Origin of the sequence: Psychrobacter sp. ASPA161_9 (assembly GCF_051970275.1) — a bacterium.
In the GTDB taxonomy this organism is placed as follows: domain Bacteria; phylum Pseudomonadota; class Gammaproteobacteria; order Pseudomonadales; family Moraxellaceae; genus Psychrobacter.
On record NZ_JBEFNI010000010.1, the window covers coordinates 57,672 to 115,342 of the forward strand.

Genomic DNA, 57,671 nt, shown 5'->3' on the forward strand with positions numbered 1-57,671 from the left:
AGGACGTTTTTTTGCTTTAAAAATTAGCGAGTTTATGCTAAGGAGAGCTGTTAAGGCTTATCGATTTACAAGCGTTTGGGCTGAATAATATATTCCATGCGTTTCGCTAAACGAATATCATGGCTGGTAATACCACCAGTATCACTAGTCGTCAAACGTACTTCGACGATGTTATAGATGTTTTTCCATTCAGGATGATGTTCAAGTGCCTCAGCATAAAAAGCCGCTTGGTTCATAAAGCTCATCGCTTCAATAAAATCACTAAAGTGGTAAGTTTTAACGATGCTATTGCCATCACGTTGCCAGCCTACAAGGTCTTCTAGCTGCATATCAACTTGTTTGTCAGATAAACTACTCATATCGATATCCTTTATTATTATGTGGTGGTTAAGAGGTTAGAGTGTTTTTGTTATTAGCTGGATCATTATCAACATCAATAATAAAATATTCAATGTACTTGATAATCTATCTTTATGGTTACTGTTACGAGATTGCTCCCAGCTATCTTACATTCCGCTATCCTATATTTACTATAGGATAAAAAACCTACCTATCTCTTACATCCTGCCATATATCAATTGATAAATATATAGTTAGGTATGTCAAGTTGATAGGTAGGTGAGTCGTCTGCTTAACTGTTCTCTATGTTCCTAGACTAAGTCTTTATATTCGGGGTGCTTACTGATATATGACGATACAAACGAACATTGGGGTACGACTTTTTTATAATTCTCACGTGCATAATCTAAGGCATGTTTGACTAGCTTTGAGCCAATCCCGCGACCACCAAGTTCTTGTGGCACAATCGTATGGTCATAAACCAAAGTATCGCCACGCTCTTGGTAGCTAATATAGCCAGTTTGGCCTTCGATAGTAGTCTCAAAACGATTTGCTTGTTCATTATGGGTAATATTTAGATCTTGATCAGATGCTGTACTCATCAAATTCTCCATTTTTATTATTAAAATAAATCTATGTAGATATCATTTATAACTGATACAACTAAATCTATAGCTGATTATTATCATCGATTAAAAAGCTGTTGACCAGTAGCTTACGGTAAAAGTGGATAGAGCAAATGTTACTATCTTTCTTTTAAACTGTCTCTTGAGCTGTCTTTTAAAGCATTAACCATAAGTAAAGAATCAAGCGTAAGCTTGAAACTATTTGGCATAAAATAAAGCTTGGCGTACTACTTGTGGAATGTATTTTTTGATTCCACGCACTGGTATGCTATGTCTCTGTTCCTTCTTAAAATTAACATTATCAGCCGTTGATTTTTCTTGTGTATAAGCGTGCAGTTCATCGGAATTAGGCTTACTAAAATGATAGATACGCCCAAGAACTTGTCGAAACTGGCTACCAAAACGACCAGTATTATAAGCTAGGCCATACTTGCTACATATGGCTTGCACTTGGGGCGAGATGCTAGCGTAGCGATGTGCTGGCATATCAGGAAAGATATGATGCTCAATCTGATGTGATAAGTTGCCAGTTAAAATATGAAATAACTTGCTACCTTGAATATTGCTGGAGCCAAGGATTTGACGTACATACCAGTCACCTTTGCTCTCATTATCATCGAGATGGGTATAAATATGTACTTGCTCGGTAAGATGTCCACAAAATATCACGGCCCACGTCCATAGGTTACGCGCGATATTGGCAGTGATATTACCACTCAACGTCGATAAAGCACTATCACGACCTAAGGCGAGTCCTGCAACTGCAGGGAGGGCGACATAGTCTTTACCGACTTGGCGTACGATTTTGGCAAATACAGCACGTGACTTTTGTTGCAGTATCGCGTGTTTCTCCGTTGAGTCAGCATATTCATCTACGCTTATCTGGATATCATGAAACGCGATTGCCCACTCAAATCCTATTGCCAATATCATGGTCTTAAGGGGATTGTAGCGATCACTTGGTGTCCATGACTGCTCGTCAGTGACGCGGATTAAATGATAGCCGACGTCGTGATCACGATCGACGATATTGGTAAAGGTATGGTGTAGATAATTATGTGAGTGTTGCCATAACGGTGCAGGACACATAATATCCCAATCGAACGTTTGGCTGTTTAAGTGCGGATGTTGCATCCAGTCATATTGGCCATGCATGACATTATGCCCAAGCTCCATATTGTTTAATATTTTGCTAAAGCTTAATAGGCCAGTACCCAGTAGCCAGACACTACCTTTACTACGTTTTGATGACATGCGTCCAGCAGTAGCCAGTAGACCACGAGCCACAATCTCGCTATACACTACCGTGGCATAAATACGCTGGATATAACGTGCATCCTTACCGTTCAATGAGTCCATTACACTTTGATAGACTGCATTTAACTCATCAGCAAGGGCTTCGGTCTGTACCTTTGGTAATGGCGCAGCGCTTAACGTTGGGTAGCGTATAGGTAGAGCTGATATATCCTTATTATCTTTTGTACTCTCACTATTAATGTTACAGTCAGTTGAATAGGAGTTTTTTTCTGGCAGTAATCTACGACCATGGACGTCCAGTTGATCGTCGGTTAAAGCATTTAAGATAGGTAAAGCAGATCGTGAAGGGAATAGAGGTGGTAATAAGCGCATGCGTTATCCTTTACCGAAGCTGCAGTTGGTTTGAAGCAAAATGCTTTTAACGAAATAAGGTGCTCTTAAGATAATGTACTAGAATTCACAGGGTCGGTTTGATGAGTTATATAGCTTCTAGCATACAAGACAGGCTATCTACCGTCTATTTGCTTATAGTAGCATGTGCTGTCTTTTAGTTAGTTACTCTAATTTTACAGTAACACTGTTAAATAACGGCTAATGAGTGATTTGAATTAATATTATGAGCGTACATTACCCTAATCGCTATTTTATTTTTCATATACGCGTGTTTTATTCAGCTTTGTCTCTACTAGATATCGAGTACTACGTCTGTCATCGCTACATTGATACAGGTTTGGATAGACTCAAAACTGTCGCCACTTATCTTTCCTGTTTGAACGTTTTTAACGACACCGCTGACTTTATTACAGCGGCACATCTGACAGATACCTTGACGGCAGCCGTAATTCATTCGAAGACCAGCTTGTTCAGCATCAACTAATAAGGTGCCACTACTATCAAACTGTCGTTGGCGTGCGCGCAGATAAACAGTATGTTTTTCTAAGTTAGCTGTTTTTTTAGTTGCATCACTTAAGTTCAGATCAGGTACAGCATAGCCAAAATTTTCTATAATAATGTTGTCACGTAATGAGTGATTATTTGGTAGGTTTATTTCACTAGCTGCGTGATATAGTCCTTTTAACAAGGCTTGCGAACCACAGGCAAATATCTGTGTATCTGCTAACGGTAGATTCAATGCTAATAAACTTGCTGCGCTTAAATGCCGCGTGCTGGTCAAATAAGTGCTGGCGTCTTCAGTATTGATAAGATAGTAGGTAAAGCTTGGATACGTAGTGGCGAGTTGCTGCCAATATTCTTGTAGAGGACTGCTTGACAGCGATGTACGATTATAATGTAGTAACGTCACTTTATGACCGTGTTGCAGCGCCTGCTTCACTAGCCCGAGCATTGGGGTGATACCACTGCCGCCAGCGATACAAAGTATGGGCGCTAGCTCTTTAATGACAGAGTTTTTAATCTCTGTATTTTTAATAACTGAATTTATCTGTTGGTTTACTGATATCTGCTCTAGAGTAAAATCTCCACTCGGTATACTGCTATCAAAGATAGTACTAAGAGCTGCCTGATTAATTAAATAATTAGACACTAAACCTTGTGGCTTAATAGCGATAGTAAGTGTTTGGCGTTGTAGTTTTTTGTCGCGGCTATTTCCATTAGTCCACCATAGCGTCTGATGCGGTAGACCTACCAGCGAATAACTACGCTGATGAAGAATACCATCAATAGCAATACTTAGATTAATATGCGCGCCGCCTTGCCATCCATCTGATTGCTGTTTAAAGGCGTTATTAATTTCGAATTGCAAGGCAACCAAGTCATCACTAAGCGTATGCTTGGCAACTAGGCGTAGCTTAGGTGTTGTCAACGACCAAAACGGATGCAGTCGCGTACTGATAAAATCAATAAACGCACTTTGAATAAACTCAGGGCGGTAGCCAGTCGGCATAGGTACAGTACCTTTTCTCATGTTTGTCGTATTTTTTATGTTTTTATATCTTCATAAAAGGATTTAAAATCCTTCTATGGACAACTTTATAGTGTTATTTATAAATGTTAATTGAACATTAAAGCATGGTTAAGAAAACCAATTTCAGTAAATTATTCTAATATATTAACCCTTACTGATTGATTTTGTGAAGTTTCTGGTTATTATCATTTTATATTTTTTATGAGATACATCAGCACAAAGCTGATTAAATAGGTCAAATGCTGACTTTAACAGAAGCTTTTAGGTAAAAGGTGTCAAGCTTTGTTGCAGAAGACACAAAACCAGCCGGAAAACCCTCTGTTAGCTTGCAGGGTATGCGCCACAATGCGATAATAGCAGACAATTTGTAACCCTGATTTTGAGGCGCCGTCCACTGAGCACGATTGCTGAGTGCGATTTGCAGACCTCGTCTATGCAGTCTATCGGAGTGTTAATGGCTCAATATATTTACACGATGAACAACGTGTCAAAACTTGTTCCACCTAAGCGTGAAATCCTAAAGAACATCAACCTATCGTTTTTCCCTGGCGCTAAAATCGGTGTACTCGGTATCAACGGTTCGGGTAAATCAACCTTGCTACGCATTATGGCGGGCGTGGATACTGAATTCAGTGGTGAAGCACGCGCGCAAACGGGCACCAAAATTGGCTATTTGCCGCAGGAACCACAGCTTGATGACAGTAAAGACGTCCGTGGTAACGTTGAAGACGGTATGCGCGAAGCGTTAGATGCGCTGTCACGTCTAGACGCTATTTATGCTGAATACGCTGAACCTGATGCAGATTTTGATAAGCTTGCCGAAGAACAGGGCAAGATGGAAGACATCATTCAAGCATGGGATGCGCATAACTTAAATACTCAGCTAGAAAAAGCCGCCGATGCGCTACGTCTGCCGCCATGGGATGCTGACGTCAGTAAACTATCTGGTGGTGAAAAACGCCGTGTCGCCCTATGCCGTCTGCTATTGTCACGTCCTGATATGCTATTACTTGACGAACCAACCAACCATTTGGACGCTGAATCTGTCGCATGGCTAGAGCAGTTCTTGCAGAACTACAGCGGTACTATCGTGGCTATTACCCATGATCGTTATTTCTTGGATAACGTCGCTCAGTGGATTTTGGAGCTGGATCGTGGCCATGGCTATCCGTACGAAGGCAACTATACTGAGTGGCTAGAGCAAAAGAACACACGTCTAGAGCAACAGAATAAGCAAGAAGAATCCTTTGCTAAAGCGCTGAAAAAAGAGCTTGAGTGGATTCGTAAAAATCAAAAAGGTCAACAGGCTAAGTCTAAATCTCGTGTACAGCGTTTTGAAGAATTGAACTCGCAAGAGTTCCAAAAGCGTAATGAGACCTCTGAGATTTATATTCCACCTGGTCCACGTCTAGGTAATAAAGTCATCGAAGTAAATGACATCTCCAAGTCATTCGGTGATCGTTTGCTTTATGAAAACCTAAGCTTCAACGTGCCAGCGGGCGCTATCGTTGGTATTATCGGTCCAAATGGTGCGGGTAAAACCACGCTATTTAACATGATTACTGAACGTGATACCCCAGATACTGGTTCCGTCGATTTGGGTGAGAGTGTCAAAGTTGCCTATGTTGGTCAGGTACGTGACAACTTAGACGATAGCAAAACGGTTTGGGAAGAGATATCTGACGGCCTCGATATAATCACCGTTGGTGACTATACTACGCCAAGTCGCGCTTATATCGGTCGCTTTAACTTTAAAGGTTCAGACCAGCAAAAGCACGTTGGTCAATTGTCTGGTGGTGAGCGTAACCGCTTGCAACTTGCTAAGACCCTAAAGCAGGGTGCGAACGTATTGCTTCTTGATGAACCATCAAACGATTTGGATATCGAAACCTTACGTGCGCTAGAAGATGCGATTCAAGTATTCCCAGGTACGGTAATGGTCGTCTCGCATGATCGCTGGTTCCTTGACCGTATTGCGACTCATATCTTGGCATTCGAAGATGAAGGTCCTGTTTGGTTCGATGGTAACTACTCTGAGTTTGAAACGTATCGCAAAAAGACCATGGGCGATGATGCCAGTCCTAAGCGTATGAAGTACAAGAAAATTTCTACCTAGAATAGCTGCTTGTTAGATTGAGCTAATATGTAATAAAAAAGACCTCTAATAATTAGAGGTCTTTTTTTGCGCTAAACTATAAAGAAGTTAGTATTACTTAACGCTTACGGCCAAATTTACGCTGCTTTTTATTACTAATCTCAGTAATAGCATGAGCAATTTCATCATCATCAAGACTGGCCACTTGTTGCAAAATTTGCATCATATCAGGACTCAGCACATATTTGGCATGGTGAGCGATATCATCAATACGCTGATCAAAGTTTAATGCACCCGTTTCGTCATCTATCTGTAGATAATCAAGTCGAGTAAGTGCGGTGACAAAACTTAAAAATAGCGAGCGATCGAAGAAGTCCGGAATATCATCAGCATATAACACTGATAAGCGCTGACCTAACAGATGGCACAAGTCGACCACCTCTTCTGTTGTCAAGTTACCTGAGCCTTGTTGAGATAATAAAGCTAAGGTCATAAAGTAACGCTCAAGGCTTTGTTCAACAGGAGCTGCGAGCACTTCAAGCTGTTGATAGCAGCTGCTATTAGCATCTGGCACACTAAGCATACCATCACCTAAATCGATAATTAGACCATGGGCGATGAGGTTGTCGATTTTTTGATTAAGTGTATCCATTAGACCGTGCGCTGGATAGTATAAAAACAGCTCACTTTGTAAGAAGGGATACATCTGGATAACGATGTCATCAAGGCGATTGCGATTAACGCGGCCATTACGTGCAACTAGTGCTGCTAAGAATGACAGTAAAATAAACACGTGCAAAATGTTATTACGGAAGTAGCTTAATAGCGCTGCTTGCTTACCAGCGACTTGAATAATATCACCTAAGATATGCGGTATACGTTCGATAAGCTTGAGTTTGATACCATAATCGATAATTTTCTGCGGGCTCATATCTGTAACGACCGTATCATCAGAATAAGGCATTTTACGTGCAATACCTTGATACAAAGCGATCTGCTCGCGGCAGATATCTTCATCAAGCGCAGCCTTTGGTGCTGATAAGAGTACCAATGATAATAGCGATACCGGATTGACGACAGCAGCCTTGTTGATATGCTGCATGATTTTCACGCCGATATTGTCAACCATGGCGCTGGCTTTTTCATCGAGTGGCGTATCGGTACGATCAACAGGTAGGCTATCAGCAGAGACATCGAATTTTTGTAGGAAGTCGCTTAAGTGCAGTGGCGTGCCAAAGCTTAGATGGACGTTACCAAAGATACGCTCAATTTTGCGCCCGACTTTTAGCAATCCAATTAAAGATTCTGACTCTTTTGGCTTACCTTTAAGCTCGCCAATATAAGTACCACCTTCCATAATGCGCTCATAACCAATATAGGTTGGAATAAAGACTACAGGCTTATTGGTTTTGCGGAGCTGACTATGTATGGTCATCGCCAGCATACCCATCTTCGGCGGTAGCAAGCGTCCTGAGCGTGAGCGGCCGCCTTCGATAAAGTATTCAATGGGCGTATTGCGGGTAATAAGGGTGTGCATATACTCACGTAATACCGCGGTATAAAGGGCATTACCGCGAAAGCTACGACGAATGAAGAACGCTACCGCACCGCGTAATAATGGCCCTAGTACTGGTACATCTAAATTGTCACCGGCAGCCACATAAGGAATACTCAGACCGCGCTTATAAATGACGTAAGACAATAATAAATAATCAACATGGCTACGATGGCATGGCACGTAGATAATCTCATGATCGGTCGCAAGCTTACGTACGCGCTCAAAATGATGTACTTCGACGCCATCATATAATTGCGTCCATAACCATGTCAAAAATCTGTCAAAGACCCGAATAATAGGGTGAGAGTAGTCATTAACCATTTCATTGGCGTATTTTCTAGCAAGCCCGCGAGCTTCGCGCACACTAATGCCTTTTTCGTCAGCTTCAATCTGTGCGGCATGCTGGATAGCAGGTGAATAGATGAGCTTATCTACCAAATTGCGCCGATCTGATAGATCCGGACCAAGCATAGTGGCGCGCTGCTTATCCAGATAAGTATTAAGTTGTTGCTGTAAGATGCGTACCAATTCACGGTTAGCGTCTGCTGCTGGAACTAATGCATGGCGCGTGTCTTGGCTATCTGCAATATCAGCTACTTCCAACTCATCTGCTTGTCCATCGTGCAAGCTATCATGAATAATAGTACGTAAGTCTTGCGGTGCATGGAACTGCACAAAGGTATCACGTCCCATGACGCCGATATTGAATAATTGCTTGGTGATACTCGGATCTTGCCAGTTATCTGTCATTAACAATTTAAATAACGAATCTTCTTTTTCAGGCGCGCGACCCCAAAGAATAGATACTGGTACCAGTCGTATTTGCAAATCTGGATGTTGCAAGCTAGCAGCAACCAAACGCGATAAGCGCGGCGATAGCTGATGGTCTTTAGATTTGGGGTGATGCAAAAATATAATAGCTGCATTTTCATTAACATCATGTGTGCTATCTTTGACACCCATCAATGCAGGCGGTAGCTTGTATTCCTGAGTTTGCAGGTCAATCAAAATACTGTTTGAGCGCGAATAATCTTGCAGTACATAGAAAGTCAGCGTTTGATCATTGGTATCAAATTCCGGCAACTCGCCCAATAGTTTTGCCTTAACTGCGACATCAAGCGCTTGTCCTGACACTTTTCGGTAAAGCTGATTGATAGGCGCATTGGTATAAGACGTCGCAACCGATGACTTCGTAGCATCAGGTGCTGCTGGCGCTTTAGACGTTCGGTTTTTTAGGAGCTTGTTTTTTAGGAAACTGGGTATCATAATCAAAAGTCAGACTTTGTAAAATGTAATGCGCTTATGATGCCATAAAAGCAGTCAAAGCGATATATGGTGTCAGTATCTCTGCCTAATATATTATAAAATTTAACTTGTCCAATGTTTTAATCATCCAATGAGTAATGGGGCAAGGAGCAGGGTTTCGGCGCAGAGTAAGTGAATCGGGTTTAACGAGAATACCTATTTTTTAATGTGAGTTTAACGTGAGTACCTTATGACTCCTGCTATTAAAATTGCCAAACAGCGTCGCCTTGATTATCAGCTGCACGAATATACTCATGACAGTAGTGCAGCGTCTTTTGGCTTAGAAGCTGCTGAAAAGCTCGGTGTGAAAGCTGAGCAAGTGTTCAAAACGTTGGTGGTAGAAACGGATGCTGGCACGTTAGCTGTTGCTCTTGTACCAGTTGATAATACATTGAACTTTAAAAAAATGGTCAAAGCGCTATCTGTTGATAAAGTGCTGCCCTGTAAAAAAGTACAAATGGCAGACCCCAAAAAAGTCGCACGTAGTACGGGCTATGTGTTGGGCGGTGTCAGTCCGCTGGGGCAAAAAAAGCGTTTAATAACAATAATAGATATATCGGCTAAAGACCAATCAACCATTTATGTCAGTGCTGGGCGTCGTGGGCTTGAGATTGAGTTGCCACCATCGCAACTAGCCGAAACGCTTACCGCTCGTTTTGAAGATATAACTGATGGCTGATAATTAGTTAAGTATTAAGTCATTGCCGCGACAAATAATTAAACATGCTAAGACTTTATTCATAGACAAAGCTTTTTAGTCATTAAATTTCACTCATTATAAGGATAGGTTCATGCCACATTTAACCATTCAAGCAACGGCTAATGTCAGTATCCCTCACGAAGAGTCGTTACTCAAATCTCTAAATAAAGTGCTATGGGATAGTGGTCACTTCGGTAAACCGACTGATATTAAAGCGCGGATAACCCCTATCGAAACGTTTTTGGTAGGAGTTGAAGATGATGAGCAGGCACATGGTTTTATTTACGCGCACTTAAAATTGATGCCAGGACGTGACAGTAGTGTCCGTGAGCAGTTGGCACAACTACTAACGACCACGATAGAGGAGGTATTAAGCAAGGAGCAATCGGGACGCGCGGCGCTACAAATATGCGTCGAGGTAGAAGAGATTAGTCCTATTTATCAAAAGAAAATTCTCGGTAGCTAATATTTTCTACAACTTCTTATTATGACTATAATCAGCGAACCTTTGAGATTTTATTATCAATAGTTAAGTACAAAAGTTAAGCACAAAAAAGCGCCCAGCTATTGATAAGCTGGGCGCTTTTTACTTTTCTTAAGTTTGGTTAAGCTTAGGTTCAATAAAGCCGAGGCTTTACTCAATCTTAGTCTAAGAAAGCAAAGTTCTCAATATCCATCGCTGTCATACTTTCACTTGGCGCAACCATACTTTCGGCATGACCTGAAGTACGTGGCAAGATTTTGTCAAAGTAAAACTCTGCGGTTTGGATTTTGGCTTTATAGAATTCTGGTGACTCAGCGCCGCCGTTTTCTAGCTTGTCATAGGCCACTGCCGCCATACGTGCCCAATGATAACCCATCATGGCGTAGCCTGAATACATCAAGAAGTCTTCTGACGCTGCTGAAATGATTTCACGGTCTTTACGTGCCATCAGCATCAAGCGTACCGTAAGCGTATTCCACTCTGCACATAACTTAGTCAACGCCCAAACGAATTTACGCATATCTTTATCAAGTGCATACTCACCGCACCATTTCATGATGCTTGAAGTATAGTCACGAATGATTTTACCTTTTGACTGCAAGATAACCTTACGGCCTAATAAATCAAGCGCCTGTACGCCAGTCGTGCCTTCATACAAGGTTGCGATACGTGCATCACGAGCGATTAGCTCCATACCCCATTCTTTAATGTAGCCGTGACCACCGTAGATTTGCTGACCGTGTTTGGCTGCTTCGATACCTAGTTCGGTCAAGAAGCCTTTTAGGATTGGCGTATAAAAGCCTAGTTTATCATCCCATTTTTCGAACTCTTCATCATCACCATTAGCCACGCCTTGTGCCATCTTATCCGCATAACGTGCTGAGTGATAAATCATTGAACGACCGCCTTCAGCAAAGGCTTTTTGGGTCAACAGCATACGACGTACGTCAGCATGATGAATGATAGCATCCGCAACTTTTTCAGGATCTTTAGTACCTGATAGGGCGCGCATAGAGCGACGCTCTTTGGCATAAGGTAAGGCATTTTGGAACGACAGCTCAGTATGTGCCAGACCTTGAATACCAGTACCAATACGAGCGGTATTCATAAAAGTGAACATCGCTTTAAGGCCTTTGTTTGGCTCACCAATCAGATAGCCAACAGCACTATCAAAGTTCAACACACAAGTTGATGAAGAGCTGATACCCATTTTGTGCTCGATAGAGCCGCAAGTTACGCCATTACGCTCGCCAACTTCGCCTTCAGCATTAGGCAAGAATTTTGGTACGATAAATAGCGAGATACCGCGTGTGCCTTCAGGAGCATTAGGTAGGCGTGCTAATACAATGTGAACGATGTTTTCGGTTAAATCATGTTCACCGCTTGAGATAAAGATTTTGGTACCGCTAAGCTTATAGCTACCATCTTCTTGCGGGATTGCTTTCGACTTAACTTGTCCCAAATCTGTACCACACTGTGGCTCAGTTAGGCACATAGTACCTGCCCATGAGCCGTCAACCAGCTTATGCAAGTACGTCTGTTTTTGCTCGTCAGTACCGTATTGCATCAATGTATTGATACAACCTGTCGATAGACCAGGGTACATTGCCCAAGGCCAGTTGGCCGTACCAATCATTTCAGATTTGATTAGGTTGATGGACATTGGCAAGTTCATGCCGCCGTACTCTTCAGGATAAGAAATCCCTTGCCAGCCACCTTCTATAAACTGGTTATAAGCTTCTTTAAAGCCTTTTGGCGTCGTTACTTCGCCGTTTTCAAAATGACAACCTTCTTCATCAGCAGGCTGATACAGAGGGGCTAGAACGTTTTCAGAAAAATCAGCCATACCTTGTAAGATCATATCGATCGTTTCAGGGTCAGCATTTGCGCCGTTGTCTAAATCTTTATAGTGAGTTTGAAAGTCAAAAACATCATTAATCAAAAACTTAATGTCACGTAAAGGAGCTTTGTAAGTTAACATAGTCGGTCTCTTTAGTTAGTTTGTTTTAGCATTACTAGTAGCTAATTTTCATAATTTTTTGGTAGGTCTAAAGGTAAAAGGGGTTAAGCATTGCTTGCTTATTATATTTATGGTCAAAGGTTACTTAGCAAAACGACATGCTATGGGAATATTATTAGTATAAATGTTCTGTTAGGACAAATATACAATACATAATTAATATTCATGACTGAAAGGTATAAGTATTAATTTAATTTATGATTGATGAGTTAATACCTAGTAAGCGTAGAATTGTAAGCGTGGAATTGCTGTCATCAAAATCATCTTGGTAAATTAACAACTAGCAGATTGAAGTAAAGTAATTGATTTAGAATAATAATCTATGACCGTATCAGGTCTTTATATAGCTAAGACAGAGGATTGAGCAAATGCTCGCTTATATCAAACACTTAATCCGTGGGGAGCTTGACCATCTGTTGTCTGTCAATCAGAGTCGTCGCCCGTGGCACATGCCGATTATCGCCGCTATTTCCATTAGCTTTCCAGTCTTTGTGGGCGCTTACTTTGGCGTACTACCTGCAGGAATTAAGGCCTCGTTAGGGGCAATGGTTATCTTGAACTTACCCTTCGCAGGCTCGTTGCCTTATCGTTTGGTGACGGTGATGGCATGGAGCTTTGCAATGACGTTGTGCTTTGCGCTTGGGCTGATTGCGCAGCAAATTCCAGTGATCAAGCTGCCAGTATTTGCGCTCATAGCTTTTGGGGTTGTCGTCTTTGGGCGTTATTATCGTCAGCCACCGCCCGCAGGCTTGTTCGTCATGATGGCAGGTGCTATTGCCTTATTTATCCCTGTATCAGCTGAGCAAATACTGTCAGCGACAGGGCTTGTGATGTTGGGTAGTGGTTTTTCGATGTTTATGGCGCTTTTGTATACGCTATTTTTATTAGCAACGCGTGCCTCTACTTCTGTGCCCGTCTATAGTTATGAGCCAGACACGATTAGCGACAGCATGATCGTTGCAAGCTTTGTCAGCTTGGCATTACTGATAGCAGTAGTGCTGGATATGCCTTATCCCTATTGGGCAGCGGTCAGCTGTTTTATTATTATCCAAGGCATACAGATGCGTACGATATGGATTAAACAGCTCCATCGTTTATTAGGTACGCTAGTAGGAATGGCGGTCGCTGGTTGGATGCTGTCTTGGAACTTATCAAGGTGGGAGGTGGCGCTGGCAATATTTCTTATGATGCTTTGTATTGAGTCGCTGGTTGATCGTCATTATGGGCTAGCAGTGATACTTATCACGCCCTTGACGATATTTATCGCCGAGTATGGCAGTGTTACCTCGCTTGCGCAGGCGAGTGTTGAAGAAGTCATTCGTGCACGGATGTTCGATACTGCGTTGGGCTGCGTGGTTGGTTTGAGTGGAGGTTTGGCAATACATTCAGCAAAGCTACGAGCACCGCTAAGACGTATAGAGAAATGGCTATTAGTACGCTTTGCTTAGGCACAATAATAGCATTCTGCTGGTATAAATTTTCCGCGCTTGCTGTAACCCAGACAGCTAGACAGACGATTAAACAAACACGAATTTCAAAAAATTCATTCCAGCAGTATCAGGTTTTTTTAAAGTGAATCGACTATATTCATCACCAATATCGTTATTATTATTTCTACTTGGATGCTTGCTTCAATATTTCAGTCACTTTCACCACATCAATAGTATGAGCGGTCCAACGCTCAAAACTTAACGCAGCTTGTCCGATTAGCATCCCATAGCCGTCTGAAGTTTGCGCACCGCGCGCTGCGAAATGCTGCAAAAAGGGCAGTGCGCGTCCATACATCATGTCATAGGCGTAATGGCAATTTAAATCATCAGCGATAGGCAAAGTGTCACCTGATAACCCGATAGAAGTCGCATTAATAATTAGGTCAAATTGTCCAGTCAGCTCAGTCGTCGCGCAAGTTTCAATCGCATGCTTGTTAATCGCATCGCTTGCTGCACTAAGCTCTTCCACTAAAACTTCAGCTTTATTCAAGGTACGATTAGCGATAGTCAGCTGTCCAATACCAGCTTGGATAAGTGGCAATATCACGCCGCGTGCAGCACCGCCTGCGCCAATGATAGCGACACGTGCTTGCGCAAGCGGCCAGCCTAAGCTGATGATATGATTGACCAAGCCTTGACCATCAGTATTATCACCATATAGCGCATTAATTTTTTGCAAATGATCTTTTTGTGATTCGTCACTTGTTAAAAGCAGAGTATTGACTGCGCCTGCGACACGCGCATGTTCAGATAACCCGCCCTGTGATTCGCATAATGCATAAGCGACCTGTTTAAAGGGTACTGTCACGTTGGCGCCCACACCGCCACCATTAAAAAACGCTTCAACTACCGCGCCAAAGCTAGCATTATCATCAGGACAATATTGGCGCTGGTAGCTGATATCAATACCAGCTTGTGCCGCAAATACTTGATGAATCTCTGGGGATTTACTGTGGGCAATAGGGTTGCCAATAACGATAAAGTGCTGGGTCATAGGTTGTCCACTAGCTATATAGTCAATTCAAAATAATAGAAGTACGTTTACTGCTGGTATAAATTTTCCTCGCTTGCTGTGCGCTTTGCCAGACAGAGGCTGCGTAAAATTCATCCCAGCAGCCCTGTGCTCTTTTTAAATTGAATCAACGATAACAAAGAAATGATAAAGGGCAAGAGATAGAAAAAACAATCAAAACTTACTCATCATAGGGGATAACAATATTTTTAACAAATTTGTACCCTCTAGGATTGTTATCCGTAACGTAAAGGCTAGTCAAGCGCAAGGCAGTTGGGTACACTGTTTACATGACAGCACTAAAATTACGACATTGGATGTCAGGACGATGACCGAAAAGCAAGCCTACAAATGGCGCATTTATTGCATGATTAATGTACGAATTATGGCAGATATATGGTGCTTTGTTATGCAGGTTATTTATCGCCGTCATTCATTATATCGATAGCCTATTATATTAATAATGAGTTTTTTATTAATAACGCACCGTGTTAACAACCATTCTTTATTAGCAGCAGCATTTCTAGCAGCTTGTTAATATAATTTAGACCCAAAAAGTGTGAGTAAATTGCCCATGTGGAATAACAGCCTACAGACCTTTGCGGTCGGTATAATGATGGCAGCTGGCGTATCATTGAGCGCATGTAATGGCTCAACGAAAGACACCAACTCTGAGGTTGCCTCTGACAATACAACCGAGCAAGCCAAACCTGCACAGGCAAGCCCTACGCCAGAAGCGGACTTAGATGGGGCGACAGCCCAGCAAGGCAGTCCAGTTAAGTATAACGTCTCGTCATGGGGCGGCAAACAAGTCCAGCCTGTAAGCATACAAGAAGTCGATCAAATCAAAACAACATTTGGTAAAGTCGTTTCTACCGATGAAAACAGTTTGGACTATGCCAGTAATCCCGCCACCAAATACCGCTTTATGGATACGGATGCGCCTTATCTAGATTTGATTGACTCGGAAAAATACCTCGAGATTGGTTGGTATTACGCCAATCCTACTGACTCAGATAAAGAAAAAGAGCTCAGTAAAGCGCATGCGAAAAAGTCTTATCAACTCGCGCGCCAGCTTATGGGTGATGAGGGCGGCAAGGTTCTATCAGATATGCTCAGTGGTCAAATCATAAAAAATAAAACCACGGGCGGTCAAAAAATAGAGCTGGGTAAGTGCGAGTTTTATAGCTGTATGTTAGTGCTAAACAAATCAGGTGAGCAAAAAGCAGAAGCCAGCTAAATATGACAGCTGATTTCAATAGCTCCAATAGCAGTCAGTTCAATAGCAATGTATCTAAATGGCAGTGTCTACATCCGCAGTCTGATGCACTGGACGCGACTATAGATAGCACTATGCTAACGCCAGACAATCGCGGATTGGCTTATGGAGATGGATTTTTTACTACCATAGGTGTCATTGACGGTTTGATATTGTGGCAAGACTATCATTACCAAAGACTTGTCTCTCATGCTCATGCATTACAGTTAGCCGTCGATAGCGACTCGCTACTGGCCACTTTGCAAGCTAATGCTCAGCAGCTACAGCAGGGCGTGATAAAAGTCATCGTCACGCGTACTGTACAAGCTGTGCGCGGTTATGGTTTTGTCGCAAATGTGGCTGCTAGCCCTTGTGAAGTCTGGTGTAAAGCAACGGCTATGATTATTAATACGGCTCAGCATACCTATCTACCAGACGGGCGCAGTATATTAATACAACCCCCGACATCAGCTGTATGTTTAACCGCACAACTTGCTTGCTTGCCGCCATCTCTAGCTGGTCTCAAAAGCCTTAACCGACTTGATAGTGTGCTTGCTAGCGGTGAGTTACAACTTATAAAAGCTACATTGTTAGAATCTGAGGCAGAATTAGGCTTTGATAAAGGGTTAGACGTTGGTGAAGGATTGGTGCGTGATATGAGCGGTAGTTGGGTGGAAGGCACGATGAGTAATGTCTTTTATCAACTGTCAGCTTCGCAATTGGCAAACAATGCGCAATCGCTAGAAAATTTTGCCACTAGTGAAAATTCTTATTCAAATAACGATGTAAATAATGATGCAAGCTACTCGCTAGCCGGACAGTGGTTTACACCGCCATTGAATCAATCAGGTGTCGTTGGGGTGATGCGCCAAGTCATTATTGACGCTTTCGCTAAGACTGAGACGCCAGTTATCATGCGTGCGTTAAATGATGATGATTTGCCAAATTTACGTGGTTTATTCTTTTGCAATGCCCTGCGTGGTGTCATGCCAGTGACAAGTCTGACTTTGTTGTCGGGAGAAGTTTTAAGCTTTTAGATAAGGGCTTTTATTCCCATTCAAAAATATTAAATTTAGTGTCAATATAGTCTTCTGAATCCAAAATAACTTCTTCATTCCGATACATTTCCTGTGCTCTTAACAGCGCTTCTTGCTCATTTTCAGCCACAACTTCTACTATATTACTCATGGTCTCGACAATTTCTATCTGAAATGTTTTCGTGGCTTTTATCTCTCTTTTTATCATAGCTATTCTCAGTATTATCAAGCGATTTCAATTATTCATGCCAGCTAGACTATCAAAAGGTCTCAAAAGAAGTGATCGTCTTTTGTTACGTGGACTTGTGTAATAAAGTAAATCGATCAATGATCCTTTTTAAATAATGAAGGTTAAAAGGATAAACGTTGATGTGCCCAGTTTATGAAGAAAAGAGAATCCCACTACAAATTCGTCGCTTGATGGTTTTTGATGAAATTTGCCAATTAGCAAGAAGCAGACCTGATGAAATAGTGCATTTATCACCTTATACTCAATTAGCGTTTGGTGTCATGTATTTACAAGACTTCAAAAGGCTTATTGCTTTTGGCGGTGTGTTTGAGTATGCGCACACGCGTGAGGAAGTTATCGAGCAGCGTATCAATGTAATTCCTAACGATGAGCTGGTTATGTGTGCATTAACGGTTAATTTAAAACCATTTACCAAACCAGCGCGCAATGCGATTCAACTGTTATGGCAGTGGAACAGTTACGTCAAAAACAGAATGCATGCTTATATCGATTATCGTGAAGAGCATTTCTTTAAAATTAACGATGAGATTGATTGGGAATATCCAGCGCATAAGTTTCATGAGCGCCTAGTTGCCACCGCGCGCTTACCACTATGGGATGATAGAGATGAACTGATTGCTGATGTTTATCGTGATAAAAAAGGACAGCCTAGACCTGAACGATATAACGAAGCGCGATTAGTATAATTTTCGATAGTGCCCACGGCTTACAAACTCAATAATGCCTTTATCGCGTAGAACTTGTAATTGCTGGCGGATTTTATCTGGAATGTAATTGTTGTCAGGATGTTTGAGCTGGAGCTCATTGGTAAAAGCATAAACCTGCTGCAAAGAAAAATTGTTATCAAGTTTATCGATACATTGCCAAACATCTAACGTCCAACCACGTGTCTGTTGTGTTTGTTCACGTAAAAATAAGGTTTTTTGAAATTGTTGGGTGACTTTTTCGCGCAGTATCACTTGTTGGTTTTTGACTAGAAATACTTTTCCTGACTCTGGCACTTTACGCAAGTCGATATTGCAGCCAATCCAACCTGCACGTTTGGCAGTTATTGATAAAGGTTTACGTTTTACAATCATATCCGGCTTAAAAAAATGCTTAGGAATGATTAAAAAATTATTAACGGTGCATTCTTTGGAATAAGTCAAAAAGAAAAAGCTTGGATTATCCTCACTATTGATACGCTCAATCATAGTTTTATAAGCGCCATCATTGATAACGTTGCTTAATTTTGCTTTCTTACTTTTTAGCTCATATTGCTCGTTACAGTTTGAACAATAAAAATCAGCGACCGGTCTGCCATTAGCAAATTCAGCTAACGGCTGAGTGCTACAGTTCGGACAGTAACCATTGTTTTTCACCCATGCCTCACTGAGTACACGAATTTTTTGAGCTTGAGAGTTATAATTTTTAGCAAGACTTTGATTGAAATGTAAATTCATAATAAGTTTTCGTTATTAATAAGAAGGCGTAGAAATAGTAATAGAAGGCATGAGTATTAAGCCATATAATTTAACCTAAACATCAAGTTAATTGATAAGCTAAGCAAATAACATTGAAAAGCACGCGGTTCAGTGCTAAATTCTAGCAAACATCTGCCTCGCGAGTTGCCATGAGCAAGCCTACACCTGAAACGCCTCCTGAACGTCCTAATGATACTCCATCAGATAAGCAAGATGGCACTATCAACGATCCTGCTAAGACACCTCAAGACTCTGAACCAGATAATAAAGTACCCGCGACAGATATTTCGCTTGTCAATGGTAAAAATTCCCCGCGCAAGTACAAAAAAGACAATCAATCGTTTTTTATGCAGCGTGGCTATCAGATTTTATTAGTCTTAGGCTTGATAGCCGCGTTTTTATTGGTGATGGTCTATCAGACGTTGTTCGGTCGTATCGATCAGCCTGAGCAAATGGTTACGATTGAGCAGGGTGACACTTATTACGGCTTGCTTCCACAATGGCAGCAGCAAATACCGCTGTTTTCTGCCAGTATTGCCAAGTTTTACATCAAGTCGCAAATAGATGCGCCACTACACGCAGGCATCTATCAGCTGCCGGAGAATCCGACGATAGCAGAAGCATTGCAAATCTTGCAACAGGGCGCAAAGGTAGCGATGGTAAAGGTACAAATCATCGAAGGTAAAACAGCGGGCGATTTGTATCAGACCTTACGTGACAACCCTGGTATTACCAAGGAGGTGCTGACGAGTGACAGCGACAATGCCAGTATCGCACAAGCATTGGATTTGGCTGGCATATTGCCTGACGCGGTGACTAATAGTAGTGACCCTATCGTTAGCTACAACCTTGAAGGTTGGTTCACCCCTGATACCTATTATTATGGTGAGGGTGCAACTGATAAGCAGGTGCTGACTGATTTATATAAGCGTCAGCAACAAGCGCTGACTCTAGCTTGGGAAAACCGTGCACCAGATTTGCCATATAAAACGCCTTATGAAGCACTGATTATGGCCTCCATTATCGAAAAAGAGACCAGTGTGCCTGAAGAGCGTGAGCTGGTGGCTGCGGTGTTCACCAATCGGTTGAATCAAGGGATGCGCATGCAGACGGATCCGACCATTATTTATGGTATGGGGAGTCGCTATGAGGGCAATATTCGCCGCAAAGATATCGACGAAAAAACATCGTACAACACTTATCAAATTGATGGCTTGCCACCAACGCCTATCGCTCTGCCATCTGCTGCTTCTATCGAAGCCACATTGCATCCTGCTGATAGCGAAGCCTTATATTTTGTAGCAACGGGTAATGGTGGTCATAAATTCACCAATAGCTTAGCTGATCATAATCAAGCGGTAAGAGACTACTTAAATGTGATGCGTGAAAAGAAATCACAAACGCCGCCGGAGTAGGTTGGTAGCAATCAGCCTTTGATGTAAAATTATAGTCATAGAAGAAATTTCACAGTAAGTAAAGATATTTGAAATACAAGGCCATACCATGTCAGCACCTGTAAATGCGCAATCGACTCAACTGGCTACTGATAAGGTAGCGTCTGACTTAGAAACTGTAGAGAAATTAGGGCGTTTTATTAGCTTTGAAGGTACCGAAGGCGTGGGGAAAACGACTGCCATTGAGCAGCTATGTACACGTCTAGAAAAGGCTGGTATTGATTGTCTGCGCACACGTGAGCCTGGCGGTAGTCCGTTTGCTGAGCGCTTGCGTACTATCTTGCTAGACCCGGCAACCAACATAAATGATGACACTGAACTGTTGCTATTGTTTGCGGCTCGCTGCGATCATATGCAGCAAGTGATTTTACCCGCTTTGCAGCGCGGTACTTGGGTGATATGCGATCGTTTTACGGACTCTACTATTGCTTATCAAGGTTTTGGGCGTGCGCAGGGTGATAGGGCAGTATTAGCAAAGGTTGATGCGCTCATTGAGCAGTTTATCCCAAGCTTGCCTGAGCTGACGCTATGGCTTGATCTACCAGTGTTGGAGGGCATGGCACGTGCAGGTAAGCGTAGTGCGGCTGATCGCTTTGAGCAGCAGGCGATGGATTTTTTTATCCAAGTGCATGCAGGGTTTACCGCGCTTGCTGCCGCACATCCTGAGCGTGTTCATCGTATTGATGCCTCAGGTACTGTTGATGAAGTTGGTGCGCGTATATGGGAAGAGGTTGAGTCTCAGTTTAATATGGTTTAACGATGCTGTTATTCAATGCCCTGACTCAATGCTATGATTCTCGTGATAGGTAAATGTTCGACACGCTCTAATAGTTGGCAATTAATAGCTGTTAATGAGCACTTATTATACCAATAAATATAAAAACCCCAGCTATTAGGCTGGGGTTTTCATTGTTTTAAAATCAAGTGAGCTTTAAGCAAGAGGCTTTTACTGCTTATCTGAACTGTCATTAGCTTCTATTTTAACGGTGTCAGTATCAGCAGTATTTTTATCCGTGTCAGGTAGACGGTTTGGATCCAACGACCCTTTCTTGTTTTTGGGTGCGCTGCCACTACCATTGGCATTGGCTTTTAACGTCGCCACTGAGCTGGATGCTTTATGCTCTGACTTTTTAGCCTCAGGATTTTTAACTTCTGTGCTTTTAGTTTCAGAATTTTTAGCATCAGAATTTTTAACTTCAGCGCTTTTAGCCTTTGGACGAGTAGGCTCTAGTTTAGCAGTCTCTAGGCTATTAGATGCAAGGCTAGCAGGATTTTCTTTGGCAGTCACTTTATCCAAATCCGTTAACGACTCTACCGCTGGTGCAACAGTTGGCTGATCCGATTTCTCACTCTGATCTTGATTCTGGTCAGTTAATTCAGCTTTAGTTTGCGTTTCAGCTGCGCCGTCTTGCTCAGCTTCATTATCTATGCCCTCAATCAACTCTTTTTCTTTACGCTTTTCAGGCGCTTTTGAGTTGGCTTCAAAATGCGCATCAGCAACGGCACGTGCTTGTACCTGCTTGTGAGTGACATCTACTGGCTTTGGCTGTATATCGTCATCGACGACCAAAGCGACCAGCTTACGATCCCGTGGCACATTACCATCGAACTTGTCCGTAATGACGCTCAGCTTACCTTCTTTATCAAGCGTATATAGCGGGACGTATTGCTTGTTGTCCGCTTTGTATTGCTCAAAAGTATAGCTGTCGGTGATGTTGGTAATCTTAATACGCGCTTTTTTAGATAACATGCTGGCAAGCTTGGTATAAGTGACATCTTTGCCAAATAACCACTGGGAATGAAAGTTTGCCTGTTTAGTATCACGCTCATTTTTGACTTTTTCGTCACTGAATTTAAGACGGAATATCTTTTGCTCACCAAACTCATGACGGTAATGAATCTCTGATAGCGTATTTAGCTCTTTATCTGTACTCATGGCAAATAGATGACCGATACCGATTAAGTCGAGATGGTGGTCAGCGTGATCTGAGACTGGATTACCGAAATAAGTACGCAGACCGCTCATACGAGCACCCGCGATGTTGGTATAGTTATTATGCGCAACGATTACATCGAAGCCTTGATCTCGCAGAGAAGTCGCGACTAATAATGCTATTGGATTGGAGCCAACGACCAAAATACCATTGGTGGCAGGCTCACGCACACCCAATAAGTTACCGACCATTTTTGCGCCCAAGCCTTGAATCATGACCGTACCGATAATGACCATAAAGACTAGCGGTACTAACAGCTCAACACCTTGAATATCATACTCTTGCAGACGTATAGCAAATAGGGAAGAGATGGCGGCGGCAACGATACCACGTGGGCCAATCCAACTAATCATCAGCTTTTCATTGGTTTTGAGATTAGAGCCAATGGAAGATGCCCAAACGGATAGTGGACGCGCTATGAACATAACGATGGCAAGTAATACAAGTCCTGCAAAACCTACACTCATCAAGCTTGCTAGCTCTACACGAGCAGCAAGAATAATAAATAATACAGAGATTAATAAAACGGTCAGCGACTCGTTAAATTCCAAAATCGTATCGCGTGGGAATTTTGGCCAGTTCGCAAGCGCAACGCCGAGTACCGTAACAGTTAAGAGACCAGATTCGTGCTCTAAGTGATTCGATACCGAAAATAGCACTAAAACAAAGGCAAGGGTGAAGACGTTACGCAGGAACTCAGGCACCATATGACGGCGCATTAAGAAGGCTAATACCCACGCGCCCGCCATACCGAGTGCTGTCGCTAAGACAACAATTTTGGCGAATAGCAAGATACTGCTGGCTTCACCACCTGAGATAATGTACTCGTACACCAATACTACCGCAATCGCGCCGATAGGATCGATGATGATACCTTCCCATTTGAGGATATTAGAGATGGTCTTATTCGGACGCACACTACGCAGTAGCGGCATAATTACCGTCGGACCAGTCACACAGACTAGCGCCCCAAATAGCAGCGCAATGAGAGGATCGACATCGAACAACAGATAAGTCGATAATGCCACTATAGCAATGGTAATTAGTACGCCGACTGACACCAGCATCTGCACTACGGTACCGTGCTGCTTAATTTCATCGAACTCTAGGGTCAACGAGCCTTCAAACAAAATAATTGCTACACCCAAAGAGATAATAGGGAACATAAGCTCGCCTAAAACCAAATCAGGGTCGAAGTAACCCAATACTGGACCGACAATAATGCCGATGAGTAACAAAAACAAAATGGACGGTTGCTTTAAGTACCAAGCCAACCATTGGGCGGCAATGCCGATCCCAACCACGCCGGATAACAATAGGGCGGTATCCATAAATTAATCCTTTTATAAGCTTGTCATACTGCATATACATTAGGGTGTGCTTACAATCTAACAGCGGCTACTTGTAAACGTCAAATAGACCCTAAGTTTTGCTATAGCAAATGGTTATTGCAAACGGTTATAACGGTTTTACTTACCGCTAATCATCATAAAGGGTATTCAGACCATAGGGTAATTGGCAAGAACAGTCGTAGAAATCAACATAATAGGAAAAAGCGTTCAGAGACCTATACAAGTCATCTGATAATGCACAAACAGATAGAGTGAAACAATAATAGAGCGAAACAATAAAAGTAAAACCTATAAATTTATCAAAGAAATAAGCGGTTTTCATTGTAAACTTTTGTCTGTTATTTAAATTATTTGGCTTGTTATCATACCATGATTTAATTTTGCTTGTGTTAAACGCTCTGCGCGTGTGGAGATATTAAGCTATTAATGACAATGTTTATTTACGATAAGCGGCATCACTTCATAAGGTGTTTTTTGTATATACTCATCTGTATACAAGGAAGCAGGTACGTAGCCATGACGAATGTTATCCTGCATAATATAAACACGATAAAACAGTCACTAAGTTTTTCTAAGATAGGGATATCTTGAGAATGGGATATAACTTACGCTGTAAGTGTATTGATTTATAGATAGTACTAAGCGTTAAGTGAATGTATAGCAGTCTTTGTGAGTAGACGTTTATTCAATAATAATGCAGATTGGTGTTTGATAGTTTAGTGAGAATAAGCTGACATCATCATATAAATGACTAAAACATAAAAAAATGAAACTCAAAATAATTGAACTTTAAAAACGGGGAATAATAATATGAAGAGTCAACTAATTGCTCATAGGATACAGCGCAAACTAAAGGCTAGCCTGCTAGCAGCTTCGTTAAGTACGGTTATGATTACAGCTGGTACAGTGGCTATCAGTGCAATGACTATCTCCAGCGCCCAAGCGGCAGTCATTACTGCTGATTTTTCTGATCTTGTCCAGCAAGTAACCCCAGGCGTGGCGCGCGTCAACGTTACCAAGACGGTCAGTGAAGCAGAGCTGGCTAAAGCCCAAACCGCTGACTTATTGCGTCAGTTCTTTGGTGACCGCATACGTATCCCTGAACAGGCAGCAACACCAGCAATTGAACATGCTTATGGCACGGCGTTTTTTGTGACATCTAACGGTTATATGTTGACCAATCATCATGTAGTGGAAGGCGCAGATAAAATTACCGTTACGCTAAATGATCGTACGGAGCTTGATGCCACATTGATTGGTAGTGATGAGCGCTCAGATGTAGCTGTGCTAAAAGTTTCAGGCAGTCAATTCCCAGCTTTGCCTATTGGCGATTCTAATATCATAAAAGTCGGTGAGCCAGTATTGGCAATTGGTTCTCCATTTGGCTTTGATTATTCGGCCTCTGCCGGAATCGTGAGCGCCAAGTCCCGTAGTTTTTCACGCGAGACCAGTGTGCCCTTTATTCAAACTGATGTAGCGCTCAATCCTGGTAACTCAGGCGGGCCATTATTTAACCAGCGCGGTGAAGTGATCGGCATTAACTCACGAATTTTTAGTGGTACAGGCGGCTATATGGGCTTATCGTTCTCTATCCCCATAGATGCTGCGATGGATATTTATGAGCAGCTCAAATCTAACGGTGAGGTAACGCGTGCTTACTTAGGTATTTATCCGCAGGATATAGATCGTAATTTGGCAGAGGTTTATAAGTTGGCACGGCCACAAGGCGCACTTTTGACCCGCGTATCGCCAGACTCGCCAGCTCAAAAGGCAGGACTTAAAACAGGCGATATTATCTTACAATATAACGATATCAAAATAATGCGAGCATCTGATCTCCTAAATCTCATTAACCGTGGCAAACCTAATGAGACGTTTCGTGCGCAAGTACAACGTGATGGTAAACAGCTGAACGTATCGGGTAAGCTTAGTCATGCGCCAAGTGATGTCCAAGCGCAAGGTCGCGATCAGCAAGATAATGAGGTGCGTGTAGGCTTGCGCTTACGTAACTTGACCCCTGAAGAGCAAGCGGAGCTAGCTACGGATGGTAAGACTGGCGTGCTAGTCACCGCGGTTGATCCAACAGGATTGGCGGCGCGTTCAGGTATCATGGCAGGGGACGTCATCACCAACTTACATCAAAAGCCTATTGCTAAAGCTGCAGATTTTTCTAGTGCTATCTCATCACTACCAACCAAGGGCGTTGTGACTATTGAAGTTATGCGTCAGGGTATACCAGCGATTATCGGTCTACGTATTGAGTAAGGTCAGTTGTGAAAGGACAGTAACGAATGATAGCTGATGGGGCTTGTTTATCGTGGACATCGCCCCTTATAATGGCTGGTTTTTTATCATAAGTTAGTATTAGGGTTTCTTATTTTTGTACGTCTATATTATAGCTAGGTATTCATGATTGACCACGCCGTTTATACGCTAAGTATGCTTACCGCAACAGCACTGTTAGCGTACGTGATACTGTGGTCAGGGTTACAAACTTTTAATGCCAATCCTAGCAAGCGCTTTATGCGCATATGGCCAAAGTTGGCATTGTATTATGCGGCTTACACCATGCCGATTTGGGCACTGCTATTGGTGATCGGTCGAGCACAAAACGTGACGCCAATGCTGGCACAGTTATCACTACCGATAGTAGTGATTGCGATAGTAGCGATGGGATTATATTTTTATACCGTTATTGTGCAGCCTAATTGTTTGCGCCTGCACCATCAGACGGTTGATATTGGTTTAAAAGCGCCCTTGACCGTAGCAGTATTGGCAGATTTACGGATTGGGTTATATAGTGGTAAACCGCGACATATACGTAAACTTGTTGCGACAATCAACGAGTTATCGGCGGATGGGGTATTGATTACTGGTGATTGGCTTTATTATCCGGGTGCCGATTTAGTCGGGCAACTGATGCTCTTTAAAGGGGTCAATAAGCCTATTTATACGGTAATGAGTGTTTCAGACTTGCGCTATCAGTCGATGAATACCACCAAACAGGGGCAGCCATTATTAGAAGATACTTTAGCTTGCGCCTTTGATGTGCTGGACATTACCTATATCGGTCAGCAATGCCGCTCCCTGCCGCCGATATCTACCCGTTCCGCTACAAATAATCCTCAAAGTGTGCGATCGCAAGGCTCAAATCTTGCACCTCATATTGCGATGTTGTGCGGTTGGCAGGATATGCCGCCTTATTATCTTAAAGGCGCAAGCTTACAAGTTGACAATGCACAGTCTTGTAAAAACCCAGTAACCAAACCTTCTAAGATAGATAAATCTACTCAAAATACCACCGCCAATAGTGATGTCATTGTGGTAGCCGACAAAGCAGAACTTTGTACTAAAATCGAAAATGCTGTGTTACCAGTTATTATTCTTGCCTCACGCTTTGATAGTATTACAGATTTGCCAAAAGCATTGCAGCCAAGACCACTACTGATTGCAGCTGCTGCAAAATCAGTAAAACCGAGTGACAATTTAAGTCACTCATCGCAGCAGCAACGTTCTAGTAGCGAGGCTGGTATTAAATCCACTATTGTCTCTTATACTGGTTTTGATAATAGACGCGGTTTATATCAACATGCTAGCGCACAGGTATTCGTGAGTAGTGGTATTGGTACACGTGGGTCACCATTTCGTCTGCGCCGTCCCACCATCGACGTATTGACGATTCGTTGAGAGTAAGCAAAAGGTTTTACCCATGCTGATAAGTTGCGCTAGACTTAATTGTGAGCCAAGAAGAAAAGTTAAGTTTGAGTTCTCTACAAATAATAGCCAATTGAAGCGCAATTGTTAGTGAGCGATTAAATCAAAATATGCTACACTATCGGGCATTTATATTAGTAGTTGATGTTAATATTTAATGAAGCAGGGCAGCAGTCCTTGCACACGACCTATCATGTAATAGCTTTAACCAAAGCTAGGACAATACAGTAAGGCACAGTTATGAGTACAGCATACGACGACATCAAGACCCGACTACAAGGCTCAATGGTAGCTTTGGTAACGCCCATGCACCCTGACGGCAAGGTCGATTATAAACGTCTGTCAGACCTCATAGACTGGCAGATCGAGCAAGGCACCCATTGCCTCGTTGCGGTTGGAACCACTGGTGAGTCTGCTACCTTATCTATGCAAGAGCACAGTGATGTCATTCACTATTTTGTAAAGCATGTTAACGGCCGCGTACCAGTCATAGCTGGTACGGGCGCCAATAATACGACTGAAGCTATTAAGCTGACCCAAGACGCTAAAGAGGCTGGCGCAGACTGTGCGCTGTTAGTTGCACCTTATTATAATAAGCCGCCACAAGAAGGCTTGTACCAGCATTACAAGGCTATTGCTGAAGCAGTTGACATACCGCAAATGCTCTACAATGTGCCGGGTCGTACGGTCGTAGACATCGCACAACAAACCGTAGAGCGTTTAGCTGATATCGACAATATTGTAGCTATCAAAGATGCAACTGGTTCTGTTGGTCGCGGTGAGCAATTAATTAAAGCTGTCGGTGATAGAATTGTCATCTTATCTGGTGATGATGGCACTGCGCTTGATTTAATGAGAGTAGGCGCAAAAGGTAATATCTCTGTGACTGCAAATGTCGCCCCCAAATTGATGAGTGAAACCTTCACAGCCGCTCTGCGTGGTGATTTTGATACAGCAAATGCGGCACACGATATTGTTAAGCACTTGCATCGCGATCTATTTATTGAGTCGAGTCCTATTCCAGCAAAATACGCGTTACATAAAATGGGTATGATAGATACTGGTATTCGTCTGCCGCTAGTATGGTTGGCTGAAGAACACCATGCCACTATTGATACCGCTTTAGTACGGGCCAACTTACTATAAATATCGGCTAGAAGTTGATTATAGATGCGGTGCTAAATATTACCAGCACCGCCTCCATATGAGTGTCGATTGCTAACTCTGAGAGATAATATGATGAAAGCATCATTAACTACCCCAAAACGACTTACCGCTATACTCACTTTGGTTTTAAGCAGCACTTTAGTATTGAGTGGCTGTCAAGCTACCAAAGAGCTACTTGGCAAGCGCGACAATGGCAGCTTAGAATATCAAGACAGCAAAAAACTTGCCCCACTAGAGCTGCCTGTAGCTCAAGAAGCCGCGCCATTTGTACCGTTATACCCAACACCAAATCTTGGTGCCAACACGCTTAAATTACAGAACCAATCAGGCAAACAGTATCAACTACCAAAGCCTGAGCGTGCAGTTCCAGTGACTGCAACACCTACTAATTAAAGATTTAGATCCCCAGTTATACCGCCAGTCTTTTGGCGGTAGTTGCGCGTTTTTATCATATAAGTTTGAATGAACAGGACCCTCCACCATGCAAAAGCAACAATTGCTCTATAAAGGCAAAGCAAAATCTGTCTATGAGACTGACGACAATGATTTTCTAATCTTACACTTTCGTGATGATACCTCTGCCTTTGATGGTAAGCGAGTTGAGCAGTTGGCACGTAAAGGTGAGGTAAATAACCGCTTTAACGCTTTTATTATGCAAAAGTTAGCAGAAGCTGGTATCGAAACTCATTTTGAAAAGCAGCTGTCAGACAATGAAGTATTGGTTAAGCGTCTCGATATGATTCCAGTGGAATGCGTCGTGCGTAACTTCGCTGCAGGTAGTCTGGTACGTCGTCTGGGTTTGGAAGAAGGTCAAGCACTTACGCCACCTACTTTTGAGCTATTCTATAAAGATGATGCACTTGGTGATCCAATGGTTAACGAATCATTGTCGGTGACGTTAGGCTGGGCGAATGAAGAGCAATTGGCGCAAATGCAAAAGCTAACTTACCAAGTTAACGATGTACTTAAAGCATTGTTTGAAGCTGGCGATTTGATGCTAGTGGACTTTAAATTAGAGTTTGGTGTGTACCATGATCGCATCGTCTTAGGTGATGAATTTTCGCCAGATGGTTGCCGTATTTGGGACAAAAACACTAAGAAGAAACTTGATAAAGACCGCTTCCGTCAGTCATTAGGTGATGTCATTGAAGCTTATGAAGAAGTTGCTAAGCGTATTGGTGTGCCATTAAGCTAAATGCCTTATTAAGCTCGTGCTGAATACGGATAAAATAATTATAAAGAACTGAGCCCTGCGTTCAGTTTTTTTATGCAAAAAATAACTGAACCACCAAGAAAGATACACGACTAAGAGGCCTTATTATTCATATAATAAATTTTATTTTTTAAAACAGGCTGATTGATACCTATGTCTAAAGCTATTACAACCACTGTGCTAGAGCCAATATGGTTTACTCGTCCAACGTGTGTGGTTGCCGCTGACTTGGTGGGTAAGGTGCTTTGTAGACAGTTAACTGATAGTGATGGAGAGGTCAAAACATTGCGTATGCGTATCTCTGAAACCGAGGCTTATATTGGTGAAGATGATCCTGCCTGCCATTCGCATGCAGGCACCCGTACGTCACGGACTGAGATTATGTATGAGCAAGGTGGGGTATTTTATGTCTATCTTACTTATGGCGTACATCACATGCTTAATTTAATCAGTGGGCCTGCAGAGTCACCTGAATCGGTACTAATAAGAGCTGGATTTTTAACGGACTGTAGTGATCAATTGATAGATGAGCAGCATCTTAGCGCTGACAAACAATTAACGCATTCAAAGCAGTTTGCTGGTCCAGGTAAACTGACTAAACGTCTGCAAATTGACCGCACTTTATATAGTAAAACTATTAGTCCTGCATCAAATGTCTGGATTGAAGATGATGGTTGTCAGCCGCCGTTATCGCTACGTCGACGTATCGGCATTGATTATGCTGGTGATGCGAAAGACTGGCTACTGCGTTACGTATGGACGGATCATCCTTCTTTATCAAAAAAGTAAAGGGTATGATTGTTTTGCATGATTTCTTTTTGGGTGATTTCTTCATCAAGTTAAAACTATGAGGCCAATGTATGTATAAATTGACGGTTTTTATTCCAGACAGTGCTTTAGAGCAGGTCAAATCTGCACTATTTAGCGCGGGTGCTGGGACTATCGGTAATTATGAGCAGTGCTGTTGGCAAGTACAGGGAACGGGGCAGTTCAGGCCATTGGCAGGCAGTACGCCTCATATTGGTATGCATGACAAACTTGAAGAAGTTGATGAGTGGCGAGTTGAGATGGTGGTAAATGAGGAAATTATTCACAAGGTTATTGATGCCTTAAAAAATGCTCATCCTTACGAGACACCTGCATACGATGTTATCAAGGTTTTAGATTTTTGAGGGTAAGTTTTGCAAAGGCAACAGTAATTGCTTAAATATCAGAGACGAAAAAAAGGCCAAACAAAACCAAAGACTGGCTTGTTTGGCCTAGGGCACCAAAACTTTAACGATGCCAAAAGCTTAACTTCGTGCTAATGCTGATTTCATTAATAATCAGTCTTTTTTAACCTTGATTACATCTAGGTTAGGATAGCTAAGCTCAATCTCATAATCTTGTCCGCCACGTGTTGCCTCAATCTCAAAGATGCCGCGTTTTTTCTTCTCATCGAGTTCGATATCTGTGACTCGATAGCCCATCGCACTGACCTTTCTGATCGCACGCTGTCGAATAACTGGATAACGTGATTCGTTTTTGAGCCTATCTTCGACATTGTGACCTTTCTTTTTACCATTGTCTTTGTACTGACCATTACCATAGTTTTGCTTGTTGTGTTTGTTCTTATCTTTACGATAATCATCGTTATCTTGCCAGTCGTTTGACCAGTCTTTCTTAACTGAACTAATACGCTGAAGGTCAGGATAAGTGTATTTTAATTCGTAAAACTGATTTTTCTTTTTCGCATGGACAACAAGTATTTGGCGACCACGATAGTCATCAGACCTGATATTTACTACATCGTAACCGCTGCGACGTAGCTCTTGGCGTAATTGCTGGCTAGCACGACTGAAACTACCATCACGGTAGACTGGTTGATTATCGTAACCTGATGCCACAGTACAGCCGACGGTTGCGCCTAATAGCGTTACTGCCAAACCTGCTGAGACGGCAGTTTTCATGGTTAATCGAGATAGGAATGTCATAATCTATTTACTCCTCTAGTGAATCAAAGCTCAGTATGCAAATATTTTTTTATCATTACCATTTGTTAGATTATTCTAGATTTATAATAGGTATGACATATTAGAGTGATTAAGGAAATAGCTTCTTAAACTCTCGTATTCATTTGTTATTCTGCTCTTTGAAATAATTTCTTACATAAGCATAGTAGTCCACAAAACTTGATAACAAATGTCGGTAGCGTTAATAAAGTGTAAACGATATGTGTGCGCCCGTAAGAATTCAATGACTTTTGATCAATGTTAATCAGTAAGTAGTAGGTTTATCGCTAACTAGCTAGCGATTTTCACTATAATTAAAGGTGTATAAAGAAAATAAGATAATAAAAATTATATTATTCACAGTGGTTTCGTTGCTAGAAATTTCAGTAGAAGAGAAAGAGTGTAAATAGGGTATAATTTTGACTGAAGTGATATATACCTCTGCAAGTCAATTTGTATGGGCATTCTATCAATTGATTTGCATGTAAATTTGTCGTTTGATCAATGAAATGACTAAAAATTTACTGTATAAAAATTAAGAATATATCATTTTGAAATATTCGTGTAAGCATATGCTTACAAGCAATGACGTTTATGCGACTTAACAGGAAGGTGATAATTTGACACTATAGTCACACGGCATTAGGGAGTGTGACTCAAGGATTGAGTTAACCGCATTAGGGATAATGAGTCATTTACTAGCATCAGGATGATAATAGTAAATGAAGTAAGGATGCACAACCTTTGCTGATAACCGTAGTAAAAAGGGCAGGATGCCCAGTATCACAATATGCTGAATATTATGCAAGGATGTATAAGAAACAGTCGTGATAGGTAACATGGATAGTTAACAATAAAACCGCATAACAATTATTTGCTATGCGGTTTTATCGTGTCTAGACATTGAGAAAGTCTTAATAGATTAAACATCTCATACTTCTTTTATTTTTCAGTCGTTGTTCCAAAAACACCTACCAAAATTTATATAAATATTAGTCAATAAAAAACCGCATGAACTCATGCGGTTTTTTTATTTAAATAAATGGCAATCTAGTATTTATTTTCGCGGCGCCAGTCGTCTACTTCACGTTCAGCATCATCTTTACTGTGACCGTAACGCTCTTGAACCTTGCCTACTAGTTTGTCGCGACTGCCTTCAACATGTAATAAATCATCATCAGTTAGGTCAGCCCATTTTTGCTTAACTGAACCCTTCATTTGGTTCCATTCGCCTTTTAGAGTATGTTCGTTCATTGTTATTTTCCTTCTTTTAATTATTAAATTGAATTTTGAGACGTTTCTTCCATCTGTCTTTCTTTGATTTGTAACTTTATTCAGTAGCTATCGGTAAATATCAATAGGCTAGCTGGTGATATCTAATATAGGCGTTCAAAATTGCCTTGTCTGTATACGCAATGTTTAGAGTGTTGCTCTTTTATAGAAATTAGCATGCCTATGTTATGAGTCGCATATTTGTGTAATAACTAGCGTAGTTTCCAGCAAAATACGTAAAAATAGTAAGCAAATTTAAAAGTAATTAGTAAAGATATAAAGGCTCAGTAAATATTTTTTTAAAAGAATTAAGCTTTGCTGCAGATTTAATTATAGACTTATTGTCTAAATGACTATAGCCTTATAGTTGAAATAATAAATACATTATATGCTTGATCAAGCTACGGTAGATTGACAGTGAGTGCATTTAACATAGTGAGTTCTAACAAATTAGAAACAAAGCGTGAGCTGGCAAAAGCGAAAACGCGTCATACCCTGCTAAAAAGTGCCTTGCAGCTGTATAGCTTAGAGGGTACTTATGGCATGAGCATGAATAAAATTGCGAAAGGCGCAGGTATTGCCCAGCCCAGTTTTTACAATCATTTTGATAGCTTAGATGCGTTGCAGCATGAGTTGAGCGAACAGCTTAAAGATAACTATTTATCGCCCATGCGTATGGCTTGGGTGAATATGCTAAGAGACTATGCAACGCTGACCAGAGATCAATTCAATCAGCGTTGCCAGCACTGTTTGACCATGATTTTTGATGTGGCGTTTCAGAATATCGAATTGTTTCAACGCTTAATCGAAGACAGTCTGCGCTATGGTTCAACAGTAGAAGATAGAGGCTTGGGAAGTCTGATTAGCGAGATACAAACAGAGTGGACGGATATATTCATGCAAGGATTACAGTCAGCCGAGTGCTCTTTTGAGAAATCTGAAGTTAACCTCTGTGTCGATATCGCTGCTGCCCAAGTACATGAATTGATATTGGGCTGCCATCAACAACGTTATTCACGACAGCAAGCAATTACGATGTTGAGTAAGAACTTTGATTCACTGTTCAGCAGTTTTTTTACAAAAGAATTGCGAAGAGTAAATGGCTAATTATTTAGTAGCTAGCCATTAAGGTTATTAAAGATATTGAAGTCATAAAAGTCATAAAACGGAATTTATATCGAAACAAGATATTAGAAATAACAAGGAGCGCGACCATGGCTAATGAACAAATCAAGATGAATGAGCAAACCCATTTTAGAACCTGCAATTTATGCGAAGCCATGTGTGGCATCGTCATCCAGCACGATGGTGACAAGGTGTTATCGATTAAAGGCGATAAAGACGATCCATTCTCCAAAGGTTATATTTGTCCAAAAGCGACTGCCTTGCAGGACTTGCATGAAGACAATGATCGCCTGCGTCATCCGGTTGAAAGAACCGCTAACGGTTGGAAAGAGATTAGCTGGCCAGATGCTCTAGATAAAGTGGCGGCTGGTATTCAGTCGGTACAGAAAAAACATGGTAAAAACGCTCTTGGTATTTATTTAGGTAATCCTAACGTCCATAATCTGGGCGGCATGTTAACGATTAAGCATTTACTCACCAGTATAAAAACGCGTAGTCGTTTTTCTGCGACTTCTATCGATCAACTGCCGCACCATATCGTGAGTATGCATCTGTTTGGGCATATGCTGCGCATTCCTGTGCCTGACGTCAATCGTACCCAATATATGCTCATCATTGGCGGCAATCCGCTGGCGTCTAACGGCAGTATTATGACCGCACCGAATATGCGCCAAAAGCTCAAAGATATCAAAGCACGTGATGGCAAAGTGGTGGTAATAGATCCAAGACGCACCGAGACGGCAGATATTGCTAGCGAGCATCATTTTATTCGCCCAGCGACGGATGTCTTACTATTACTTGCCATGCTTAATGAAATCTATTTACAAGGTTATGCGGACAAAGCGCGCGCTAAAAATAATAGGGCGGCGGCCTTAGCACCAGAGATTGAGCGCATTGCAGACTTTGCTAAAGACTATAGTGCCGAATCCGTAGCTGATATTACTGGCATTTCTGTAAGTGAGATTAAACGACTGGTCAAAGAGTTTTGTGAAGCCGAAAGCTCCGTCTGTTATGGGCGCATGGGCGTATCAGTGCAAGAGTTTGGCTTATTAAGTCAGTATCTCATTATGGTCATTAATATTGTCACAGGCCGCTTGGATGAAGTTGGTGGCCTGATGTTCCCCAATCCTGCAGTCGATGTGGTCAATAACTCAGGCCCAGGCTATTTAGGTAAGCGCCATAGCCGCGTGAGTAATTTGCCTGATTTTAATGGTGATTATCCAGTGGTTGCGATGGCGGATGAGATGCTGGTAGAAGGCGCGGGACAGTTAAAAGGATTTATGACTGTCGCTGGCAACCCTGTACTCAGCACGCCCAATGGTGAAAAATTAGACGAGGCGTTTACCAACTTGGACTTTATGGTCGCTATTGATTACTTTGTCACAGAAACCAGTCGTCATGCGCATATCATTTTGCCACCAGTCTCGCCGCTAGAGCGCGATCATTATGACGTTACCTTTAATAATTTTGCCGTACATAACGTAGCTAAGTATTCAAAAGCTTTATTCCGTAAGAAAAAAAGTGCCAAACATGACTGGCAAATCTACTTAGAATTGGCAAAACGTTTAGATAAAAAAGCACCACTTGCAACCAGAGTTGAGCGTCTACTAGTAAAGGTTTTGGGACCGAAGTTTGTGCTCAATCAGGGACTAAAGCGTGGGCCTTATAAGGGTCTAAACTTAAAGAAACTAAAGAAAAATCCGCATGGCATTGATTTAGGAGCTCTCAAAAGGATGTTGCCAGAAGCTTTAAAACATAAGGACAAGCAAATACATCTTAACGTTGATTTTTATAAAGCAGATTTAGAGCGTGTACAGGAGATGGTGCAGGACTATGATGATCAGCAGATTCTATTGATTGGTCGTCGCCATGTACGTAGTAATAATTCGTGGTTGCATAATAGCTATCGCTTGGTAAAAGGTAAGCCACGCTGTACGCTTATGTTGCATCCTGAAACGGCTAAAGAATACGGTATCGAGGACGGTCAAAACGTAAAAGTTACCTCACGCGTTGGCAGTGTGAATATCATCGCAGAAGTCACCGATGAGCTGATGCCAAGAGTGGTGAGCATCCCGCATGGTTGGGGTCACGGCCGTAAAGGTGTGAAACAGAAGATTGCTCAAGCGCATGCAGGCGTCAGTGTGAATGACTTGACGGACGATACGTTAATCGATCAGTTAAGTGGTAATGCGGCGGTCAACGGCGTACCTGTGCAGTTAGAAGCAGTTGAGCCTGAAGTGGTTGATTTGGAGACTACTGATTCAAGCGTTGATTCCGAAACTGAATCTTCCAACATTGAATCTTCCGATATTGAGTCAGGAAATGCTGCATAAAATTAGCATTGCGCTAAATTGAAAGTCTAACATTTGAACAAAGAAGGCATCTATAAGGGCGTCTTTTTTATATCTATTATTCGCTTATGGTTTATACAAGGCGAATACGTATTACGTATGGCTGGTAAAAATTTTCTTGCTTGCTGTGCGCTATGCCAGACAGAGGCTGCGAAAATTTCTACCAGCCAAAATATATTGGCTTTAAAGATACTATCTATGAGAACTCACACCAACAAAGTCAAAATCGACTGGCGGTGTTTCGCCCTGTATCAATAAGCTAATAGCTTTTGCCGAGCCACAAGCATGCGTCCAGCCAAGCGTACCATGACCAGTATTGAGCCATAAATTGTCAAAACTAGCGTTTGTATTGTGACTACCGTGACGGACTTGACCCTTATGCGCGCGTCCTATTAACGGTACGTTTGATGGGGTCATCGGTCTCAGTCCTGTCCAATATTGCACAGAGTTAGCAATGATGCCTTTCGGGAATAGCTGCTGTACACGGCGAGTGATAGCTTCACAGCGTGTGCTATTCAAATCCAAATTGTAGCCATTGAATTCTGCCGTGCCAGCAACGCGCAATTTATCGCCAAGGCGTGAGGTCACGAGCTTAAACTCATCATCAATGAGACTGACAAAGGGTGCTAGGTGAGGGGCGCGCGGATTGATTTGATAAGTGGCCGAGTAGCCTTTGGCAGGGAAGATAGGCAGGTGAATATTGAGAGGCTTCATTAATGCAACGCTATAGCTGCCAAGTGCCAGTACATGGCTGTCTGCACTAAAGGTTTGCGCATTTTCGCCCTTGGGACGGATAGTGATGCTATGGATATGCGGACTAGTAGAGTGGGCGTCAGCGTTTAACGTCAAAACCTCCGTATCATATAAGAACTGCACGCCAGCCTTGGCGCAGCGCTCAGCTAAGCGCTGAGTAAATAGATGGGCATTACCTGATTCATCACGGCTGGTATAAGTAGCGCCTTTGAGCTTATGGGCAACAGGGTAGAGCGCTGGCTCCAGACTGACGGCATTATTGATATCAATGATATGGCGTTCGCAGCCTAGCTCTTGCATACGCTGTGTTGGCACAATGGCGGCATCAAACTCAGCCTGGTCGGTATAAAAATGCATGATACCGCGCTTTTGCTGCTCGTAATCAATACCGATATCAGTACGCAGCTGCTGCAAACTATCTCGTGAATATAATCCTAGACGTACCATTTGTACCAGATTGGCATCAGCTCTATCTGCGCGGCACTCTTGCAAGAACTGCATTGCCCACTTAAGCTGCGCCTTGTCAGCGCGTAAGCGATACAGTAGCGGCGCATCCTCTTTAAACAACCATTTAAGCGCTTTCATTGGGGTAGTAGGATTGGCCCAAGGAGTCGCGTGCGAGACGGATATCTGCCCACCATTGGCAAACGAGGTCTGCATTCCCGCTGCAGATTCTCGCTCAATGACAGTCACATCATAGCCTGCTTGGCGAAGATACCATGCAGTGCTTACACCCACCACGCCTGCTCCGAGTACCGCAATATGTGTCATAGGACGCTCTACTGTGATTTTTTAGTAGCTATTAAAGTTCTTAACAGTTATCAGTTACTATCAGTACTTCTAGTTAATGCCACTAGCCCATTACTGCGGACGCGCAACATCGGCTTGGAGTGCTGGTGGTAATTCTAATAGGGTAAGTTCGCTATCATCAAGGTGTGCTGGGCGTGCAACAACTAATGCTTCAAAGCCTTCGGCAGTAGCAACGGCATTGACCACTTGGATTTTATCAAGCTTGTCACCTGCTGCTGGGACATCACCTGAGCCTTTCACATAATGTAAAAATGCTTTGGGTGCCGCTTTAAAGTAAATGCGAGCAATGACTTCTTGACCCAAATAGCAGCCTTTATCGTAGTCCATACCACCGCGTTGATGGAGGCGCAGCTCTTGCGGCTGAAATTGACCTTGCGTTGCTGCCACGATCCAATAGTTACCGTTTTCGATACTGCACTGCATCCAAGCTTGAGTATCTGCTGGCGTATTATGATCGTCCTTATGACTAAAGGTCGGCTCATCAGCGAGCACACAAGGGTAAATCGCTATCGGTGCGCTAGTCTCAAACTTTGAAAATGCCCCGAACTTTTTTACATGCGTTTGAAAAGACTCAGCGCAATCGGCACTGATCACTACATCAAAGTGCTTTTCCGCTTGTTTTTTAATCCAAATACCGAATTCAATACGACCTTTTAAATTGCTAAGCGCCGCTGCTTGATAGCTAAGTCCGAGCTTGGTGACATCACAAGTCAATTGCCCTTGTAAGAATTTTTCGGCATCCTCGCCTTGGATGGTTAATTGTGCAAACTGCGGCAAAGTCGATACATTTAAAGATTGAGTCATTGTTATTATCCTTCTGATGGAAGTTTGTCCTAAAGATAGAGGTATTAAAACTATATAAGGCTAGGAAGAGTACCACAAAAAACAAGGTCATAAAAAACGCTGTGGTTAAGCTTTAAATTGGGCACAGCGCCCAGTTTTCAACCGTACAAATTGGTTAAAGGGTACGAGTTACGGTACAATGTTATATCTAGGCTGGGTCTAGAATAAACCTAAATGATGATGGCTGCCGAGGAAATTATGAGCTTACCAAATTGCCCAAAATGTGATGCTGAATATACGTACGAAGATGGTGCGTTACTGGTATGTCCGATGTGTGCTCATGAATGGACGGCGGATGAAACGGATGCGGCGCAAGCTGAAGACCAAGACGCGGTCATTCGTGATGCGGTCGGTAACGAGCTGCAAGATGGTGACGCGGTTACTGTCATTAAAGACTTAAAGGTCAAAGGATCGTCAACCATTATTAAAGTAGGTACTAAGGCAAAAAGCATTCGTCTATTGCCAGATGCTACCGATGGTCATGATATTGACTGTAAACTTGATGGCTATGGCCCGATGAAGCTTAAATCTTCGGTGGTTAAAAAGGCTTAAACTAATACGTTTCGTTTAAAAAAATGATATTAAAATCTGATAATAATTAAGCAGAAAATTTACTTTTCATAAAATAATAGAAGTTACTAAATAGTAAATTAGTGAATAGAAAGCGACTAAATAAAAGACCACTAAATAGAGAATAACTATGAGCACTAAAAACGAACAGCTTTTCGCGCAAGCACGTAAGCATATCCCAGGTGGCGTAAACTCGCCAGTCCGCGCCTTTGCAGGGGTAGGTGGTACGCCTATCTTTATGCATCGTGCTAACGGCAGCAAAATCTATGACACCGAAGACAATGCTTATATCGATTATGTCGGCTCGTGGGGACCAATGATTTTGGGTCATGCGCATCCAAAAGTGATCGATGCCGTAAAAAAGGCTGCTGATGATGGTTTAAGCTTCGGTACACCAACACCGTTTGAAACCACGGTTGCAGATAAGATTTGTGAAATCGTCCCGAGTGTTGAGATGATTCGTATGACCAGCTCAGGCACAGAAGCGACCATGAGTGCGATTCGTCTGGCGCGTGGCTATACCCAACGTGACAAAATTGTCAAATTTGAAGGCTGCTACCATGGTCATTCAGACAGCTTGTTAGTAAAAGCAGGTTCGGGCATGCTTGATATTGGTGAACCAACGTCAAAAGGCGTACCAGCGGATTTTGCTAAGCATACTATTACGATTCCTTATAATAATCCGCAAGCGATTAAGGATTGCTTTGAGAAATGGGGTGAAGAGATTGCCTGCGTTATCTTAGAGCCGATCGCTGGTAACATGAATATGGTCATTCCGACCCAAGAGTTTCATGATACTTTGCGTGCAGAGTGTACCGCGAATGGCGCGGTACTGATCTTTGATGAGGTCATGACGGGCTTTCGCGTTGGCCTTGGCGGTGCACAAGCACACTTCGGCATCGACCCTGACTTGACGTGCTTTGGTAAAATCATCGGTGCAGGCTTACCGGTTGGTGCTTTCGGTGGTAAGAAAGACATCATGTCTTGCATAGCGCCACTTGGCGGTGTCTATCAAGCCGGTACGTTATCAGGTAACCCACTGGCGATGCGTGCTGGTATCGCTATGTTTGAAGACTTAACAGCAGACGGTTTTTATGATGAATTAGCAGCAAAAGTAGACAAGCTGGTTGATGGTTTTCAAGCGGCGGCTGACAAGCATGGTATTAACCTGCGCACTAATAAATTGGGCGGCATGTTTGGCATGTTCTTCGTCAGAGACAGTGAGACGACTGTACCTCAGAACTTTGATGAAGTGACAGAGTGTGATATGGACGTGTTTAATACCTTCTTCCATGGCATGCTAGATCGTGGTATCTATTTGGCACCGTCTGCTTATGAAGCTGGCTTTATGTCTATCAAGCATAGTGATGAAGATATCGAAACTTCAATTAAAGCGGCTGATGAGATATTTGCAGAAATGGCAAATCGTAACTGAGCCAGTTGTAGCTTTAAGTATTTAAAATAAAAAACCAGCCACTGTGCTGGTTTTTTTGTGGCTAAAACTTATTCATTTCATAAAATCATTTCAAACAAAGTGAAGGAGTTTGTATAACGAGTATTTTGATTAAAGATATTGAATAAATCAAAAAATAGTCTCTGTCAGTACCATGGTTGAATGCTCAACACGGCCTATAAAACAGCTAATAAATTGTGCTATTCTGAGAATAATCATGATAATTAAGCAAGGACGCTAACCGATGAATACTAGCTTTGACAATAATGCGCCTAGCAGTACTATTCCACCGCTGTGGCAAGCCGCGTATGAGAAGTATGGGCTAAGAAATAATCTAAATGTGTTAGAAGATAAGCACAATCTGATAGATTTATTACAACCAAAGATTGATCAGCACAGTGATTCTGTGGCTTTTAGTATGGGGCCTGCAACGCTAACCTTTGCGCAGTTAGATATCGCTAGTCGCCGCTTTGCCGTTTTTTTGCAAACACAAGGAATAAGCAAAGGCGACCGCATTGCTGTACAACTACCAAATATATTACAGTATGCCGTGGTATTACTTGGTTGTTTGCGGGTGGGTGCGGTACTGGTCAATGTTAATCCAATGTATACCCACTATGAGTTGGCGCATCAGCTGACGGATGCTCAAGCCTGTGGTCTTATCGTCCTCGATGGTATGAGCTCTGCTTATGAGCAGTTAGAGAATGACGTTAAGGCGCAACTAAAATGGGTCGTTAGATGTTCTATAGATTCTAACGCTGCACCTTCTGATAATGATATTGCCTTATTAAGTCAGATTGGCTCAAATCAAACCCACTCAGCCAATGATTCCCATAGCGTACCAGTATCAGCAACTGCTACTGAATCATCGCAAGAAAACATAGCGCCTGATAACATAAAGTTTGCACACATTATGCAATCGCAGCGCGCAGAAGACTTGAAAGACGTCACTATTGAGCGCGAAGATTTGGCCTTGTTGCAGTATACCGGTGGTACGACAGGTAAGCCTAAAGGTGCGATGCTCACGCATTACAATGTCATGGCAAATGTCTGTCAGTGTTATGCGATGTTTGGCAGTGCGATTGAAGCGGGACGTAGCGAGCAGATTAAAATACTCAATCCGCTGCCGCTCTATCACATCTTCTCATTTACTGTTTGTGGTTTGCTTGGTATCTATGGCGGTTGGGAAGATATATTGGTTACCAACCCACGTGATATCGACGGATTAGTCAAGATCATCGAGCAGCATCGTCCGCATGTTATTCCTTCAGTCAATACTTTATTCATTGGTATGCTCCATCATCCAAAATTTGCCAGCCTTGATTTTAGTCGCTTGGCGTTATCTATCGGTGGTGGCACCGCGATCATCAAAGCAGTATCTGATCAGTGGCAACAAGTCACCGGTATGATTATCAATGAAGGTTATGGCATGTCTGAAACCTCTCCAGTTATCTCTTTTAATCCACCTGGGATTAGCAGTTTTAATGGTAGTGTTGGTTTGCCGTTAGCAATGATGGATATCAAAATCATTGACGAAAATGGGTCAGCTTGTGCTATTGGAACGCCTGGAGAAGTGGGCATCAAAGGCCCACAAGTAATGCGGGGCTATTGGCGCCAAGACAACACTGATACTTTTACCGAGGATGGCTATTTTAAATCAGGTGATATCGGAGTGATGGATGACGAGGGCTTTTTGACGCTCGTTGATCGTAAGAAGGATATGATACTGGTCTCAGGATTTAACGTTTATCCAAACGAAGTGGAAGCTGCGTTGACTGAGCATCCAAAAGTGCTTGAAGTGGCGGTGATTGGTATTGAAGATGAGCACAGCGGTGAAGTGCCTAAAGCTTTTGTAGTCAAAAAGGATTCGAGCTTGAGCGTAGAAGAGTTACAAGACTTTGCAAGCGAGCGTTTAACAGGTTATAAACGCCCGCAGTCATATGAGTTTATCGATGAATTACCTAAGACGGCAGTAGGCAAAATACTGCGTAAATCTTTGCGCTAAATGAGCATCTTACTAAGCCAGTCTAAGCTCTCAAAATATAAAAACACTGGGCTGCAATTTTTAGCAGCCCAGTGTTTTTTATTTATATCCAATATAGCAACTTAAAGGCTTAACTTTATCGTGCCTTATCAAATTTACGATCTTTTAAGCTTAAGTTACCACGCAGTACATCGGTATACATACGAAAGTCGCTAGCAAAGCTCTTTAGTGGAAACTTAAAAGAGGCAGGTTTGTTTTTTTCAAAGAAAAAATGTCCGACCCAAGCGCAAGCATATCCTGCAGCAACGCCTTTTAGTAAGGGTTTTGGCGAACGGGTTTTGACCGACTTTGCCAATCCCAACAAGCCAAAGCTACTACCTGCGAAGTGCAAACGACGGCAAGCCATGTTTTGATGCTCATCCAAATAGAAGTCATAAAACTTCTGCTTTGTTGGGCTCACTGTCTTTATCAAGTCTCTATTGGCATTACCGATACTTTGAGCGTCGGTATTTTTAGTAGTGTTTTGTGTGGTAGTTTGATTCATTTGTTTAGCTTCCTTGCTAATTGTCTATCGAAGACAGGTGTTAGTTCTGATAATTAAAAGGCTTTCTACTTCAATAAAATTTATAGACTGTCATTAAGTGACTGTTATTTATTACAATCTTGATGACTTTCAATGTAGCAAACCGATATCAGTAACACAAGTAATAAGTCTTGATGGAGTGTCTGTTATTTTATTAATTATGTGCTTGACGCTTTACCATAATTTGCGTCACTTGCCACTTTTTGGCATAAATGCTTTAATGGCAAAAATTGCGTCAAATACGTGAGCAGTTTGGTGTAATGGGCACGCGTTTATGTGCTTGTGGTTTTCATACATTTTAATCGTCTCATTTTGACCAATATCTTCTCTCATCTTTATCTGACAGGGTAACTATTTTTCCTATGCTCAATAATGACATTATAGATTCGCCGCTTGCTGATGATGAACTGATGGCTGCCATCGATATTGGTTCGAACAGTTTTCATTTGGCTATTGCCCGTCTTGATCACGGTGAAGTTCGAAAAGTGGTTTCCATGTCCGAAAAGGTGCAGCTAGCGGCAGGACTAGATGAGCATAATATTTTAGGCGCTGCTGCTGAGAAGCGTGGTCTTGAATGTCTTAGCCGTTTTGTCGCTCGTCTTGATGCCGTATCACCTGAGCGTATTCGTATCGTAGCAACGAACGCGTTACGCCAAGCCAAAAATGCCAATGATTTTATAAAACGAGCTAACGAAATACTACCGAAGCCCATTGAGATTATTTCTGGACGCGAAGAAGCGCGACTGATTTATCTTGGTGTCTCACATACTAATGCTAGTAGTGATAAGCGCTTGGTTATTGATATTGGTGGTGGTTCTACTGAATTTATTATTGGACAAGGATTTGATCCGCTACTGACTGAAAGCTTACAGATGGGCTGTGTGGCCTTTACTAAGAAGTTTTTTGCAGATGGGCAGATTACCAAAGAAGCCTTTAATAATGCCATCGTTGCCGCACGTAAAGAAGTGCTGGCTATTAATGGTCAGTATCAAAGGGCAGGCTGGAGTAGTGTCGTTGGCTCTAGTGGTACGATTAAGGCGGTGCGTAATGTACTGGTATCGAAGGGCTGGGCAGATGAGCAAGAGCGTGTCACTTATCAAGGCGTCAAAAAGTTAGAGAAATTGCTGATTAAGATTGGTGATGTAAATGACATTGAGCTGGAGGGTGTGAAAGAACACCGTAAGGCAGTATTCCCAGCAGGCGTAGCCGTACTACGTGCCACTATGAAAGTGCTTGGCATTGAGACTATCGCTTACTCTGATGGGGCGCTACGCGAAGGTGTGATGTATGACATGCTTGGGCGCTTGGCTAGCGAAGATGTACGTGATCGCAGTGTGTTGGCACTAATCAAGCGCTATTCGGTGGATAAAAAACAAGCCAGACAAGTGGTCAGAACCAGCAAACACCTTTTTAAACAAGTTAAAGAAGATTTGCAATTGACCAATGATGATGCTGACGTATTGAGACGTGCGGCATATTTGCACGAGATTGGGCTGGCAATCAGTCATAGTAGCTATCATAAGCATAGCGCCTACTTACTTGAATACTCAGACATTCCAGGATTCTCACAAGTAGATCAAAAGCGTATGGCGCAGTTGATGCTCAACCACAGACGTAAGCTAAAAAGCGATGTGCTTGAGCAGACCTGTAACATTGGCGGTGATAATCTGGTCTATTTATGTCTATTTTTGAGGCTCGCAGTCTTGGCACACCATAGCCGTAGTGAATATGAGCTGCCGGATATACGGCTAGCAATAACTGCTCCCAACTGCTGGCAAATTACTGTCAGCACCGATAAAACACATTATGCTTTTTTGTTTTCAGACCTTTGCGTTGAAATTGAACAATTTGCAAGATGGGGTATTAAGCTTAGCGTTGTTGAAGCCACGTTACCAGCGTAGCCTGTATGTCTCAGGTAGCTAAATAAATACATTACAAAAGCGTTGTTAGCAGTAATGCCGCAGTATATAAATTGTGCTACTATAAGTTTTATTGAGTTTACAACTGTACCTTATTTCTAATTGCCAGTGACAGTTACTTATTGATAGCTTGTTAGGGTCATTTTAGTGAGTCATCAATTTAGCCTCAAATCAATTATTACATGTGATATTGCATCTTATAAATCAGATAAAACGACAAAAGGGAAACGTCTATGAGTACCGTCTGGGATAGCGTTCAGCTTGCACGGCATGCCAAACGTCCATTATTTATGGACTATGTTAATCAGCTGTTTACAGAGTTTGATGCATTGCACGGTGATCGTGCTTATGCTGATGACAAAGCAATTATTGGTGGATTGGCACGCTTTGATGGTATGCCAGTAATGGTCATCGGACAACATCGCGGTCGTAGTACGCGCGAGCGCATTGCTCATAACTTTGGTATGGCCAATCCTGAAGGTTATCGTAAAGTGATACGTCTGGTGAAAATGGCAGAGCGTTTTAACATTCCGGTCATGACTTTTGTAGATACGCAAGGTGCTTATCCAGGTATTGGTGCTGAAGAGCGCGGACAGGCGCAAGCAATTGCTGAGAGCATTGCGGTATTTTCAAGTCTAAAGGCGCCTATTATCGTCACCATTATCGGTGAAGGCGGTTCAGGTGGTGCATTGGCGATTGGGGTTGGTGATAAAGTAAACATGCTACAAAACAGTATTTACTCGGTCATTTCTCCTGAAGGCTGCGCGTCTATCTTATGGAAGACTGCTGAGAAAGCGCAAGATGCCAGTGAAGCATTGAAGCTAAATGCCATCAATCTTTATCAAATGGGTTTGATTGATGCGGTCATCGAAGAGGGCGAAGGCGCACACCTTCATCCGCAGCCAGTGATGAATTCGCTAAAAGCGCTTCTTCTTGAGCAGCTAGATGAAATCAAAGATATGGACGCAGACGTTCGTTGTGAGCAGCGTTATGAAAAGCTAAAAACCTTTAACTCAGAAGTCATGTTGCCTTGCTGATTTAATATAAGATGCTTAACCTTAATGCTAAAATAAAAACGTGTCATTTTATGGCGCGTTTTTTTTGTTTATAAATGTGAATAAATAAGACTGATTATGACTAGTAGTGCCATCTTGCAATATCCTATTGAGCCAGTAGCAGCGTTGCCAATTGATGATGATTTGGCCAAGGCCTTATTGGCCAGTATGGCTGAGTATAGAAGTCAGCTACACGGTCGGCGCATCTGGCTGGCATGTAGTGGTGGCCGTGATTCTTTGGCATTAGCAGCGCTATGTGTGCAGTTATATCGACAAGGTAAACTGCCGTTTTTGCCGCAATTATTGCATGTTAATCATGGGCTGCAAGCAGATAGCCGTCATTGGGCAGAGCATGTCGCTAAGTGGGCGCACATTCAGCAATTACCTTGTCAGGTGTTAGTCGCCAAGGTAGACGGTCATGACGAACAAGCGGCGCGGCAAGCACGTTATCAAATTATGCGCGCCCATATCAATCAAGATGATGTTCTGCTCTTAGCCCATCATGCTGATGACCAAGCTGAGACGGTATTAATGCGCTTGATTCAAGGGGCAGGGGTCAATGGCTTGTCGGGTATGCAGGCGTGGCGAGTACAATCGCAAGGCACGCATCGCAATGTATTATGGCGACCTTGGTTGTCGGTACGTCGTGCCACCATCAGTCACTATGCTCAGCAGTTAAAGCTGCCTTATATCGATGATCCTACCAATGAGGCTGGCGATAATGTGCGTAGTGGCTTGCGTCGCGAGGTGCTTCCAGCGCTCACAGCTTACAACACTAATGCAATAGCCAATATTGCTCGTAGTGCGCAATTACTCGCGGATGCTCAGGCTATTGTGAGCGATCAAGCAAAGCAAGACTTGCAGCAAACGGCTATTGTTCCGTCCGCTACTGTTTCGAGTTATCCACCGTTTCAGCGTGTACTGAATATTGGTGAGCTACATACATTGCCTGTTTATCGGCAACGGCAATTACTGCATACTTGGCTAACGCAAGATGAACCACTGCCACCGCCTAAGCAACTTGTAGATAATGTTTTTAATTTAACTGAGCGTAATGATCACGACCATCAAACCCAATTAGACTGGCAAGGACGTACCCAACCATACAGCATCCGCCGTTATCGTCAGCAATTATATCGTCTTAGTAGCACTTGGCTCGAATGGCTAGCGTTACCACTTACTGGACAAACGCAAACTTTACCTCATTCAAGTTTGGCTCAAAACGTTTTTGCCAGAAATAGCTTGTCTCAAGATAAGTCAGCAACAGTTACATTGCGTACAGGGAAAGGTGTTGATTGGCAATTAGAGATTGCGCTCAATACCTTGATACAGTCTATAAGCGATAAGTTTATAAGCAATAAAGATGAGATTGATCTGAAGTTTGCGCCATTAGGTCGGCAACAGCGCGTTCAAACTGCTCTCGCCACGCGTCCGCAAGCAGGGAAAAAACTCTATCAAACGCTTGGAGTGCCTGTATGGCTGCGGGATAGCTTAGTGGTCGTTAGTGCTGCATCCGCTCAGAAAGATGAAGAGTTGCCGTTATTGCTAGTATCGCCATTTGAAAGTTGGGTGCTAGGAGCTGATAAATCATTAGCGAACGCTACAAATGTTCTGAGCAAGCTATGCAAGAGTTTGTAACCATTAAGTGTTTGAACTGGTCCTAACATCACTGCTAGCGTCATCAATTTATCAAACGGCTCCCGTGGCAGTATGGTAAACTAAGTGTCATTTTAGATGTCACGATATACTTTAGAAAACTATACCTTTGAATAACTTGAGTTTTGTTAGTAGGGAATAATAATGTCAGTACTAGATAATAAAAAGATCAGCTTTATCGGTGGCGGAAACATGGCACAAGCTCTAATCAGTGGGCTTATTGCCTGCGGTGTTAAGCCTGAGCTAATAACCGTATCAGCACCTAGCGCCGAGACGCGTGAGCAGTACGCTGATCAAAAAATGAATACAGTTGATGCCAGTGTAAATCCAAAGGCTGCGGTCATTGATGCTGACGTCATCGTCCTAGCGGTAAAGCCCCAAGTTATGAAAAAAGTCGTCAGTGAATTTGCTGATGCCCTAGACAACCAGCTAGTGATATCAGTGGCAGCAGGGCTATCGACTGATATCCTCTCTACCATGCTTGGTGGCTACCGTAATATTGTACGCGCGATGCCAAATACGCCTTCTAAAATACAAATGGGTGCAACTGGGTTATACGCGACTGATGATATCAACGAAGCACAGAAGCAGCTGGCAACAGCAGTTATGGAAGCCTCAGGTCTAGCCATGTGGGTAAATGATGAAGAGCATATGCATGCGGTGACCGCTGTTTCTGGTTCAGCACCGGCCTATGTGTTTTATTTTATCGAATCGATGATTGACGGAGCAGTTGCGTTAGGTCTGGATAAAGAGCAAGCATCCGCGTTAGCTATGCAGACTGTATTAGGCGCAGCCCAGATGACTATTGATAGTGATGACAGTCCAGCCGAGCTACGTCGTAAAGTCATGTCGCCGAATGGCACTACGCAAGCGGCTATCGAATCCATGCAGAGTAATGAGATTGGTCGCCTAATTGCTGAAGCAATGCAGGCCTGCTATGACCGTAGCCAAGCACTAAGTAAAGAAAATGAATAGTCTAATAAGAATTTAATTTAATAAAAAAATCCTTTAATATAAATAAGCCACGGCTGTAATGGCATTTAATAGTGGCACATTGAGTAGCGTTTCATGAACAACATGTTGTTGCAAATTTTTGATTTAGTCACCACTTTCGCCATGATGCTGGTGTTTATCCGCTTTATGCTGCAGTTTGCAGGGATGGATGCAAGCAATCCTATGATTGCCCCTGCTTATAAAGCCACGCGTATCGTAGACACGTTTGGACGCATTTTTCCGACGGTTGCTCAAGGTCGTATAAGCATTGCGGCGATTGTGCTGATGTTTTTAATCCGATTGATTGATATCTCTGGTAAAGCCGCGTTAACGCATAAAGGTATTGCGCCTGCACCGTTGTTTTTCGCTGGTACCACCAGTTTGATTTTAGACTTTTTACGCATGTGCCGCTATTTAGTTATTGGTTCTATTATTGTGAGCTGGATTGTGGTGTTTACCAAATCTGAGCATCCTATCATTGGTATCATCATTAATTTGGCTGAACCTATCTTAGCGCCGTTTCGCCGCATCACGCCAAACTTAGGCATGCTTGATTTATCGCCAATGGTTGCCTTTGTTGCTTTTCTTCTGCTCGAGATGTTTATCAGCGGCTTGGCAGCGAGCTTTATGCCAATGTTGGGCTAAGCAATATTTCGTATCCAATACTATTCTTAAAAATATTTACTATAAAAAAGACGCTCTCTTAATAGGGCGTCTTTTTTTATGCCTGTTCTCATTTAAGTTTACTTTTGAAAGGTGATAAAACGGTTCGGGATCAATTGTGCGCTGCTATCTTCAGGATGTGGACTATCTGCTGCAATCAGCGTTTGCGTAATCCAGCGATCAGCAGCTTTGACCGCAGCAATCAGCTCGTCACCCATCGCTAAACGTCCAGCGATGAAGCTGGCTAGTGAACATCCAGAGCCATGAAATTCGCCTTCTAAGCGTGGCAAAGTACTTTGATGTACCATTTCACCGTGCACATACAAGTATTGCTCTATATCGCCACTATCAAAGTCGTGAGAGGTTTTAACCAATACAGCATGACTCCCTTGCGCACATAATTTTTGCGCAGCAATATGTAGATCTTGTTCACCGCTTAATGCGCGTAGTTCATGAGTATTTGGCGTGATTAGCGTAGCGTAGGGGAGCAGCTCTTTGAATGCTGTGACCAACGTTTGCTCATCGCCCAAGCTACCACCGCTATTGGCAACCAATACAGGGTCAAGGACAAAAGGCGTATCTTCATTGATAGTCTGCTGCGCAAATAAGCGCGTCAACATAGCAATGTTGTCTGTAGTGCCAAGCATACCCGATTTAATAGCGCGAACTGGTAAATCATTAAGTACCGTTGTTGCCTGATCCTTTACCAGTGTTGCAGCACAAGCGTCAAAGCCAAATACCTGTTGCGAGTTTTGCACAGTAATAGCAGTACAGGCGACTGCGGCATGTCCACCTGCTGCGCCGATTGCTTCAATATCTGCTTGTAGCCCTGCACCACCTGAAGGGTCTAATCCAGAAAAACATAACACCACTGGTCGCATAACGTTCCTTTTCGTATTTTATTATGATTATCAAATAAGACAGTCATTTGACTACTATCAAATAAGACAGTCATTTGACTACTATCAAATGACTACTAAATAGTTAATGAGTATTTACCAATTATTATTAGTTGCTAATTACTATAGCTAGCCTAATCCTAAAAAGCCATAGTAGTAGGCTACATCTTCAATTACGAGTTCTTCGATTACGAATCCTTCAATTGCAGATGCTTTAGTTATAGGTGAGGTAGTTATAGATAAGCTACTTCAAAACCATTCAAAACACAGTTAAAAGCTTGAAATAAAGGCTTATAGACCCCTTAAAATGCCTATTATCCAAAATTAATCAGAAAGTGTCATGAAAATGACGGGTAACGCTTGCAATTCGTTTCGGCTTTGTTATAATACTCGCCCACGACATAAGACGTATCATTAGCATCGATACTATGTTTAGAAAGGATATTTGTTTAAAAGTATTTTTACAAATATCTTGATAAGTGTCTTAAATCGTTCGGTGAAGTGGGTGAGTGGCTGAAACCAGTTCCCTGCTAAGGAACCATACGTGTAAGCGTATCGAGGGTTCGAATCCCTCCTTCACCGCCATTTATTCGGTTTATTGTTAGATTATAATGCAGTATATCGATGTGAAATAGTTTTAAAAAACTGTAATAGAAAATACCCTATTTTAAGTAATAAAACATGTTGACATCAGCTGGATTATCTATATAATAGCCAACCTAATTTACTGTAAATGTTATTTAAAAAGCAGTGGATGATGTGCAAAATACGCGCCTGTAGCTCAGTTGGATAGAGCACTTGGCTACGAACTAAGGGGTCGGGAGTTCGAATCTCTCCAGGCGCACCATTTGCATACTAGCTTACTTGTTAATATAACTGCTAAGCTTAAAGAACATCTAAATCAATCGCCTGTCTTATGACAATTTGGCGATTTTTTTATGTCTGCTATTTTTATAAAAATACTATCTTTGTTTTCAACTAAAATTCTCTTTCTTTGTCGGTCTTCTCTTATCATAATGTACGATAAGTACCTGAATTACGGTACAATAGCAGCACTATTCATTGCTTGCTATGAGCTTGTATCATGTCAAAAAGTACGTCGAAAGCTGCCACTAAGTCAAAGTCTCAAAAAAATACTCCTCAACAACAGATGCCTCGTATTGAAGAGCCTACGATTGCCAAACCAATGGCACGTATCGTCGCTATTCTCTATGATGGGATGTTGATTTTGGCGTTATTGTTCTTAGTAGGGACAGTGCTAACGGTCATTGGGACGCTGCTCACTATGGAGACAGGGACGCAGTCTGAACAAGCACAATCGCTGCCGACATGGTATCAGAACTTTATTATGACCCCATCCTTTATACTAACGCTAGTGGCCTTTTACGGTTTATTTTGGCGTCGAGGGGGTCAGACACTAGGCATGCAGACATGGCGACTGAAAACCGTCAATAACGCCGGACATCTGCTAACGTGGGGTCAATCATTCAAACGTATTCTAGCGGCTGCTTTGATGCCGTTGATTTTTGGCATTATTGGTAGTCTGATAGGTGGCTCACGCGCTATTTTACTAACCAGCGCATTTTTGGGCCTAGTGTTTAACTACGTATTTTGCTTATTTAATCGCCGAGGCTTAGCGGTACAAGATATGTTGTCAAACACTATTACTTTAAAAATGCCAAAAGTGGCGCATGAAGGTTTGTGGCGCGGCTTTAGAAACCGTAAGCAAAATAAGTAGCTGAAAAATGTCATTGTTTGAGTAACAATTGATAAGAACACGATTGATTACATATTTGCCGTCTGAATTAGCCATACAGTATAGCCAACGAAGAATAGTATCATTGTGATGCCAGATGTACGGCCAAATTTGCGGTTGGAGATAAAGGCAAACACACACATTACAAAGAGCAGCGAAGTAATCAGCCCCATTACCAGTACATCACGAGATAAGATCATTGGATTGGTTGTAATCGGTGCAATAATTGCTGCTAGTCCTACTACCCCTAGCGTATTAAAAATATTAGAGCCGATAATATTACCAAGTGCCATATCGTGCTCACCATGACGAGCTGCGGCAAGACTTGCGACCAGCTCTGGCAAGGATGTGCCAATAGCAACGATAGTCAGCCCAATAATCAACTCACTCAATCCCCAAAATGTCGCTACCTCAACTGCGCCCCATACAATCGCACGTGAGCTCAAGACTAACATCAGCATACCTACGAACAAGCTCCCTAACCCGCGTGCTAAGCTTGGCTCTATATAGCCTGAGTCTGTAATTTTTGCTGTCGCGCCTTGTATTTCTGTTTCCGTACTTCTTATATCCTTGCTTTCTACTACGACGTTGCCTTTGGCGAGATTGTTTTCTTCAGGGTTATCATTATATTCTAAGCTGCCCGTACGTAAGCTAAGCACGATTTGAACGCCTAAGACGATTACTAATAAGACTAATAACAATATGCCATCAGCTAGGCTTAGTACGCCGTCACGCAACTGCCATGCTGCTAGAGCAGTAATCAGCAGCAGCATGGGCATGTCGCGCGCTATGATGCTCTTATGGATGATGATAGGGCTTATGAGGACTGTCGCGCCTAATACCAGCGCAATATTAATAATATTTGAGCCATAAGCATTACCCAAGGCAAGCTCAGGACTACCGTCTAGTGCTGCCAATACCGATACCACCATTTCAGGTGCTGATGTTCCTAAACCTAAAATCAGAACCCCAATCAGAAAACTTGGTAGCCCCAGCTTTTTTGCTAATGCAGTTGCGCCATCAATAAAGACATCAGCGCTCCAAACGAGAATCGCTAAACCAACCAGTATTGCAATAACTGCCAACCACATGAGTACTTTCCTTTACGAATAATGAATGAGTAATTTGCTTTTAGTTGATATAAAAAAAGCCGAACCACCATTTGGATTCAGCTTTTATATAGAAATAAATATTTTTGACAGATCCAATACTAGAACACGCCCTAGCTATTGATAAAGATAAGTACTTTTGAGTACCAACTTTAACGACTATTAAGTATTAGGCCACTTGTACAGGGATAATATTGGCGGTGTCTTTGACCGTATTATCTTCATTGCAATAGACTAGTTTTGGCTGATAAGTCTCGGCTTCTACTTCATCAAAATGAGCATAGGCGCAGATAATGACGATATCGCCTAAGTCAGCCATATGGGCTGCAGCACCATTCAATGAGATGATACCAGAGCCAGCTTCAGCGCGAATAGCATAGGTGCGAAAGCGCTTGCCATTGGTCACATTATAGATGTCGATTGATTCATTTTCACGTAGACCAGCAAGATCTAGCAAGTCACCATCAATACCGCACGAGCCTTCATAATGAAGCTCAGCATGCGTGACGCGGGCACGGTGCAATTTGCATTTAAGCATATTAAGTAGCATGAATTGCTTCCTTAGCGTAACAAAAGTAATCAGTTAATGGGGACAAACAGATATAAATAAAAGGTCAATTCAACACCTTATTGGTTTATTTTGCACCATCTGCCCAAGTATAGAACGTAAAATAACACTATTAACTACTCCATCAAAACAGGTACTGTTTTTAACTAGTAAGCATCGAATTTTGAGCAAGAAGTAGTAAGTTTTAAACAGAAGGTATAATACCGTTCAGTCAGGCAGTTTAAAACCATTAATTTGCGAACGCGCGCGTTCAATATCACCATCTAATAATAAAGGTAGCGCCTCAAAAGCTGCAGTTAGCGCACTATCAATAGCGATTTGCTCATCAGGTGACGCTTTAGAGAGCACATGTCCGCTAACTTTAGACTTATGACCCGGATGACCAATGCCGACACGCAAGCGATGAAAGTCATTACCAATATGCGGAGTGATATCACGCAAGCCATTATGTCCGCCATGGCCGCCATCTGTTTTGAGCTTAATGCTGCCAGCAGGAATATCTAGCTCGTCATGGGCAATCAGTAACTCGTCATTATCAATGCCATAAAACTTGACCATTGGTATCACAGACTGTCCAGATTTATTCATAAAGGTCGATGGCATCAATAGGCGCACATCATGACCATGAATCTGCCCACGTCCTGTTACCCCGTGAAATTTTTTGTCAGGGGAAAGCGTAATATTGAACTGCTGCGCTAAATGATAGACGAACCAAAATCCTGCATTATGACGCGTAAACATATACTGCTGCCCAGGATTTCCAAGACCGACGATAAGCTTTATGGACATGAGAATACTCTGCTTCAATTCAATAAATAATCATGCACGAATAAATGAGACTTGTATCATTCATTTGTTACATTCTGAGAAAACATAGTTTGCAATCCTAATATTCACAAACTGCACTTACAAAAACAGCAGGAGACATCAATCCCCTGCTGTTTTTTAATTAAACGAACCTTGTATTACATAGCAGACGTTAGGTCGCTATGTAAAGGTTGTTTATTATTCGCCGTCTTTGTCTTCATTAGTAGCTTCTGCGCCTTGCTCAGTGGCAGGTACGTCAGCTGCATCAACATCTTCAGCGTCTTCGTCAACTTCTTCAACCGTTGGTGGCTGCATGTTAACGATAGTACGATCATGCGCATCTTCCATATCAAGATCGAAGATAATAACGCCTTCAGGTAGTTTGATGTCTGATAGACGGAACAAATCACCGATTTCCATACCAGATACGTCAACTTCTAGGTATTCAGGAAGCTGTGATGGTAGGCAAACGATTTCGATATCAGAAACTAGCGTAGATAAGACACCACCAGCTTTAGTGCCTGGCGCTTCTTCACGACCAGCGAAATGCACAGGAACGTTCATGTTAATTTTCTGACCTTTTACAACGCGCTGGAAATCAGCATGCATTGGGAAGCCTTTAGCTGGATGGCGTTGTAGGTCTTTGATAACAACTTGATGCGTTTCGCCGTCAACATTTAGAGTCAAAATGTGTGAGAAGAAAGCTTCGAATTCAAGTGATTTTACTAACTCGTTAATTTTGATAGAGATAGCTGTTGGCTCTTCACCACCACCATAAATGATAGCAGGAACAAGATTCTGCTTACGTAGGCGGCGGCTCGCACCTTTACCTTGTAGCTCAGCAGAACGATCAATTGCGTTTAGTTCAAAATGATTAATACTCATGGATATAATCCTGTAAAAAGAATGAGGAAGTGTCTGGTCATAAAAAAGTGGATTTGCGACCAATCCACTAATAGGTGGTGATGGTTAAGATTTATAGGTGTGAATAAAATTCGTAACCAGTAAATTTAGCCATTTGCTTATCGTAATGATTTTTATGACATTAATTATCAATTTAATCGTTACTTTTAAGCATGATCAGCACTTTTGAGAATGCCAACCAGATTAAAAGACAAATGGTCGGCACAGGCGCGCATTATACGTGGTTTTGTAGCAATAATAAAGACCTACGCGAAATGACTGTGCAATCCTAATAGGTAAAAAAAGCGCCAAGTGCTGACACTTGACGCTTTTTTTTAAACTTAAGCAGTGTTTTATAACGAGCATTGCCAAAAGAAAGTAGGGCAAGTACTCAGTAAAAACCTAAGCATCAAACATAGCGCTGATAGATTCTTCGTTATTAATACGACGTAAGCTCTCAGCTAGCATTGGTGCGATAGAGATCTGACGGATTTTGCTACAAGCTTTGGCCGCATCAGATAAAGGAATAGTATCGGTAACCACGACTTCATCTAATGCTGATTCAGAAATATTTTTGAGCGCATTACCTGATAGTACAGGATGGGTAATATAGGCTAAGACGCGACGTGCACCGCTTTCTTTTAGCGCTTCTGCTGCCTTGCATAGAGTACCTGCAGTATCAACCATATCATCGACGATGACACAATCACGGTCACGTACATCACCGATAATGTGCATCACTTGTGACTCATTGGCACGGGCACGGCGCTTATCGATAATCGCCATGTCGGTATCGCCTAATTGCTTGGCCATAGCACGTGCACGAACAACACCACCAACGTCAGGTGAAACCACCATGATGTTATCGTAATCTTGTTTTTTGAGATCATTCAATAGAACAGGGGTGGCATAGATGTTATCAACAGGAATATCAAAGAAACCCTGGATTTGATCTGAATGCAAATCGACAGTCATAACGCGGTCAATACTAACGATGTTGAGCATATCAGCGACGACTTTGGCCGAAATAGGTACACGAGCTGAACGTGGACGACGATCTTGACGAGCATAACCAAAGTAGGGCATCACAGCGGTAATACGACCCGCGCTTGAACGACGCAAAGCATCGGCCATCATCATGATTTCCATCAAATTATCATTGGTAGGTGCACAGGTAGGTTGCATGATAAACACGTCTTTACCGCGTACGTGTTCTTTGATTTCTACAGCGATTTCGCCATCAGAAAAGCGAGTAACATCAGCTTTACCAAGAGGAATGTGTAGGTGGTCGGCTACGGTTTTCGCTAATTCAGGGTGGGCATTACCCGTAAAAATCGCCAAATAAGGCATGACTGAAGTCCTATTGATTGACTCAAGCAGCGACCGCTAAGCAGTGTCTAACTGCTCAAATGAAGAAAAGTGTGATGAACGTTACAGCAGAAAATGGCAGGGGTAGCTGGACTCGAACCAACGGATGTCAGGATCAAAACCTGATGCCTTACCAACTTGGCTATACCCCTGTAATGTTTAGGCTTATCGAACGTTAGCTACTAATATAAAACATTAGCATAACGCTATTACCTAGGAGACCGTCTAAAAAAAACGGCATTCCCTAACGGTGTTCGTTGCGAACTATACCGAAATTGGGAGGGTGTTGTCAATTACTATAAGCTAAGTAATTACTAATAACAGTACTTATTACCAATATAGATTGAGCAATACACTTAAAATATGGCAGGGGTAGCTGGACTCGAACCAACGGATGTCAGGATCAAAACCTGATGCCTTACCAACTTGGCTATACCCCTATTGTGGCGACCTATTATAAGTAAGTTTTCAGATTTTGCAAGTCATTTGCGGCTTTTTCTGGCTTTTATTCGTAAAGAGCAAACTATG

Annotated in this window: 48 protein-coding genes and 4 tRNA genes; 29 read left to right on the forward strand and 23 right to left on the reverse strand. The window is 42.3% G+C overall.

Annotated elements, in window-relative coordinates:
- Positions 1–65: 65 nt before the first annotated feature.
- The 4 genes from ACTQ9S_RS11770 to ACTQ9S_RS11785 form a co-directional block, all read right to left on the reverse strand.
- A complete protein-coding gene (locus ACTQ9S_RS11770) occupies positions 66–359 on the reverse strand; it encodes a 4a-hydroxytetrahydrobiopterin dehydratase (protein ID WP_350655669.1) in 294 nt (97 codons plus the stop codon).
- Positions 360–650: 291 nt separating this feature from the next.
- Positions 651–941, reverse strand: a complete 291-nt coding sequence (locus ACTQ9S_RS11775) for a GNAT family N-acetyltransferase (protein ID WP_351118928.1) — start codon at positions 939–941, stop codon at positions 651–653.
- Positions 942–1,163: 222 nt separating this feature from the next.
- Entirely contained in the window at positions 1,164–2,594 is a 1,431-nt protein-coding gene (locus tag ACTQ9S_RS11780) for a fatty acid desaturase family protein (RefSeq protein ID WP_440455035.1), read from the reverse strand.
- A gap of 313 nt (positions 2,595–2,907) precedes the next feature.
- Positions 2,908–4,146, reverse strand: a complete 1,239-nt coding sequence (locus tag ACTQ9S_RS11785) for a flavin reductase family protein (RefSeq protein ID WP_440455036.1) — start codon at positions 4,144–4,146, stop codon at positions 2,908–2,910.
- Between the two features lie 454 nt (positions 4,147–4,600).
- Between ACTQ9S_RS11785 and ettA the strand changes: the two genes are divergently transcribed.
- Positions 4,601–6,262 carry an energy-dependent translational throttle protein EttA gene (gene ettA / locus ACTQ9S_RS11790; protein WP_351118925.1) on the forward strand — a complete coding sequence of 554 codons (1,662 nt, stop codon included), beginning with the start codon at positions 4,601–4,603 and terminating at the stop codon, positions 6,260–6,262.
- Positions 6,263–6,359: 97 nt separating this feature from the next.
- Here the strand turns inward: ettA and plsB are convergent, their stop codons facing one another.
- Entirely contained in the window at positions 6,360–9,065 is a 2,706-nt protein-coding gene (gene plsB / locus ACTQ9S_RS11795; protein WP_440455037.1) for a glycerol-3-phosphate 1-O-acyltransferase PlsB, read from the reverse strand.
- A 229-nt stretch (positions 9,066–9,294) separates the two neighbouring features.
- Between plsB and ybaK the strand changes: the two genes are divergently transcribed.
- Together ybaK and ACTQ9S_RS11805 are read left to right on the forward strand one after the other, a co-directional pair.
- Positions 9,295–9,783 (forward strand): Cys-tRNA(Pro) deacylase, encoded by a 489-nt coding sequence (gene ybaK, locus ACTQ9S_RS11800; RefSeq protein ID WP_440455038.1) that lies wholly within the window; start codon positions 9,295–9,297, stop codon positions 9,781–9,783.
- 112 nt (positions 9,784–9,895) lie between these two features.
- Complete coding sequence (locus ACTQ9S_RS11805) at positions 9,896–10,270, forward strand: 5-carboxymethyl-2-hydroxymuconate Delta-isomerase (protein ID WP_440455039.1); 375 nt, start codon at positions 9,896–9,898, stop codon at positions 10,268–10,270.
- A gap of 178 nt (positions 10,271–10,448) precedes the next feature.
- Here ACTQ9S_RS11805 and ACTQ9S_RS11810 read toward each other — a convergent pair whose 3' ends face one another.
- Positions 10,449–12,269: an acyl-CoA dehydrogenase C-terminal domain-containing protein gene (locus ACTQ9S_RS11810; protein WP_068033855.1), complete on the reverse strand. Its 1,821-nt coding sequence runs from the start codon at positions 12,267–12,269 to the stop codon at positions 10,449–10,451.
- 407 nt (positions 12,270–12,676) lie between these two features.
- Between ACTQ9S_RS11810 and ACTQ9S_RS11815 the strand changes: the two genes are divergently transcribed.
- Positions 12,677–13,756 (forward strand): FUSC family protein, encoded by a 1,080-nt coding sequence (locus tag ACTQ9S_RS11815; protein WP_068033857.1) that lies wholly within the window; start codon positions 12,677–12,679, stop codon positions 13,754–13,756.
- A 166-nt stretch (positions 13,757–13,922) separates the two neighbouring features.
- On the opposite strand, the gene aroE is transcribed toward ACTQ9S_RS11815, so the two are convergent.
- Positions 13,923–14,792: a shikimate dehydrogenase gene (aroE, locus tag ACTQ9S_RS11820; RefSeq protein WP_440455040.1), complete on the reverse strand. Its 870-nt coding sequence runs from the start codon at positions 14,790–14,792 to the stop codon at positions 13,923–13,925.
- A 592-nt stretch (positions 14,793–15,384) separates the two neighbouring features.
- Here aroE and ACTQ9S_RS11825 point away from each other — a divergent pair.
- Positions 15,385–16,050 carry a hypothetical protein gene (locus tag ACTQ9S_RS11825; RefSeq protein WP_440455041.1) on the forward strand — a complete coding sequence of 222 codons (666 nt, stop codon included), beginning with the start codon at positions 15,385–15,387 and terminating at the stop codon, positions 16,048–16,050.
- A 2-nt stretch (positions 16,051–16,052) separates the two neighbouring features.
- Positions 16,053–17,105: an aminotransferase class IV gene (locus ACTQ9S_RS11830; protein ID WP_440455042.1), complete on the forward strand. Its 1,053-nt coding sequence runs from the start codon at positions 16,053–16,055 to the stop codon at positions 17,103–17,105.
- Positions 17,106–17,115: 10 nt separating this feature from the next.
- Here the strand turns inward: ACTQ9S_RS11830 and ACTQ9S_RS11835 are convergent, their stop codons facing one another.
- Positions 17,116–17,313, reverse strand: a complete 198-nt coding sequence (locus tag ACTQ9S_RS11835) for a DpnD/PcfM family protein (RefSeq protein WP_440455043.1) — start codon at positions 17,311–17,313, stop codon at positions 17,116–17,118.
- Between the two features lie 161 nt (positions 17,314–17,474).
- On the opposite strand from ACTQ9S_RS11835, the gene ACTQ9S_RS11840 reads away from it, so the two are divergent.
- A complete protein-coding gene (locus ACTQ9S_RS11840) occupies positions 17,475–18,041 on the forward strand; it encodes a hypothetical protein (RefSeq protein WP_440455044.1) in 567 nt (188 codons plus the stop codon).
- On the opposite strand, the gene ACTQ9S_RS11845 is transcribed toward ACTQ9S_RS11840, so the two are convergent.
- Positions 18,033–18,797: a DpnI domain-containing protein gene (locus ACTQ9S_RS11845; protein WP_440455045.1), complete on the reverse strand. Its 765-nt coding sequence runs from the start codon at positions 18,795–18,797 to the stop codon at positions 18,033–18,035. The two genes, ACTQ9S_RS11840 and ACTQ9S_RS11845, sit on opposite strands and share 9 nt — an antisense overlap.
- A 170-nt stretch (positions 18,798–18,967) precedes the next feature.
- Between ACTQ9S_RS11845 and mltG the strand changes: the two genes are divergently transcribed.
- Together mltG and tmk are read left to right on the forward strand one after the other, a co-directional pair.
- Positions 18,968–20,233: an endolytic transglycosylase MltG gene (gene mltG, locus ACTQ9S_RS11850; protein ID WP_440455046.1), complete on the forward strand. Its 1,266-nt coding sequence runs from the start codon at positions 18,968–18,970 to the stop codon at positions 20,231–20,233.
- A gap of 88 nt (positions 20,234–20,321) precedes the next feature.
- Complete coding sequence (gene tmk, locus ACTQ9S_RS11855; RefSeq protein WP_440455047.1) at positions 20,322–21,029, forward strand: dTMP kinase; 708 nt, start codon at positions 20,322–20,324, stop codon at positions 21,027–21,029.
- A 189-nt stretch (positions 21,030–21,218) separates the two neighbouring features.
- On the opposite strand, the gene ACTQ9S_RS11860 is transcribed toward tmk, so the two are convergent.
- Positions 21,219–23,597: a cation:proton antiporter domain-containing protein gene (locus ACTQ9S_RS11860; protein WP_440455048.1), complete on the reverse strand. Its 2,379-nt coding sequence runs from the start codon at positions 23,595–23,597 to the stop codon at positions 21,219–21,221.
- A gap of 909 nt (positions 23,598–24,506) precedes the next feature.
- Between ACTQ9S_RS11860 and ACTQ9S_RS11865 the strand changes: the two genes are divergently transcribed.
- From ACTQ9S_RS11865 to ACTQ9S_RS11895, 7 genes are all read left to right on the forward strand, one after another.
- Positions 24,507–25,883 carry a Do family serine endopeptidase gene (locus ACTQ9S_RS11865; protein WP_068038856.1) on the forward strand — a complete coding sequence of 459 codons (1,377 nt, stop codon included), beginning with the start codon at positions 24,507–24,509 and terminating at the stop codon, positions 25,881–25,883.
- Positions 25,884–26,027: 144 nt separating this feature from the next.
- Positions 26,028–27,305 carry a hypothetical protein gene (locus ACTQ9S_RS11870; protein ID WP_440455049.1) on the forward strand — a complete coding sequence of 426 codons (1,278 nt, stop codon included), beginning with the start codon at positions 26,028–26,030 and terminating at the stop codon, positions 27,303–27,305.
- 267 nt (positions 27,306–27,572) lie between these two features.
- Positions 27,573–28,478 carry a 4-hydroxy-tetrahydrodipicolinate synthase gene (gene dapA, locus ACTQ9S_RS11875; protein WP_440455050.1) on the forward strand — a complete coding sequence of 302 codons (906 nt, stop codon included), beginning with the start codon at positions 27,573–27,575 and terminating at the stop codon, positions 28,476–28,478.
- A gap of 90 nt (positions 28,479–28,568) precedes the next feature.
- Entirely contained in the window at positions 28,569–28,892 is a 324-nt protein-coding gene (locus ACTQ9S_RS11880; RefSeq protein WP_227514092.1) for a hypothetical protein, read from the forward strand.
- Between the two features lie 88 nt (positions 28,893–28,980).
- Positions 28,981–29,694, forward strand: a complete 714-nt coding sequence (gene purC / locus ACTQ9S_RS11885) for a phosphoribosylaminoimidazolesuccinocarboxamide synthase (protein ID WP_068033906.1) — start codon at positions 28,981–28,983, stop codon at positions 29,692–29,694.
- Between the two features lie 171 nt (positions 29,695–29,865).
- On the forward strand, positions 29,866–30,501 hold the full coding sequence (locus tag ACTQ9S_RS11890) for a DNA-3-methyladenine glycosylase (RefSeq protein ID WP_440455051.1): 636 nt from the start codon (positions 29,866–29,868) through the stop codon (positions 30,499–30,501).
- Between the two features lie 71 nt (positions 30,502–30,572).
- Positions 30,573–30,884, forward strand: coding sequence for an NGG1p interacting factor NIF3 (locus ACTQ9S_RS11895; protein ID WP_440455052.1), 312 nt, complete (start codon positions 30,573–30,575; stop codon positions 30,882–30,884).
- A 153-nt stretch (positions 30,885–31,037) separates the two neighbouring features.
- Here ACTQ9S_RS11895 and ACTQ9S_RS11900 read toward each other — a convergent pair whose 3' ends face one another.
- The gene (locus ACTQ9S_RS11900) at positions 31,038–31,685 is read right to left on the reverse strand and encodes a hypothetical protein (protein WP_440455053.1); all 648 of its coding nucleotides are present in this window, start codon (positions 31,683–31,685) and stop codon (positions 31,038–31,040) included.
- Positions 31,686–32,753: 1,068 nt separating this feature from the next.
- Positions 32,754–32,957 carry a CsbD family protein gene (locus ACTQ9S_RS11905; protein ID WP_068325522.1) on the reverse strand — a complete coding sequence of 68 codons (204 nt, stop codon included), beginning with the start codon at positions 32,955–32,957 and terminating at the stop codon, positions 32,754–32,756.
- Positions 32,958–33,410: 453 nt separating this feature from the next.
- Here ACTQ9S_RS11905 and ACTQ9S_RS11910 point away from each other — a divergent pair, with 453 nt between their 5' ends.
- Complete coding sequence (locus tag ACTQ9S_RS11910) at positions 33,411–34,082, forward strand: TetR/AcrR family transcriptional regulator (RefSeq protein ID WP_158510465.1); 672 nt, start codon at positions 33,411–33,413, stop codon at positions 34,080–34,082.
- 107 nt (positions 34,083–34,189) lie between these two features.
- Positions 34,190–36,433, forward strand: a complete 2,244-nt coding sequence (locus ACTQ9S_RS11915; protein ID WP_440455054.1) for a molybdopterin oxidoreductase family protein — start codon at positions 34,190–34,192, stop codon at positions 36,431–36,433.
- Positions 36,434–36,643: 210 nt separating this feature from the next.
- Here the strand turns inward: ACTQ9S_RS11915 and ACTQ9S_RS11920 are convergent, their stop codons facing one another.
- Both ACTQ9S_RS11920 and ygfZ read right to left on the reverse strand, forming a co-directional pair.
- Positions 36,644–37,975 carry a D-amino acid dehydrogenase gene (locus ACTQ9S_RS11920; RefSeq protein WP_350655643.1) on the reverse strand — a complete coding sequence of 444 codons (1,332 nt, stop codon included), beginning with the start codon at positions 37,973–37,975 and terminating at the stop codon, positions 36,644–36,646.
- A gap of 90 nt (positions 37,976–38,065) precedes the next feature.
- Entirely contained in the window at positions 38,066–38,818 is a 753-nt protein-coding gene (gene ygfZ, locus ACTQ9S_RS11925; protein ID WP_440455055.1) for a CAF17-like 4Fe-4S cluster assembly/insertion protein YgfZ, read from the reverse strand.
- 237 nt (positions 38,819–39,055) lie between these two features.
- On the opposite strand from ygfZ, the gene ACTQ9S_RS11930 reads away from it, so the two are divergent.
- The 3 genes from ACTQ9S_RS11930 (at position 39,056) to ACTQ9S_RS11940 (ending at position 42,885) form a co-directional block, all read left to right on the forward strand.
- Positions 39,056–39,409 (forward strand): zinc ribbon domain-containing protein YjdM, encoded by a 354-nt coding sequence (locus tag ACTQ9S_RS11930; RefSeq protein WP_068038859.1) that lies wholly within the window; start codon positions 39,056–39,058, stop codon positions 39,407–39,409.
- 148 nt (positions 39,410–39,557) lie between these two features.
- Positions 39,558–40,862, forward strand: a complete 1,305-nt coding sequence (gene hemL / locus ACTQ9S_RS11935; protein WP_440455056.1) for a glutamate-1-semialdehyde 2,1-aminomutase — start codon at positions 39,558–39,560, stop codon at positions 40,860–40,862.
- A gap of 262 nt (positions 40,863–41,124) precedes the next feature.
- Positions 41,125–42,885, forward strand: a complete 1,761-nt coding sequence (locus ACTQ9S_RS11940) for an AMP-binding protein (RefSeq protein ID WP_440455057.1) — start codon at positions 41,125–41,127, stop codon at positions 42,883–42,885.
- 115 nt (positions 42,886–43,000) lie between these two features.
- Here the strand turns inward: ACTQ9S_RS11940 and ACTQ9S_RS11945 are convergent, their stop codons facing one another.
- Positions 43,001–43,408: a DUF962 domain-containing protein gene (locus tag ACTQ9S_RS11945; RefSeq protein WP_068033933.1), complete on the reverse strand. Its 408-nt coding sequence runs from the start codon at positions 43,406–43,408 to the stop codon at positions 43,001–43,003.
- Positions 43,409–43,827: 419 nt separating this feature from the next.
- Between ACTQ9S_RS11945 and ppx the strand changes: the two genes are divergently transcribed.
- The 5 genes from ppx to ACTQ9S_RS11970 all read left to right on the forward strand — a co-directional run bounded on the left by ppx (position 43,828) and on the right by ACTQ9S_RS11970 (position 49,715).
- Positions 43,828–45,348: an exopolyphosphatase gene (gene ppx, locus ACTQ9S_RS11950; protein ID WP_440455068.1), complete on the forward strand. Its 1,521-nt coding sequence runs from the start codon at positions 43,828–43,830 to the stop codon at positions 45,346–45,348.
- A 251-nt stretch (positions 45,349–45,599) separates the two neighbouring features.
- Positions 45,600–46,403, forward strand: a complete 804-nt coding sequence (locus ACTQ9S_RS11955) for an acetyl-CoA carboxylase carboxyltransferase subunit alpha (RefSeq protein ID WP_068033939.1) — start codon at positions 45,600–45,602, stop codon at positions 46,401–46,403.
- Between the two features lie 96 nt (positions 46,404–46,499).
- Complete coding sequence (tilS, locus tag ACTQ9S_RS11960; protein ID WP_440455058.1) at positions 46,500–48,059, forward strand: tRNA lysidine(34) synthetase TilS; 1,560 nt, start codon at positions 46,500–46,502, stop codon at positions 48,057–48,059.
- 162 nt (positions 48,060–48,221) lie between these two features.
- A complete protein-coding gene (gene proC, locus ACTQ9S_RS11965; RefSeq protein ID WP_440455059.1) occupies positions 48,222–49,052 on the forward strand; it encodes a pyrroline-5-carboxylate reductase in 831 nt (276 codons plus the stop codon).
- 93 nt (positions 49,053–49,145) lie between these two features.
- Entirely contained in the window at positions 49,146–49,715 is a 570-nt protein-coding gene (locus tag ACTQ9S_RS11970) for a YggT family protein (protein ID WP_440455060.1), read from the forward strand.
- A 98-nt stretch (positions 49,716–49,813) separates the two neighbouring features.
- On the opposite strand, the gene ACTQ9S_RS11975 is transcribed toward ACTQ9S_RS11970, so the two are convergent.
- On the reverse strand, positions 49,814–50,614 hold the full coding sequence (locus tag ACTQ9S_RS11975) for a hydroxymethylpyrimidine/phosphomethylpyrimidine kinase (protein ID WP_068033947.1): 801 nt from the start codon (positions 50,612–50,614) through the stop codon (positions 49,814–49,816).
- A gap of 513 nt (positions 50,615–51,127) precedes the next feature.
- Between ACTQ9S_RS11975 and ACTQ9S_RS11980 the strand changes: the two genes are divergently transcribed.
- The 3 genes from ACTQ9S_RS11980 (at position 51,128) to ACTQ9S_RS11990 (ending at position 52,370) form a co-directional block, all read left to right on the forward strand.
- Positions 51,128–51,217: transfer RNA gene (locus tag ACTQ9S_RS11980), tRNA-Ser, on the forward strand.
- A gap of 185 nt (positions 51,218–51,402) precedes the next feature.
- A tRNA-Arg gene (locus ACTQ9S_RS11985) sits at positions 51,403–51,479 on the forward strand.
- Positions 51,480–51,716: 237 nt separating this feature from the next.
- Positions 51,717–52,370, forward strand: coding sequence for an RDD family protein (locus ACTQ9S_RS11990; RefSeq protein WP_068033949.1), 654 nt, complete (start codon positions 51,717–51,719; stop codon positions 52,368–52,370).
- A gap of 47 nt (positions 52,371–52,417) precedes the next feature.
- Here the strand turns inward: ACTQ9S_RS11990 and ACTQ9S_RS11995 are convergent, their stop codons facing one another.
- From ACTQ9S_RS11995 to ACTQ9S_RS12025, 7 genes are all read right to left on the reverse strand, one after another.
- Positions 52,418–53,479: a calcium/sodium antiporter gene (locus ACTQ9S_RS11995; protein WP_350655631.1), complete on the reverse strand. Its 1,062-nt coding sequence runs from the start codon at positions 53,477–53,479 to the stop codon at positions 52,418–52,420.
- Between the two features lie 187 nt (positions 53,480–53,666).
- Positions 53,667–54,047: an aspartate 1-decarboxylase gene (panD, locus tag ACTQ9S_RS12000; protein ID WP_025651868.1), complete on the reverse strand. Its 381-nt coding sequence runs from the start codon at positions 54,045–54,047 to the stop codon at positions 53,667–53,669.
- A gap of 225 nt (positions 54,048–54,272) precedes the next feature.
- The gene (gene pth, locus ACTQ9S_RS12005; RefSeq protein ID WP_068033953.1) at positions 54,273–54,854 is read right to left on the reverse strand and encodes an aminoacyl-tRNA hydrolase; all 582 of its coding nucleotides are present in this window, start codon (positions 54,852–54,854) and stop codon (positions 54,273–54,275) included.
- A 216-nt stretch (positions 54,855–55,070) separates the two neighbouring features.
- On the reverse strand, positions 55,071–55,757 hold the full coding sequence (locus tag ACTQ9S_RS12010; RefSeq protein ID WP_350655630.1) for a 50S ribosomal protein L25/general stress protein Ctc: 687 nt from the start codon (positions 55,755–55,757) through the stop codon (positions 55,071–55,073).
- Positions 55,758–56,177: 420 nt separating this feature from the next.
- Entirely contained in the window at positions 56,178–57,125 is a 948-nt protein-coding gene (locus tag ACTQ9S_RS12015; protein ID WP_068033957.1) for a ribose-phosphate pyrophosphokinase, read from the reverse strand.
- A gap of 94 nt (positions 57,126–57,219) precedes the next feature.
- A tRNA-Gln gene (locus ACTQ9S_RS12020) sits at positions 57,220–57,295 on the reverse strand.
- Between the two features lie 212 nt (positions 57,296–57,507).
- Positions 57,508–57,583, reverse strand: a tRNA-Gln gene (locus tag ACTQ9S_RS12025).
- Positions 57,584–57,671: the final 88 nt, after the last annotated feature.

Coding starts and splice junctions, on each gene's coding strand:
- ACTQ9S_RS11770 (WP_350655669.1), bottom strand. CDS start 359: ATGAGTAGTTTATCTGACAAACAAGTTGATATGCAGCTAGAAGACCTT.
- ACTQ9S_RS11775 (WP_351118928.1), bottom strand. CDS start 941: ATGAGTACAGCATCTGATCAAGATCTAAATATTACCCATAATGAACAA.
- ACTQ9S_RS11780 (WP_440455035.1), bottom strand. CDS start 2,594: ATGCGCTTATTACCACCTCTATTCCCTTCACGATCTGCTTTACCTATC.
- ACTQ9S_RS11785 (WP_440455036.1), bottom strand. CDS start 4,146: ATGAGAAAAGGTACTGTACCTATGCCGACTGGCTACCGCCCTGAGTTT.
- ettA (WP_351118925.1), top strand. CDS start 4,601: ATGGCTCAATATATTTACACGATGAACAACGTGTCAAAACTTGTTCCA.
- plsB (WP_440455037.1), bottom strand. CDS start 9,065: ATGATACCCAGTTTCCTAAAAAACAAGCTCCTAAAAAACCGAACGTCT.
- ybaK (WP_440455038.1), top strand. CDS start 9,295: ATGACTCCTGCTATTAAAATTGCCAAACAGCGTCGCCTTGATTATCAG.
- ACTQ9S_RS11805 (WP_440455039.1), top strand. CDS start 9,896: ATGCCACATTTAACCATTCAAGCAACGGCTAATGTCAGTATCCCTCAC.
- ACTQ9S_RS11810 (WP_068033855.1), bottom strand. CDS start 12,269: ATGTTAACTTACAAAGCTCCTTTACGTGACATTAAGTTTTTGATTAAT.
- ACTQ9S_RS11815 (WP_068033857.1), top strand. CDS start 12,677: ATGCTCGCTTATATCAAACACTTAATCCGTGGGGAGCTTGACCATCTG.
- aroE (WP_440455040.1), bottom strand. CDS start 14,792: ATGACCCAGCACTTTATCGTTATTGGCAACCCTATTGCCCACAGTAAA.
- ACTQ9S_RS11825 (WP_440455041.1), top strand. CDS start 15,385: ATGTGGAATAACAGCCTACAGACCTTTGCGGTCGGTATAATGATGGCA.
- ACTQ9S_RS11830 (WP_440455042.1), top strand. CDS start 16,053: ATGACAGCTGATTTCAATAGCTCCAATAGCAGTCAGTTCAATAGCAAT.
- ACTQ9S_RS11835 (WP_440455043.1), bottom strand. CDS start 17,313: ATGATAAAAAGAGAGATAAAAGCCACGAAAACATTTCAGATAGAAATT.
- ACTQ9S_RS11840 (WP_440455044.1), top strand. CDS start 17,475: ATGTGCCCAGTTTATGAAGAAAAGAGAATCCCACTACAAATTCGTCGC.
- ACTQ9S_RS11845 (WP_440455045.1), bottom strand. CDS start 18,797: ATGAATTTACATTTCAATCAAAGTCTTGCTAAAAATTATAACTCTCAA.
- mltG (WP_440455046.1), top strand. CDS start 18,968: ATGAGCAAGCCTACACCTGAAACGCCTCCTGAACGTCCTAATGATACT.
- tmk (WP_440455047.1), top strand. CDS start 20,322: ATGTCAGCACCTGTAAATGCGCAATCGACTCAACTGGCTACTGATAAG.
- ACTQ9S_RS11860 (WP_440455048.1), bottom strand. CDS start 23,597: ATGGATACCGCCCTATTGTTATCCGGCGTGGTTGGGATCGGCATTGCC.
- ACTQ9S_RS11865 (WP_068038856.1), top strand. CDS start 24,507: ATGATTACAGCTGGTACAGTGGCTATCAGTGCAATGACTATCTCCAGC.
- ACTQ9S_RS11870 (WP_440455049.1), top strand. CDS start 26,028: ATGATTGACCACGCCGTTTATACGCTAAGTATGCTTACCGCAACAGCA.
- dapA (WP_440455050.1), top strand. CDS start 27,573: ATGAGTACAGCATACGACGACATCAAGACCCGACTACAAGGCTCAATG.
- ACTQ9S_RS11880 (WP_227514092.1), top strand. CDS start 28,569: ATGATGAAAGCATCATTAACTACCCCAAAACGACTTACCGCTATACTC.
- purC (WP_068033906.1), top strand. CDS start 28,981: ATGCAAAAGCAACAATTGCTCTATAAAGGCAAAGCAAAATCTGTCTAT.
- ACTQ9S_RS11890 (WP_440455051.1), top strand. CDS start 29,866: ATGTCTAAAGCTATTACAACCACTGTGCTAGAGCCAATATGGTTTACT.
- ACTQ9S_RS11895 (WP_440455052.1), top strand. CDS start 30,573: ATGTATAAATTGACGGTTTTTATTCCAGACAGTGCTTTAGAGCAGGTC.
- ACTQ9S_RS11900 (WP_440455053.1), bottom strand. CDS start 31,685: ATGACATTCCTATCTCGATTAACCATGAAAACTGCCGTCTCAGCAGGT.
- ACTQ9S_RS11905 (WP_068325522.1), bottom strand. CDS start 32,957: ATGAACGAACATACTCTAAAAGGCGAATGGAACCAAATGAAGGGTTCA.
- ACTQ9S_RS11915 (WP_440455054.1), top strand. CDS start 34,190: ATGGCTAATGAACAAATCAAGATGAATGAGCAAACCCATTTTAGAACC.
- ACTQ9S_RS11920 (WP_350655643.1), bottom strand. CDS start 37,975: ATGACACATATTGCGGTACTCGGAGCAGGCGTGGTGGGTGTAAGCACT.
- ygfZ (WP_440455055.1), bottom strand. CDS start 38,818: ATGACTCAATCTTTAAATGTATCGACTTTGCCGCAGTTTGCACAATTA.
- ACTQ9S_RS11930 (WP_068038859.1), top strand. CDS start 39,056: ATGAGCTTACCAAATTGCCCAAAATGTGATGCTGAATATACGTACGAA.
- hemL (WP_440455056.1), top strand. CDS start 39,558: ATGAGCACTAAAAACGAACAGCTTTTCGCGCAAGCACGTAAGCATATC.
- ACTQ9S_RS11940 (WP_440455057.1), top strand. CDS start 41,125: ATGAATACTAGCTTTGACAATAATGCGCCTAGCAGTACTATTCCACCG.
- ACTQ9S_RS11945 (WP_068033933.1), bottom strand. CDS start 43,408: ATGAATCAAACTACCACACAAAACACTACTAAAAATACCGACGCTCAA.
- ACTQ9S_RS11955 (WP_068033939.1), top strand. CDS start 45,600: ATGAGTACCGTCTGGGATAGCGTTCAGCTTGCACGGCATGCCAAACGT.
- tilS (WP_440455058.1), top strand. CDS start 46,500: ATGACTAGTAGTGCCATCTTGCAATATCCTATTGAGCCAGTAGCAGCG.
- proC (WP_440455059.1), top strand. CDS start 48,222: ATGTCAGTACTAGATAATAAAAAGATCAGCTTTATCGGTGGCGGAAAC.
- ACTQ9S_RS11970 (WP_440455060.1), top strand. CDS start 49,146: ATGAACAACATGTTGTTGCAAATTTTTGATTTAGTCACCACTTTCGCC.
- ACTQ9S_RS11975 (WP_068033947.1), bottom strand. CDS start 50,614: ATGCGACCAGTGGTGTTATGTTTTTCTGGATTAGACCCTTCAGGTGGT.
- ACTQ9S_RS11990 (WP_068033949.1), top strand. CDS start 51,717: ATGTCAAAAAGTACGTCGAAAGCTGCCACTAAGTCAAAGTCTCAAAAA.
- ACTQ9S_RS11995 (WP_350655631.1), bottom strand. CDS start 53,479: ATGTGGTTGGCAGTTATTGCAATACTGGTTGGTTTAGCGATTCTCGTT.
- panD (WP_025651868.1), bottom strand. CDS start 54,047: ATGCTACTTAATATGCTTAAATGCAAATTGCACCGTGCCCGCGTCACG.
- pth (WP_068033953.1), bottom strand. CDS start 54,854: ATGTCCATAAAGCTTATCGTCGGTCTTGGAAATCCTGGGCAGCAGTAT.
- ACTQ9S_RS12010 (WP_350655630.1), bottom strand. CDS start 55,757: ATGAGTATTAATCATTTTGAACTAAACGCAATTGATCGTTCTGCTGAG.
- ACTQ9S_RS12015 (WP_068033957.1), bottom strand. CDS start 57,125: ATGCCTTATTTGGCGATTTTTACGGGTAATGCCCACCCTGAATTAGCG.